This window comes from Gordonia sp. NPDC127522 (genome assembly GCF_042672305.1).
GTDB classification, from domain to species: Bacteria; Actinomycetota; Actinomycetes; order Mycobacteriales; family Mycobacteriaceae; genus Gordonia; species Gordonia hongkongensis.
In genome coordinates, this window is sequence record NZ_JBHXVK010000009.1 from 109,141 (window position 1) to 154,395 (window position 45,255).

The 45,255-nt window shown below is 65.2% G+C and carries 33 protein-coding genes and 2 pseudogenes (1 of these 35 only partly in view); 13 read left to right on the plus strand and 22 right to left on the minus strand.

The window, feature by feature from the left end; all coding sequences use genetic code 11:
* The 3 genes in view from ACFVHY_RS15870 to ACFVHY_RS15880 are tightly spaced (at most 54 nt apart) and all read left to right on the plus strand, a layout consistent with a single transcriptional unit that may run on beyond the window.
* Positions 1 to 1,028, plus strand: partial view of an FAD-dependent oxidoreductase gene (locus ACFVHY_RS15870; RefSeq protein ID WP_390273490.1) — the 3' portion only. It extends 91 nt beyond the left edge of the window; the window shows 1,028 of its 1,119 coding nt (coding positions 92–1,119); its start codon lies beyond the left edge, outside the window; the stop codon is at positions 1,026 to 1,028.
* A 54-nt stretch (positions 1,029 to 1,082) separates the two neighbouring features.
* Positions 1,083 to 1,808, plus strand: coding sequence for a hypothetical protein (locus ACFVHY_RS15875; protein WP_390273493.1), 726 nt, complete (start codon positions 1,083 to 1,085; stop codon positions 1,806 to 1,808).
* Positions 1,809 to 1,812: 4 nt separating this feature from the next.
* A complete protein-coding gene (locus ACFVHY_RS15880; protein WP_390273495.1) occupies positions 1,813 to 2,613 on the plus strand; it encodes a crotonase/enoyl-CoA hydratase family protein in 801 nt (266 codons plus the stop codon).
* A gap of 201 nt (positions 2,614 to 2,814) precedes the next feature.
* Here the strand turns inward: ACFVHY_RS15880 and fadD5 are convergent, their stop codons facing one another.
* From fadD5 to ACFVHY_RS15900, 4 genes are all read right to left on the minus strand, one after another.
* Positions 2,815 to 4,425: a fatty-acid--CoA ligase FadD5 gene (gene fadD5, locus ACFVHY_RS15885; protein WP_390273498.1), complete on the minus strand. Its 1,611-nt coding sequence runs from the start codon at positions 4,423 to 4,425 to the stop codon at positions 2,815 to 2,817.
* Between the two features lie 189 nt (positions 4,426 to 4,614).
* Positions 4,615 to 5,850 carry an RNA polymerase sigma factor gene (locus tag ACFVHY_RS15890; protein ID WP_390273501.1) on the minus strand — a complete coding sequence of 412 codons (1,236 nt, stop codon included), beginning with the start codon at positions 5,848 to 5,850 and terminating at the stop codon, positions 4,615 to 4,617.
* Positions 5,847 to 6,224, minus strand: a complete 378-nt coding sequence (locus ACFVHY_RS15895; RefSeq protein WP_137810613.1) for a YciI family protein — start codon at positions 6,222 to 6,224, stop codon at positions 5,847 to 5,849. The genes ACFVHY_RS15890 and ACFVHY_RS15895 overlap by 4 nt, the downstream gene beginning before the upstream one ends.
* Before the next feature lie 399 nt (positions 6,225 to 6,623).
* Positions 6,624 to 7,124, minus strand: a complete 501-nt coding sequence (locus ACFVHY_RS15900) for a M15 family metallopeptidase (RefSeq protein WP_390273504.1) — start codon at positions 7,122 to 7,124, stop codon at positions 6,624 to 6,626.
* A 103-nt stretch (positions 7,125 to 7,227) separates the two neighbouring features.
* Between ACFVHY_RS15900 and ACFVHY_RS15905 the strand changes: the two genes are divergently transcribed.
* The gene (locus ACFVHY_RS15905) at positions 7,228 to 8,409 is read left to right on the plus strand and encodes a DUF2235 domain-containing protein (protein WP_390273507.1); all 1,182 of its coding nucleotides are present in this window, start codon (positions 7,228 to 7,230) and stop codon (positions 8,407 to 8,409) included.
* On the opposite strand, the gene ACFVHY_RS15910 is transcribed toward ACFVHY_RS15905, so the two are convergent.
* From ACFVHY_RS15910 to ACFVHY_RS15930, 5 genes are all read right to left on the minus strand, one after another.
* A complete protein-coding gene (locus ACFVHY_RS15910; protein WP_390273510.1) occupies positions 8,410 to 8,814 on the minus strand; it encodes a VOC family protein in 405 nt (134 codons plus the stop codon).
* Positions 8,811 to 9,125: an ArsR/SmtB family transcription factor gene (locus tag ACFVHY_RS15915; RefSeq protein ID WP_390273512.1), complete on the minus strand. Its 315-nt coding sequence runs from the start codon at positions 9,123 to 9,125 to the stop codon at positions 8,811 to 8,813. Before ACFVHY_RS15915 ends, ACFVHY_RS15910 begins: the two co-directional genes overlap by 4 nt.
* A 252-nt stretch (positions 9,126 to 9,377) precedes the next feature.
* Positions 9,378 to 10,100, minus strand: a complete 723-nt coding sequence (locus ACFVHY_RS15920; protein WP_390273514.1) for an ABC transporter ATP-binding protein — start codon at positions 10,098 to 10,100, stop codon at positions 9,378 to 9,380.
* Positions 10,097 to 12,880, minus strand: a complete 2,784-nt coding sequence (locus tag ACFVHY_RS15925; RefSeq protein WP_390273515.1) for an ATP-binding cassette domain-containing protein — start codon at positions 12,878 to 12,880, stop codon at positions 10,097 to 10,099. The genes ACFVHY_RS15920 and ACFVHY_RS15925 overlap by 4 nt, the downstream gene beginning before the upstream one ends.
* 66 nt (positions 12,881 to 12,946) lie before the next feature.
* Positions 12,947 to 14,182 carry an ABC transporter substrate-binding protein gene (locus ACFVHY_RS15930; RefSeq protein ID WP_390273517.1) on the minus strand — a complete coding sequence of 412 codons (1,236 nt, stop codon included), beginning with the start codon at positions 14,180 to 14,182 and terminating at the stop codon, positions 12,947 to 12,949.
* A gap of 355 nt (positions 14,183 to 14,537) precedes the next feature.
* Between ACFVHY_RS15930 and ACFVHY_RS15935 the strand changes: the two genes are divergently transcribed.
* Positions 14,538 to 15,143 carry a TetR/AcrR family transcriptional regulator gene (locus ACFVHY_RS15935; RefSeq protein WP_390273519.1) on the plus strand — a complete coding sequence of 202 codons (606 nt, stop codon included), beginning with the start codon at positions 14,538 to 14,540 and terminating at the stop codon, positions 15,141 to 15,143.
* A gap of 6 nt (positions 15,144 to 15,149) precedes the next feature.
* Here the strand turns inward: ACFVHY_RS15935 and ACFVHY_RS15940 are convergent, their stop codons facing one another.
* The gene (locus ACFVHY_RS15940) at positions 15,150 to 15,434 is read right to left on the minus strand and encodes a hypothetical protein (protein WP_390273521.1); all 285 of its coding nucleotides are present in this window, start codon (positions 15,432 to 15,434) and stop codon (positions 15,150 to 15,152) included.
* Between the two features lie 167 nt (positions 15,435 to 15,601).
* On the opposite strand from ACFVHY_RS15940, the gene ACFVHY_RS15945 reads away from it, so the two are divergent.
* Entirely contained in the window at positions 15,602 to 16,357 is a 756-nt protein-coding gene (locus tag ACFVHY_RS15945; protein WP_390273523.1) for a M23 family metallopeptidase, read from the plus strand.
* Positions 16,358 to 16,445: 88 nt separating this feature from the next.
* Here the strand turns inward: ACFVHY_RS15945 and ACFVHY_RS15950 are convergent, their stop codons facing one another.
* From ACFVHY_RS15950 to ACFVHY_RS15970, 5 genes are all read right to left on the minus strand, one after another.
* Positions 16,446 to 16,958, minus strand: a complete 513-nt coding sequence (locus ACFVHY_RS15950) for a hypothetical protein (RefSeq protein ID WP_390273525.1) — start codon at positions 16,956 to 16,958, stop codon at positions 16,446 to 16,448.
* Positions 16,959 to 17,048: 90 nt separating this feature from the next.
* Positions 17,049 to 17,465, minus strand: a complete 417-nt coding sequence (locus tag ACFVHY_RS15955) for a hypothetical protein (RefSeq protein WP_390273527.1) — start codon at positions 17,463 to 17,465, stop codon at positions 17,049 to 17,051.
* 29 nt (positions 17,466 to 17,494) lie between these two features.
* Positions 17,495 to 23,986 carry a putative T7SS-secreted protein gene (locus ACFVHY_RS15960; RefSeq protein WP_390273530.1) on the minus strand — a complete coding sequence of 2,164 codons (6,492 nt, stop codon included), beginning with the start codon at positions 23,984 to 23,986 and terminating at the stop codon, positions 17,495 to 17,497.
* Positions 23,987 to 24,631, minus strand: coding sequence for a hypothetical protein (locus ACFVHY_RS15965; protein WP_390273533.1), 645 nt, complete (start codon positions 24,629 to 24,631; stop codon positions 23,987 to 23,989). It lies immediately after the preceding gene.
* Entirely contained in the window at positions 24,628 to 25,020 is a 393-nt protein-coding gene (locus tag ACFVHY_RS15970) for an SseB family protein (RefSeq protein WP_390273536.1), read from the minus strand. The genes ACFVHY_RS15965 and ACFVHY_RS15970 overlap by 4 nt, the downstream gene beginning before the upstream one ends.
* 727 nt (positions 25,021 to 25,747) lie before the next feature.
* Here ACFVHY_RS15970 and ACFVHY_RS15975 point away from each other — a divergent pair.
* Positions 25,748 to 26,404 carry a DUF3558 domain-containing protein gene (locus ACFVHY_RS15975; protein WP_259936511.1) on the plus strand — a complete coding sequence of 219 codons (657 nt, stop codon included), beginning with the start codon at positions 25,748 to 25,750 and terminating at the stop codon, positions 26,402 to 26,404.
* A gap of 189 nt (positions 26,405 to 26,593) precedes the next feature.
* Here ACFVHY_RS15975 and ACFVHY_RS15980 read toward each other — a convergent pair whose 3' ends face one another.
* Positions 26,594 to 28,300, minus strand: coding sequence for a TerD family protein (locus tag ACFVHY_RS15980; protein ID WP_390273539.1), 1,707 nt, complete (start codon positions 28,298 to 28,300; stop codon positions 26,594 to 26,596).
* A 392-nt stretch (positions 28,301 to 28,692) separates the two neighbouring features.
* On the opposite strand from ACFVHY_RS15980, the gene ACFVHY_RS15985 reads away from it, so the two are divergent.
* From ACFVHY_RS15985 to ACFVHY_RS15995, 3 genes and pseudogenes are all read left to right on the plus strand, one after another.
* Positions 28,693 to 29,985 (plus strand): hypothetical protein, encoded by a 1,293-nt coding sequence (locus tag ACFVHY_RS15985; protein ID WP_390273541.1) that lies wholly within the window; start codon positions 28,693 to 28,695, stop codon positions 29,983 to 29,985.
* Between the two features lie 9 nt (positions 29,986 to 29,994).
* Positions 29,995 to 30,623, plus strand: a pseudogene (locus ACFVHY_RS15990) (uracil-DNA glycosylase).
* A 743-nt stretch (positions 30,624 to 31,366) separates the two neighbouring features.
* Entirely contained in the window at positions 31,367 to 31,972 is a 606-nt protein-coding gene (locus ACFVHY_RS15995) for a class I SAM-dependent methyltransferase (RefSeq protein ID WP_390273543.1), read from the plus strand.
* A gap of 59 nt (positions 31,973 to 32,031) precedes the next feature.
* Here ACFVHY_RS15995 and ACFVHY_RS16000 read toward each other — a convergent pair whose 3' ends face one another.
* A complete protein-coding gene (locus ACFVHY_RS16000; protein WP_390273545.1) occupies positions 32,032 to 32,523 on the minus strand; it encodes a nuclear transport factor 2 family protein in 492 nt (163 codons plus the stop codon).
* 391 nt (positions 32,524 to 32,914) lie between these two features.
* On the opposite strand from ACFVHY_RS16000, the pseudogene ACFVHY_RS16005 reads away from it, so the two are divergent.
* Together ACFVHY_RS16005 and ACFVHY_RS16010 are read left to right on the plus strand one after the other, a co-directional pair.
* Positions 32,915 to 33,229, plus strand: a pseudogene (locus ACFVHY_RS16005) (hypothetical protein); the annotation flags it as partial.
* A gap of 439 nt (positions 33,230 to 33,668) precedes the next feature.
* Positions 33,669 to 35,702 (plus strand): class I SAM-dependent DNA methyltransferase, encoded by a 2,034-nt coding sequence (locus ACFVHY_RS16010; protein ID WP_390273547.1) that lies wholly within the window; start codon positions 33,669 to 33,671, stop codon positions 35,700 to 35,702.
* Positions 35,703 to 35,829: 127 nt separating this feature from the next.
* On the opposite strand, the gene ACFVHY_RS16015 is transcribed toward ACFVHY_RS16010, so the two are convergent.
* From ACFVHY_RS16015 to ACFVHY_RS16030, 4 genes are all read right to left on the minus strand, one after another.
* The gene (locus tag ACFVHY_RS16015; protein ID WP_083229432.1) at positions 35,830 to 36,777 is read right to left on the minus strand and encodes a MamI family restriction endonuclease; all 948 of its coding nucleotides are present in this window, start codon (positions 36,775 to 36,777) and stop codon (positions 35,830 to 35,832) included.
* 137 nt (positions 36,778 to 36,914) lie between these two features.
* A complete protein-coding gene (locus ACFVHY_RS16020) occupies positions 36,915 to 40,259 on the minus strand; it encodes an ATP-binding protein (RefSeq protein ID WP_390273549.1) in 3,345 nt (1,114 codons plus the stop codon).
* Complete coding sequence (locus ACFVHY_RS16025; protein ID WP_390273551.1) at positions 40,256 to 41,221, minus strand: DUF4194 domain-containing protein; 966 nt, start codon at positions 41,219 to 41,221, stop codon at positions 40,256 to 40,258. The genes ACFVHY_RS16020 and ACFVHY_RS16025 overlap by 4 nt, the downstream gene beginning before the upstream one ends.
* A complete protein-coding gene (locus ACFVHY_RS16030) occupies positions 41,218 to 42,732 on the minus strand; it encodes a DUF3375 domain-containing protein (protein WP_390273553.1) in 1,515 nt (504 codons plus the stop codon). Before ACFVHY_RS16030 ends, ACFVHY_RS16025 begins: the two co-directional genes overlap by 4 nt.
* A 124-nt stretch (positions 42,733 to 42,856) precedes the next feature.
* On the opposite strand from ACFVHY_RS16030, the gene ACFVHY_RS16035 reads away from it, so the two are divergent.
* A complete protein-coding gene (locus ACFVHY_RS16035) occupies positions 42,857 to 43,972 on the plus strand; it encodes an alpha/beta hydrolase (protein WP_390273555.1) in 1,116 nt (371 codons plus the stop codon).
* 429 nt (positions 43,973 to 44,401) lie between these two features.
* Here the strand turns inward: ACFVHY_RS16035 and ACFVHY_RS16040 are convergent, their stop codons facing one another.
* Positions 44,402 to 45,088 (minus strand): ZIP family metal transporter, encoded by a 687-nt coding sequence (locus ACFVHY_RS16040; protein ID WP_390273557.1) that lies wholly within the window; start codon positions 45,086 to 45,088, stop codon positions 44,402 to 44,404.
* Between the last annotated feature and the right edge of the window lie 167 nt (positions 45,089 to 45,255).

Genomic DNA, 45,255 nt, shown 5'->3' on the forward strand with positions numbered 1-45,255 from the left:
TCTCGTCGAAGCCAGGGCTGGTCAGCGGGCAGGAACTCGGGCTGCGGATCAGCCGGCCCGATGCGTGGGCGCGCGACTACCGGATTCCGTTCGGGCGCTTCCGGAAGCTAGACGGCATCCGGACCGTCCACGGCACACTGACGGGTACCGACCTCGGTAACCGGACCGTCACCGTCGTCGACGCCAACGGCACGGAAAGGGTCGAGCGTTTCGACGCGCTGATCATCTCCACCGGCGTGCGGAACGGGTTCTGGCGACACCCGGAACTGCAGTCGGAGGCCGACGTCGACGCCGAGTTGCGTTCGGCGCATGCGCAATTCGCCGATGCCGGGACCATCGCGGTGATCGGTGGCGGTGCGGCGGCGGTGAGTGCCGCCGCCAACCTGGCGCAGACCTGGCCGGGCAAACCGGTCGACCTGTATCACCCGGGCGAACGTGCTCTGCCGCAGCATCATCCGCGGACATGGGCGACCGTCGTGGCGCGGTTGCGCCGGCTCGGCGTCGGCGTGCACGGCGGCCATCGTGCGGTCGTGCCCGACGGATTCGCCTGCGACGAGATCACTCCGGGGCCGGTGAGCTTCTCGACCGGCCAGCCGCCGGTGGAGGCCGATGCCGTGCTCTGGGCCATCGGCCGGGTGAGACCGAATACGGAGTGGCTTCCGCGGGAGGTGCTGGATCCGTTGGGCTTCGTGCGCGTGACGGCCGAACTGCGCGTACCCGGTGCGGATCTCGTGTATGCGATCGGCGACGTCGCGGCGACCGACGACCTCCGCAGCTCGGCTCGCAATCGTGCCGATCGTCTGCTCGCACACAACATCCGATCCGACCTCACCGGGCGGCCGGGCCGTGCGCGGCGCTACGCTCCCCCGCGCCGTCGCTGGGGTTCGGTGCTCGGTGTCCAGGCCGACGGTCTCCAGGTGTTCGCGCCCAACGGGCGCCCGTTCCGATTCCCGGCGTGGTCGGTCGACACGATCCTGCAACCGTGGATCGTCCGTCGCGGAATCTACGGCGGCATCCGGAAGCAGTGAGTGCACGGGGTGTTTCCGGGCGGACGGGCAGCGGTCCGCGCATACACTCGGCCCATGAGCAACGAACCGTTCTCTACCAATCCATCCGGACAGCCGCCGACCCCGGGCGGGCCCGGACACACGCCGTCAGGCGCGTACCCGTCGGGAGCGGTACCTCCCGCTGCGCCGCCACCGCAAACCTCCCAGTACCCGGCCGGAACCACTCCCGGCGTCGCGCCGACCGACTCGACGACCGATGGGACGACCCCGGTCAAGCCGACCGCCGCCGAACGCGCGAACTCCGTTGTGAAGAAGGTGGTGATCGGGCTCGTCATCGCCGCGCTGCTCGTCGTCACCTACTTCATCCTCGAGGCGTTTCTGCCGCGCTGGTGGGCCGGTCAGATCGGACAGCGCGTCGAGGGATCGTTCAGCCGGGGCATCGGCACCGGCCTGGTGCTCGGGATCGTGTGTACCTTCTTGCCCGTCCTGTTCTTCACTTTGGCGTTCGTCAACCGCAGCCGGATGAAGAACGTCCCGACCATTCTGTTCGCCGTGCTCGGCGTGATCGTCGCGATCCCCAACCTGCTCACCCTCACGGTGGTCGCCGGCGGTGGGAACGGCGCACATGCCGGCGAGCGCATCTTCGACGTCGAAGCGCCCGGCTTCCGCGCCGCCACCGCCTGGGGCGTGATCATCGGTGTGGTTCTGGCGATCGGCGTCGGCTACTTCATCTGGCGCTACCGGCGCCGTGGCCGCCAGCTCCGCGAGATCAAACACCCGACCACAACAGATCGGAAGTAGATACATGACCGAGCAGCGGATCGTCGTGGACATCGACGACGCCGGTGTGGCCACGGCGACGCTCAACCGAGCCGACAAACACAACGCGCTCGATCCGGCGATGTTCGACGCCCTCATCGACGTGACGGGGACCCTCGCCGAGGACAACCGCGTCCGGGCCGTGGTCGTGCACGGGGCGGGCAAGAGTTTCTGTTCCGGCCTGGACGTGTCGAGCCTGGGCCAGGGTGGCGGGGTGAATTCGCTGCTGGAGCGCGAGCCCGGCGTGCTCGGCAACCACGCGCAGCGGGTGTCACTGGACTGGGGGCGCATCCCGGCGCCGGTGATCGCGGCCATCACCGGCAACTGCTTCGGCGGTGGCCTGCAGATCGCGCTGGGCGCCGACATCCGCTACTCGACCCCCGACGCGCGCCTGTCCATCATGGAGGTCAAATGGGGTCTGGTGCCCGACATGGGCATCACCCAGACCCTCCCGCGACTCGTGTCCGCCGATGTGGCAAAGGAACTCACGTTCACCGGACGCATCGTCGATGGCGCCGAGGCCCAACGACTCGGGCTGGTCACCCGCGTCGTCGACGATCCGCTCACCGCCGCACTGGATCTCGCGCACGAGATCGCGTCGAAGTCCCCGCACGCGGTCCGCGCCGCCAAGCGTCTCTACGACGAATCGTGGGCGGGCACGGACCCGGCCGCGGCGCTGATGCTGGAGAGCGCACTCCAGGTCGGACTGATGGGATCACCCAATCAGATGGAGGCGGTACACGCCGGGATGGCGCGACGCGAAGCGCGCTTCGCCGACCCGGAGTGACCGGATGCCCTTAATGGCTCGTCGCTTTCGCTCTTGCGCCCCCCTCTGCTCCCTAATCCGAAAGAACGCCCTGCCCCCTGCTCCCTGAGGAGCGCCCGGAGCTTGCGGAGGGCGCGTCACGAAGGGTCTTCGCAACCCGACTCACCAGGACCCTTCGTGACGGCATCCGCAAGCTCCGGCCTCCTCAGGGAGCGGGGGTGATCAGTTCGACAGTCCGGCGTCCTTGCTGCCGTAGGCATCTCGGAGCCGTGGCTTGACGACCTTCCCCCCGGCGTTGCGTGGGAGTTCGTCGATGATCACCAGGTCCTTGGGGTGCTTGAACCGCGCGAGGTTCTCGTTGAGGTGCGGCTCGAGATCGGCGAGGGTGAGGTCCTCGACGCCTTCGGCGAGCACGACCACGGCGACCGGCACCTCGCCCCACTTCTCGTCCGCGCGACCGATGATCGCCGCCTCGGTGATGCTCGGATGGCTGAACAGGACGTTCTCGACCTCGGCGCAGTAGATGTTCTCGCCGCCCGAGATGATCATGTCCTTGGCGCGGTCGACGACGTAGAGGAAACCCTCTTCGTCCTGGCGCACCAGGTCGCCCGAGTGGAACCAGCCGCCGCGGAAGGCTTCTGCGGTCGCCTCGGGCTTGTTCCAGTAGCCGATCATCATGTTGGGCCCGCGATACACGATCTCGCCGACCTCACCGGGTTTGACGTCGTTCATCAGCGGATCGACGATGCGCGCGGTGACCGCCGGGACGACCTTGCCGATGGAGCCGAGCTTGCGCAGTGCATCCTTGCCCTCGAGGATCGTCGTCACCGGCGACATCTCGGTCTGACCGAACGCGGTCATGTTGGCGGCTTCCGGGAAGGATTCGTTCATCGCGTTCAGCACGGTGTCCGACGCCGGGGCCGCGCCCCAACTCATCGTGCGCAGCTTGAGCTTCCGGGGACGCGCCTTCTGCGCCGCACACACCGCCTGCCACTGAGCCGGGACCATGAAGACCGAGGTGACGCCCTCACGCTCCAGCGTGTCGAGCATGGTGTCCGGATCGAAGGCGCCGAGCGGGTGGAGCACCGCGCGGACCCCGCGGTAGAAGATCGGTGCGAAGCCGCCGATCCCCGCGATGTGGAACAGCGGCGGCACGATCGAGGCGACGTCATCGGAACCGGACTGTGCCCCGGCCGTGGCGATCGTCGTCACCGCCTGCGCCTGGATGTTCTGATGGGTGAGCATGGCGCCCTTGGGTTTTCCGGTGGTGCCCGAGGTGTACATGATGGCGGCGACGGTGTCCTCGGGCACGTCGACCTCCGGCAGGTCCGACGCGCCCTCGGCCAGTAGGGTCTCGAAATCGAGATGGTCGGCGTTGTCGCTGCCGTCGACGACGATGATGGTCTCGATCTGACCGGTCGACCCCGCGACCGCGTCCGCGATCGGCGCGAGGAGGGTCTCGGTGACGACGACCTTCGCCCCGCTGTCGGTGACGAGGTAGGCAACCTCGGCGGGGCTCATGCGGATGTTCACCGGTACCGGGATGGCGCCGATGAGAGTGGCGCCGAGAATCGCCTCGATGTACTCGGTGCGGTTGAGCAGGGCCATCAGGACCCGATCACCGAACTGGACACCCCGCCGATGGAGCGCGGCTCCGAAGGCGCGCGACCGGTCGTCGAGTTCCTTCCAGGTCGTGTTCTTGTCGAGGTAGGTGATCGCCGTGTTGTCCGGGGTCATCATGGCGTGCCGGCGGACCTGGTTGTTCCAGTGATTGCGGCGCGAGCGGTACGGCTCGGTGGTCAGATCGACCGTGGCCTCGGCACTTGCAGTCATGACTGCCTCCATTCGTCGAGCGAGGCTCGACCCGTTGTGAAGCCCTCGGTGAGGGTCCGGCACTGTTGTGTCCCGAGTCACACATTAGGTCGTCGGTGTTGCCAGAATCAGGCATTCCCGCCGTTTGGTGACACCAGGCCGACGCCACCCTCGACCGTGCGTCGTTTTTCGTCGGGCTCGCGACGATGCCTACTCAACCTCGCGCGCACGTCGTCGCAGATACTTTCGCGCTCGCTCGTCGCCGGTGAGCTCGGCGGCCCGCTCGAAGTGCTCACGCGCCGCGTCGGAGTGCCCGGCCCGAACCAGCAGATCTGCCTTCGCCGCGTGGAACGGGCCGAAACCCGCGGCGTCACCGCCCAACTCGTCAAGCAGGGATAGTCCATCTGCGGAAGAACTCGCCCGCCCGACGATCGCAGCGTGGGCGATTTGCGCACCAAGCGTCGGCGCCACGGCCATGAGCGCGGACGACAGCGACTGTAACGCAGCCCAGTCGACGACACCGGTGCGTGCGCGGTCGGCATGGACGGACTGCATCGCGGCCTCGAGCTGGAACCGACCGTGCGGCCGGCCGAACACCGATGCGCGTCGAAGCATCGCTTCCCCGTCCCGGATGAGCGCGACATCCCAGGTGGCCGGATCCTGCTCCTCGAGCGGGATGAACGGGCCGGTCCGTGCCGGCGCCCGCGACAACGACAGCGCGATCAGTGCAGCGAGACCCCACGCCTCGAGATCGTCGAGCAGCGCGGCGAGCGTGACGGCCAGGTGCAGCGACTCCCCCGCCATCGATTCGACGGTGTCGGGATCGGTCCCGTCGGCGTCGTTCCATGCGATCGCGAAACACCCATAGACCGCTTCCAGCACAGCGGGGAGTCGCTCCGGCATCGCCGCGCGATCGGGAACGACGAACGGTATACGGGCGTGGCGAATCCTGCGCTTGGCTCGCACGAGGCGCTGCGACATCGTTGCCGGGGCGACCGTGAAGGCGGTGGCGATGTCGGCGGCCTCGAAGCCGAGTACCGACTGCAGCATGAGCGGCGTGTGGGCGGCTGCGTCGATGGCCGGATGGGCGCAGGTGAACAGCAACTCGAGCCGCTTGTCGGGAATCGCGTCGGGGTCCACGTCGTCGAAGGGCATCACAGCAGCGACTCCGGGCGAAAGGGCGTCGTCGAGGACCGTCGACGTACGGTGCGCCGCCGACTTCCAGACGTCGCGCTGCTGGTTGCGTGCGACGGTGAGCAGCCAGCCTTCCGGGTTCGCGGGCACCCCATCTGACGGCCACGAGGTGAGCGCACGTTCGAAGGCGGTGGCCAGTGCATCCTCCGCGAGCGCGAGATCCCCCGACGCGGCGGCGAGAAGCGCCACCAGCCGCGAATAGGACTCGCGGGCAGCATGTTCGGCGGCGGTGTGCGCTTCTCGTCGGGTCATGCGTTGGGGGTCCACGCACCATCAACGGTGTAGGTCGCGCCGGGCCTGATCTCCACGACACCCCACTCGATCGGCGGTGCCTGACGCGCCCACTCGATGGCGGCGTCGAGATCGTCGACATCGATGACGACGGTTCCGCCGAGCTGTTCCTTGGTGTCGGCAAAGGGGCCGTCCTGAACGACGAGCCGGCCGTCGACCTTGCGCAGCGTCGTCGTGACGTCCGAGTGCTGTAGGACTTCGGCACTCACGAGCACGCCGGCGTCTTGGAGGGCCGCGGTGTAGGCCGCGAAGGCGGCCTGGCCCTGAGCGATGGCTTCCTCACCGAGGGTCGACGCGTCCATCTCCGGGTAGTGCAGCAGCAGCGAGTAATGCATGATCAGGCCTCTCGTTCAGCGGGCCGCTCGTCGGTCCGTGTGCAGTGATGACGAGCGTGCCGGACGCCATTCGACACATTCGGCACATCGTTCTTCGATTACCGCTGCCCCTAATCAGAAGGAGCGCATAACCCCTGCTCCCTGAGGTGCGAGGAGCGCAAGCGACGAGCCACGAAGGGCCCGGCGAGACAAGTTGCCACACCCTTCGTGGCTCGCTTCGCTCGCACCTCAGGGAGCATTCCTTTGGGACGTTCACGACTGTTTTATTGGTCACGATGGCCGCCAGGCCGCAGATATTGAGGAGGCCCGGAGCTTGCGGAGGGCCGTGTCCCCTCGCTCCCTGAGGAGGCCCGGAGCTTGCGGAGGGCCGTCACGAAGGGTCGTCACGAAAGGCCACCACTAACGAAGCCGGTCAGCGCGGGCCGCGGCATCGGGCCACATCGCAGGGCACGGAAGACCGGGTACGGTCGCTAGCTCGAAGTGCCACCACTCGTTGGCGAAGGTTCGGCACAGACCCCAGCGGTAGCCGGTTCGTTCGAGCCAAGCGGCGCCTTCCCGGGGGCCGACGTCGATGGCGTGGCCGCTGACATGTGGCGACTCCTCCGCCGGCAGCACCCACCGTCGAGCAGCTTCCGGGCTGCCATAGGTCGTGATCGCATCGCGCCACATCTGACGCTGCTCCGCGTCTGTCCGCTTACCGGACGTGATCCACAGCGAGACCCCCTGTGCGCGTGCGCTGTTCGACGCCTGCTGGTAGGCCACCGCCAGCGCTGGATCGAGGCCGGCGGTGGGCGGCGCGGCATTCGCCGGTACGCCGCCGAGTCCGGATAGCAGCAGGGCCCCGAGTACGGCGGTACAGATGACCGTGATTCGCCGGGCCGCGATGTCGATGAACCTCATGACCGCAGTAAACCGTACGACCGACGCCTATCGCATCGAACCGTCGGAGCTATTACCGTTTACTGCGGGTGGGCCGCGTGCGAGCCTGTGGAGGGTCGGAAAAATGAAGAAACGTCTGGTGGTCTGTTGCGACGGCACGTGGAAGTCGTCGAAGGACCCACGAATTTCGAATGTCGAGAAGATCGCCCGAGCCGTCACCACCGATGCCGACGACGGCGCCGTGCAGTTGGTCCATTACGTCAACGGTGTGGGAACCGGGTCGGGCTGGTCCGACCGCGTCATCGGCGGGGCGTTCGGTCGCGGCCTCGATGCCAACCTGATCGATGCCTACCGATTCCTCGCCCTGAACTACGAGCCCGGCGATGAGATCTTCGTCTTCGGGTTCAGTCGCGGCGCATACACTGCACGGAGTCTCGGGGGCATGATCTGGCACATCGGCCTTGTCACCCCGCTCGAACTCGCGCAGCACCCGACCGAGAACCTGTTCGAAACAGTCCTGCGGTACTACCGGATGAAGCGGGAGGATCGTCCGGCGAAGACCCCAGGCGCCCCGGTGCCGGTCAAGTTCATCGGCGTCTTCGACACCGTTGGTGCCCTCGGCGTTCCCGGCATCACCCGCGTCAAGCACAAGTTCCACGACGTGAAGCTCGGCAAGAACGTCGCAGTGGCCAGACAGGCGCTCGCCATCGACGAACGTCGGCTGACATTCGATCCCTGCGTCTGGGAAGTCGACGAGGCAGATGAGGGCGAGATCGACGTCAAACAGGTGTGGTTCGAGGGGGTCCACTCCGACATCGGCGGTGGTCTGGCGGTCACCGAACCATCGGAACTGAGTCTGTCCTGGATGGTGCGCGAGGCGGAACTTGCCGGCCTGCAGTTCTGCTACAAGCGATTCACGCCCATCAGCTTCCCCATCGACCCGTCGAATGAGAAGTACACGACCAACAAGTCGATGAACGCCGCGTACCGCATCGTCAACATCTTCAAGCTCGCGTTCGGCCCGCTGCGGATGCGCGGAGAAACCGTGCGCCACAAGGGTCAGTCGCGATTGCTCGAGGCGAACAAGAATGATCCAGCAAGGCCGCTGTACATAGCCGCGCCCGCGCTCACTCGGTGGACTGACGACATCGGGTCACGCAAGAAGAGGGCGACAAACATCGGCGAGTGGGAGAAGCTGATCGAGGACTTGTCGGTCCGCGCGATCGAGATTCCTCCGCTCGAGGCGCCGGTGACTACCCGGCAACCGGCATCCCCCGCGTCAGGGTCGCTGCTTCCACAGCAATAGTCACTGCGGGGCAACGTCTTTTGTTGCAGCGATCTGGATGAGGTTGCCGCACGTGTCGTCGAAGACCGCGACGACCGCAGGTCCGATATCGGTCGGTTCTTGGGTGAACTCCACGCCGAGGCCGCGTAGCCGCTCGTACTCGGCCTGAACATCGTCGACGGCGAACTGCGCCAACGGGATTCCGTCTTCGATGAGCGCGTCCCGGTAGGGCTTGACTGCGGGGTGGCCAGACGGTTCGAGAAGGAGTTCCATTCCCTTGGGATCGTGAGGGGAGACCACCGTCAACCACCACGTGTTCTCCCCCATCGGAATGTCATGGCGAGTCGTGAATCCGAGTATCTCGGTGTAGAACTCGTGTGCCTTGCGCTGGTCGTCGACGAAGACGGACATCAGTGTCATTCTCACGGCAGGTCCTTTCGAGGGGCGGGCCACCGCTCGGAGATCTCGCCGAGCGGTGCGGGGTCGAAGTAGTGGTATTTGGAGCGTCCGCGTTTCTCGGTGTGGACGAGCCCGGCCGTTTCCAGCACGCCCAGATGCTGCGAAATCGCCTGCCGGCTCAGGTTGAGCCCACGCCGAGACGTGAGGCGACCGCAGATCTCGAACAACGTCTGGCCGTCCCGTTCGACCAGCTCGTCGAGGATTGCGCGCCTCGTCGAGTCATCGAGTGCATGGAACACGTCGGCCACACCTGACAATAGGCAAGTCGCTACTTGCATGTCAATGGTGGGCGTCGCGCCCGCTGCTTCGTGCGGCGCGCTCCGTCTACTCCCTGTGGCGCACCCTTGCTCCCTGAGCTGCGATCGAAGCGAGCCACCAAGGGTCAGCCCCCTGTAGGCCGCTCACCAGACCCTTCGAGGCTCGTCGCTTGCGCTCCTCGCACCTCAGGGAGCAAAAAGGTGGGCACCTCAGGGAGTAAGGGGATGTGCCTCAGAGCGCAGTGGGTGGGATGCGCGGAATGAGCAACGCCCCTAGCCCCGCGCACTCCCGAGGTACGCCTCCTCGATCCTCCCGATGTCACCGGCAAGCGACGCCGCGGAGTCCGTCAGAGCGATTTCGCCGTGGACCAGCACCACCGCCCGATCCGCGATGCCGAGCGCCAGGCGAACATGCTGCTCGACGAGAACCACCGCGGTGCCCTCGGTATCGGCGACATCCCGCAGGACGGGCAGGATCGACTCGACGACGATGGGTGCGAGTCCCATGCTCAGTTCGTCGATCAGCAGCACTTTCGGCTGCTGCAACAGCGCACGCCCGATCGCCAGCATCTGCTGCTCTCCCCCGGACAGCTCGCCCGCGGCGACCTTGAGCCGTGCGCGCAGGGCCGGGAAGTGGTCGAGCACCCGGTCGACAGCGTTGTTCCGAGCCGCCCCGCGTCGGCGAATGGCCAGCTGGAGGTTCTGTCGGGTCGTGAGTTGCTTGAACAGCGACCGGTCGTCCGGAACCAGGACGAGTCCGGCACGCACGGCCGCGCGCGCATCCCCCGCCCGGACCGCGTGACCGCCGACGCTGACCTCGCCATCGAGGCGCGGAAGCAGACCGGCAAGGGTGGTGAGCAGCGTCGTCTTTCCGGCTCCATTCGGTCCGAGCAAGGCGACGATCTCCCCTGCCTCCACGGAGAGGTCGAGACCGTGGACGCAGGCTTTGCCGCGTGAGTACCCGGCGTCGAGGCCGCGGCATTCGAGGACTGTCACGGGGTCATCTCCTTGGTCGTCGAATGTGGCTCGGAGGCTGCGATGTCCGGTGGCGAAGAATCCTCGGACCCCGCGGCCGCCGACGACGGCGTGCCGAGGTAGGCGTTGACGACTGCCGGTGAGCGTCGAATCTCGTCCGGGGTGCCTCCGGCGATGACGGCTCCGAGGTCAAGGACGATGACCCGGTCGCACAGGCTCAGTACGAGATCCATGTCGTGGTCGACGAGGACCATGGAGACGCCGTGTGCCCGTGCGGCGCGCAACCTGTCGCCCAGCCATCGACTCTCGGTGCTGTCGAGTCCGGCGGCCGGCTCGTCGAGCAGCGCGACTTCGGGCTGGCCGCCGAGTACGCGTGCCACCGCGACGAGCTGACGCTGACCCTGCGAGAGATCAGCTGCCACAACGTCACTGAGGTGGCTGATCTCCAGCATCCGCAGGACGTTGCGGACGTTCTCGGCGGTATCCCCCGGCGCACGGCGCGCGGCGATCGCCAGGTTCTCGGCGACCGACAACTCGCCGTAGAGCTCGATGTCCTGGAACGTTCGGCCGAGTCCTTCCCTGCTGCGCCGATGCGGTGCAAGGCCGTTGAGGGTCGTGCCGCCGAGAGTCACTGTTCCGGACGCGGTCGCGAACCCGCTGATGGCGTCGATGAGCGTCGTCTTGCCTGCGCCGTTTGGTCCGATGAGGCCGACGATCTCGCCGGAACGGAGGTCGAAGCTGACTCGGTCGACCGCGGTCACCGCCCCGTAGCGCACCGTGATGTCGTGAGCCGAGAGCAGAACCTTGCCACTGGGCGGTGTGACCGGCGGAGTCGGCGCGGCCTGAGCGTCGTCGTGGGCCGATTGTGGTGCACGACGTCGAGCCGGCATCGGGATCTTGTGCAGATACCCGATCACGCCGTCGGGACTCGTGACGACGGTGAGCACCAGCAGGACTCCGCTGACCAGCATGTAGTAGTCGCCGAACGACGCGTACTTGTCGGCGGCGAAGTACATCACCCCGCCGGGGGCGATGATTCCGGCTAGGAGGGCTCCGGAGATCGATGTGACGCCCGCGATGTAGAAGACCGCGAACAGCCCGATGCCGGCGAAGACTGCGTAACTACCGGCGGTGGCGAGAGTCTGCTGGTACGCCAGCAGCGATCCGCCCAGTCCGGCCAGGAACGACGCGATCGCAAAGGCGATGAGTTTGGTTGCGCCGACGTTGATCCCGGCCGCGGCTGCGGAACGTTCGTTGGCGCGTACGGCCAGCATCGACGCGCCGAGCCCACTACGACGCAGAACCGCCACCCCGTACGCCATCAGGGCCAGCACCACGAGGCACAGGACCCCGAACGCGATGCGCGGATACCCCTCCCCCGCACCGATGCCCAGGTCGATGCCGAACAGTGACGGGGATTCGACAGGCGCACCCTGCAATCCGCCGTTGAGCGACGGGTTGCGGAACCAGAACGCCTCGCAGAACACGGCGAGAGCGAGCGTCGCGACCATGAGCGGTAATCCGCGCACCCGAAGAGCGGGCAGGCCGACGATCACGCCCATGACCATCGCCGCGCAGGCTGCGAGCAGCGGGGCGAGCGGGAACGGGATGTTGAGGTCGTCGGTGAGTCGGCTGAGCGCGTAGGCGCCGACGCCGGCGAGCGTCAGTTGCGCGAGCGACACCTGGCCCGCGTACCCGGTGACGACGACCTGGGACAGCGCGATGATGGCGTAGATCATCGTGGCGATCACGGCGAGCCGGAGACTGCCGGAGGTGGTGACGAGTGCCAGGACCGCGACGACGACACCGACGATCCCCGGGAACACCAGACGGTTCGGACGCGGTGACCGGCCAAGGTCGTTGCGGGTGACCGCGCCACGGCCCGGCAATGGACGCCCGCGGATGAGGAGGAAGCCGATGATGAGGATCAGCGGGACCGCCTCGGCGACACCGGCGTCGGGCATCCAGTCCCAGGTGGTCTGGAGTTTGGTGGCCTCGGACTGCAGCATGCCGATGACAAGCCCGGCACCGACCGTGATCGATATCGCGGTGAAATTGCCGACCAGCGCCGCCGCGAGGGCCGGCACGATGAACATCGTGTAGGCCACGGGATTGAGTGGAACGATCGGGGCGATGAGCACGCCGCCGAGTCCGGCAGTTGCCGACGACAACGCCCAGTTGGCGACCGCGATCCGGTCCGGTGAGAGGCCGGTGACGAGTGCACCCTTCTCGGATTCCGCGGCCGCCTCGGTCGCCACGCCGAAGCGGGTGTAGCGCAACACGAGTCCCGCGCAGATCGCGAGTCCGACGATGACCACGGCCAGCATCAGACGGTCCGTCGGAACTGCGCTGGATCCGATCGTGAACGTGTCGACGTTGAAGATGGGTCCGACGCTGGGTGCGTTCTCGCCGACCCGCAGCGCGATGAGCGCCTGGATGACGAGCATCAGACCGATCGCAGCGACCGCCTTGGCCAGCGCCGGGGCGGCCCGCATCGGGCGGAACACCAGTAGGTACAGGATGACGCCGAGGATCGCGGCGACGGCCACGGAAATGAGTAGCGCTGCAGCGACTCCCAGTTCGGACCCGAGCGAGATCGTCGCCGGGAAGCCGGGGATGGGGTTGAGGAGTTCTCCTTGGCGCAGAAAGGCGTACGTGTAGGCGGCGTACAGCGCCACGGCGCCGGTGGCGAAGTTGACTACGCCGGAACTCTTGAACGTCATCACCAGCGCCAGGCCGAGGGCGGCGAAGACGGCGCCGTTGCCGAGGCCGAGGACCAGGAAGGCGAGATGGTCGGTCATGGGACTCCCACTGGGAAGTGCGGGGATCGGGGGCCGCGCGGACGCGACCCCCGATTTGGAGCGGAACTAGTTGTTGGTGACGACGGTGTTCTCGAGCTTGGCGTCGGCGGTCACGTCGCTGACCAGGATCGCCTTGCTGCACAGCGACGTCAGCGGCGGGAACGCCTGGCCGTCGCAGGTGAAGGTGATGCCGGGTGCGGCCGGGAGCGGGACGTTCTTCGCCTGTGACAGCGCGGTGGTGAACGTCTGGGCGTCGACGGTGCCCTCGAGACCGTTCAGCTCGCCGAGTGCGGTCACGACCTGGTAGCCGATGTAGGCGAGGCCGGCCGGGTCGGTGTCGGGCGCGTATTGCGCCATGACGCTGCGATATTGGGTGACGCTCGGGTCGTCGGAGCTGAGGTTGACCGTGGTGAACGCCTTGGCGCCGGAGACCGCTTCGTTGCCGACGGCGTCGAGGACGGGCTTGTCGAGGCAGCTGGCGATGAGGTACTTCGAGGCGTCGGGGGCGACGGTCTGCAGCGTCTTGAGGACCGAGATGCACTGGCGGGTGTCGCCGAGGATGCTGACCGCATCCGGGTTGTCGGCGAGGCCGGCGGTGATCTGCGGTGTCAGGTCCGCCGCGCCGACCGGCACGGTGACGACGTTGAGTGCGACGCCGGCACGTTGGAACATCGGATCGCCCAGGGCTTTCACGGATGCGGCTGCGTCACCGGAGTCGCCGATGATCAGGGTGACTTTCTTGAGTCCGTCCTTGGCGGCGGTCGCAGCTTGTCCGGCGAGAACGGCGACGATGCCGCCGGAGAGCATGAACGAGCCGGGAGTGGCCATCTCGGCCTGTGACACCGGAGCCTGTGCGACGAACGGGATCTTGGCACCGGCGATGATCGGCAGCATGACCGCACCCTGCGCGCCCAGCGGCGAGACGACGACCGAAACCTGCTGCTCCACCATCTGATTCGCGCACTTAGTGGCCGAGGCGGGCTCTTCTTGCTGCTTGCACACCACTAGCTCGATCTGATGACCGCCGATGCCGCCACCGTTGTTGTTCAGGTATTCGACGGCGGCTTCGCTGCCCTCGCGCACCATCGGCGTCGTCACCGCACCGCCCTCGGGCACGATCAGCCCGACCTTGACCGGGTCGCCGGTGGCCGGATTGCTGGGGAGCTGGCTGGTCTCGCCGGCGGTCGAGCTCTCCGAGCTGTCGTCGGCGCAGGCCGTCAGCGCTCCGAGCGCGAGCACCCCGGAACAACCGATCACCGTCGCGGTCCGAAGCACACGCCTGAGTGCACTGGGTGATTTCATGCGATCCCCTTCGATCGTGATTCGACAAGTCGCCGCCCCGCTGCGGAGACGGACGAAATGTCGGATTTGCTGACTCGGTGGCGACTGTAACCTGCAGGTCGCGGTCGTCGGTTGGATTCGAAGTATTCTGTCCTGCAATGAGTCTCGGCTCGGTTGACGACCGATGCGCATGGCAGCACAAGTCGTCGGTCCGGCGCCGGAAGATCCCCCGCGGTCGACTCGCGTGAGGTCGTCTCATGGATCGACGACCTCACACTGGACTCAGAGCAAAAAGTTAGACGCCCATCCAACCTTTGGGGGCGGAATGCAAGAATTGGTCGGTCGGGGTCGCCCCGCGCACACGGAAGGCACCACTGTGACCGAAGCTCCGGCCATGGGCCGGCGGGAACGCAACAAGAAGCAGACGCGCGAACGCCTGCTGATCGCTGCGCGTGAACTGCTCGCCTCCGAGGGGAGCGCCGCGACCGTCGAGTCGATCGCCGAGCGCGCCGAGGTGTCGCGGGCGACGTTCTTCAACTACTTCCCGAGCAAGGACGACCTGCTCACCGATCTGTACGCCCAGCTGATGGGGACGTTCTCGCACGTCGTCGACGCGATGCTCGACAAGCCGCTGAGTACGTACGAGCGCGTGGTGGGTGTGTTCGTCGATTTCGCACGGTCGTCGGTCGCCGACCCGGACTACATGCGGACGGTGACGAGCGAGATCGAACGGATTTCGTCGATGTCGGGGACGCTCGGTGAACGCAGCCACGTGTTCACGTCGGAGGTGCTGCGGCTCATCGAGCGCGGCGTCGAACAGCAGGATGTGCGAACCGATCATCCGCCGGAGTTCCTCGCCCAGATGGTCGCGGCGATCTACGTGTCGAGCATGCGGTACTGGCAGATCGACCCCGGCTTCGAGGTGAGCGAGAGCTTCGAACGCGCCGGCCGGTACGCCGCGGAGTCGCTGCTGCCGCGGTAGGGCTGGTCAGTCGTCGGGCCGCGCCACGTCGGCCTCCCACCGCTCCCGGCGCTCGTCCTCGGTCTGCTCCCACCACGGGGTCCCGCGCTCTCCCAGCGCGACCTTCGCCGCCTGGACGCCCTGGCGAGACTCGGGTGCGCCCTTGGTTCGCTTCACGTCCCGACGCCACGCCATGAGGATCGACTGCAATTCGGACCGCCGTTCGTCGGGGATCAGCGGATCCGTTGCCCGCCACTTGCGGCCGTTCACGATGATGTGGTGGCCGTCGGGCGTGCGTTCGGGCTCGGGCATGGATTCCACGGTGCCACGCCGTTTCGCCGCCCTGTGTGACCGGGATCTCGTTTGGGGTCTCACCTGCGGCTTCGTTGGCGCTTCGGGCTGACTCTCAGTGTCTGCTTATGTCGGGGAAGGTAACTTCGCCGTGTCCTTGCCGATACCGAACTGTTACCCAATCTGAGATGGACAACGCTTTGCCTCTTCACCGACTGAACGCCAACTCTTCGACGCGCCCCGCCACCCGCGCCCTGCTCGACTCGACGTCGCGCACGCGTCGCCCTGGCCGCCATCGTGCCACGTCGCACTCCACCGCCCGCACGGCCCTGCGAACGGGCGCGTTCGCCGCGTTCGTCGGCGCGGTCGGCCTGAGTGCCGGCGCCGCCGCGCAGGCAGCGGCGCAGCCCGCTCCCCCGCCTGCGCCGAAGATCGCGCTCCCCGAGAACGTGAAGCTGCCGGCCGGCGTGGTCCTGCCGCCTGAGCTCGACGACCTCGCTCGCGACGTCCTGCCGCCGTCAGTGTTCGGCCCGGGCAGCTCCGACCTCCCTGGTATCAAGAAGGCAGTGAAGCCGGTCAGCGGCACCGTGACCTCGGGCTACGGCCCGCGCTGGGGCACCCACCACAACGGAGTCGACATCGCGAACAAGATCGGAACGCCCATCTACGCCGTGACCGACGGCGTCGTCCTCGAGTCCGGTCCGGCTTCGGGCTTCGGCCAGTGGGTCCGCGTGAAGCAGGACGACGGCACCGTCGGCGTCTTCGGACATGTCAACGAAAGCTTCGTCCACCCCGGCCAGCATGTGCGCGCCGGTCAGAAGATCGCGACCGTCGGCAACCGCGGTCAATCCACCGGTCCCCACCTGCACTATGAGGTCTGGGATGCCAACGGCACCAAGATCAACCCCCAGGCCTGGCTCAACAAGCGTGGCGTTCATCCGTGACGGATGGTCGCTCTCGTTCTATGACGTCGGTCCCGCGACGAGAGGCCAAGCGGGGATCTGAGCGTCGCCGGTTCCGTGTGCCTGGACGTCAGCTGGACTGAGAATATTGTTCGTCGCCGGGAAACGTGATGCAAGGCGACAGGGACGTTACTGTCCACGGCGGACCATACGAAACGATTGAACGAGTGAGGACGACGGAGAATCCCTCGTCGTTCGTGACCTTCCGTTCGTCCGCCGAGTCCTTTTGCGCAATCTCAACAGGCTTGTACCCGCGCGACTCAAGTACGGAGAAGCCGCGATCGACCTGTGAGCGTGTCGTCGGTTCGTTGTAATCGACGTTAGTCTCCGACCGAACACTCCACGGCGGCCCGTCGGCGAGCGAATTCTTCCCGGTGCTGCATCCGTGATGCTTTTCCGGATGCGTCATCGGCTGCTCGGGAAAAGGAAGTGCGACCTGCCATACAGGCACAAGTTCGTTGAGGTTCTGGTTGACCGTTCTCCAGGCCACGTCGACGGGCATCTCTAAAGACGGCTTCTCGGCGCGGATCGAACCTTCGCATCCGCCGGTGATTCCGATGAGGCATATTGCAAGAGTCGCCACTGCAGTGATTTGCCTCAATCCTAGGAACCTCAACGGAGTCCACGCTTGGGGTCAACGGCGTGACTCGTTGATCTTAGTTCGCGAATGTTATCAATTCGACGCATTGATTCTACGAGCGACTTCTCGCAGTTTCGCACCATTGATCGCCTTCGCTTTGTTGGAGAAGTCGGTATTGGGAATGACAAAAAAGCGCACCCACCCTTGGTGATACCGTCGGAGAACGCTCGTCGTCTCGAAGTCCAGTTCCTCTCCCTCAATGGTGAGGGTGAACAGATCGCTGTCCAGGGTCGTCTCGGTGGGCTTGACCGTAAACTTCCAGCCATACCCGAGATCCGCGTGGATACGGTTCTCAGGGAGCGTGTCGACTGAAACAAGTTCTATGTACGAGTCGAGCGCCCTTCCTCGTGGGACGTCTGACAGTTCCATGTAAATCGGCGTTGACGTCGAGTACGTGTTGAAGAACTGAGTCAGTGCGTCGATTGCTAGCTGACATTGATTCTTGCCCAAGACTGCACCTCTCTGACTATGAGATCGGTCTAACGAATCCAAGAATTGGGAATCATCATGCCCGGCGTGAAGACTATCTGATTTCCACCGCCGAGAAGCACGCCACCTGAATAGATTTCCTGAGGCGCGACAGCTCCCTCGAAGTACTTCGTGCCAGCCGGAACTTCAATCCTGGTCACAGCTGTGGCTTGATTCATCCACTCCGGGTTCAGTGCGCTATCGATACGAGCCTGCAAAGGTCCGCTCGGTTCAGTCCGAGTCCAGAACTGACCAAGAGGACGTCCGCCTTCTGTGTACGTCCTGTACAACGTCATCGGACTCGTCGACACTCTTTCTGTATAGCTGCCACCTCGGAATGTTTCGGCCAACCACTTTTCCAGGGGCCCATCTACGTGAGGACCGTATCTCTTGACCGTTTCATCGCCAGAGCACGGGGTGAGGCCGAGTGGGTCGATAGTGGCGGTCGGGTCGGCGGGATAGGTGTGCGGGTTCGGCGCGGGCGCCAGCCCCAGCGGGTCTGGACTCAGATACCTTCCGGTCCCCGGTTGGTAGTACCGGTAACGGTTGTAGTACAGCCCGCTCTCGGAGTCCGCGTACTGACCGGGAAACGCCCACGGCGTCGACGAGCCCACCCACGTGCCCTCGCCGTATAACGTTCTTGCCGCATGCCCGGCGACTTCGCCGGTGTGCGGGTCGACGAGTGTTGTTGGTGTCGCGACCTGATCAGTGATGATCGCGAAGAACTCTCGATCGACTTCAGTTTGGGTCCACTCGACCGGCCTGGACGGCGCGAACGTAGGTGACCCGAGGTTGAGGCTCACGTCCGCGTCGGGTGCGCTGTTCCTTTCGTCAGCACTGTCCGACGCCATTATCGTTTCTGTACTGCGTGTCTGCGCCAGAGGTGTGTACGCGTAGGGCGCGAACGTCCAGGTAGTCGCCGTGAGGCCCGCGTTGGTTCCGGCGTCCGATGCATCCGGCACTGACTCTGTCTGCTCAACCAGCTGCTCGCCGTGCCAGTGGAACCGAGTGACTGCCCCGGTTGCCGTGTTGGTCTTGCTCAGTCGACGTCCCAAGTGGTCATAGGTGTACGTCCAAGTCGTGCCGTCGGGAGTGGTCACGCTGCGTAGCCGATTGTGCGCGTCCCAGACGTAATGCCACACATCAGGTTTGCGCGACAATCGCCTGCGACTCATCGTGGTGAGGCGGCCCGCGGGGTCGTACCGGTACGACGTCCGGCCGTCATCAACGAGCAGGGTGCCGGAGTATCGCCAGCGGGGACCCTTCGAGGCTCGGCTAGCGCCTCGCACCTCAGGGAACGGAGGCTGGCCGGCGCCTCGCACCTCCGGGGACGGAGATTGACTAGCGCCTCGCACGTCAGGGAGCGGGGGTCGGCTTGCGCCTGGCTGGCCAGGTGGCGGGGGTTGGCCGGAGTCTTGCGCACCGGGAGGCCTGGTCTCTGAACGCGAACCCGAGATCCCGTAGTCGGTGATGTTGCCGGTCGCGTCGTAGGTCAGTTGCTCAGTGCCACTCGGACTGACCGCAGCGGTGATCCGCCCGAGAACGTCGACCTGGTAGTCGGTCCGGCCACGATCAGCGAGCGTCGTCGTCGAAGCGGAGAGGATGCCGTCGGCGCGGTAGGTGTACTCGGCTCGTGCGACGGTGCGTTCCGGTCCCCCGCCGGACGGCCCGCTCGAACCGAGGTTCAGCGTCGCCGGGTTCGCCGAGACCGCCGCAACCGACCGTCCCACCAGCCGACCGACCGGATCCCACGACGAATCGATGGCTGTGCCCTCGAAGCGTCGACGCTGCTCGCGACCGGACGCGTCGGTGGTGATGTCACAGGTACGACCCGCCGTCGAAATGAAGTCGAGCACCCCGCGCGGGTCATACCCGTAGCGCGTGTGCACTGCGGTCGGCGTCGTCACCGATGCCGAACGGCCCGCGCCCGTCCAACCAGACTCGATGACCCAGTCGGCAGATCCGTCGTTCACACCGGTCAATAGCGGCATTCCCGCCGCCGTGTACGTCGAGTGCCACCGTCCGAACGCGCCGACGACACTCTCCGGCCGCCCGGCGAGGTCGTAGCTGTACTCGGTGACCTCCCCGTCGAAGTCGGGGTTGAGCGGGTCCGAACTGCGTTCAGCGACAACACGACCGGCTGCGTCGTACTCGAACGCTACAGTCTGCCCGGCCGCGTTCGTCCGCGTAGCGAGCCGTCCGCCCGCGTCGAAAGTGTAAGTCGTTGTCGCGTTGTTGAAGTCGATCTCGGACTGCAGCGAGCCGTCCGGGTTGTACGAGTAGCTCCACACCAGACCGTCGGGGTTGGTGACCGCGACGAGCCGTCGTGCGGTGTCGTAGGTGAACGCGGTTCGCGACCCGTCCGCATCGATCCGCGCGACCGGCAGGTCGTAGTGGCCGTACTCCCAACGCGTGGTCGCGCCGACGGGATCGACGAAGGCGACGCAGTTGCCCTCGCCGTCGTACTCCCACCGCGACTGTCCACCATCGGGAGCGACGTGACTGGTCCGATTCCCCATCGCGTCGTACCCGACGGTGGTTCTGGCGCCCTCGGCGTCGACGACCTCGACCGGCCGCCCGAACGCGTCGTATCTGATCCGCGTCGTGTTGCCGAGCATGTCGACGATCTCGGTGGGGAGTCCGGCCGCGTTGTTGCGGTAGCGAACCATCACGCCGTCGGGATCCGTGAGCGACGTCAGCGCACCGTGTTCGTCGTAGGCGTACGACGTGACCGCGCCGGCATTGTCGGTCACCGTCAGCGGACTTCCACTGTCGGTGTACGCGATACGCGTGGTGACCGGACCCGGTTCGACGATCCGATCCGGCCGTCCCGGACCCGCGTAACTCACTTCCGTCGCAGCGCCGTCGGGTCCGACGATCCGCTCGACATCACCGAAAACGTTGTAGTGCAGTCGTGTCGAGAGTCCATCTGCACCGGTGAGCACCATAGGTTGTCGACTGTCGTTGTAGTCGGTCCTGGCGATCCGACCCAGCGCGTCGATCTCCTGCCGCACCCGATTGTCTGCATCGATGCCGTACAGCGTCGTCGCGCCGACGGCGTCGGTGTAGGTCGTCATCGACCCGGGGCCCGCCGTCCGCAGCCTGTAGTCGAACCGCCCGGACCACACTCCGTTCATGCCGGACTGGATGGTCACACGACCCAGGTCGTCGTACCGGTTCCAGTACTCCATCCCGATCGAGTCGCGCCACCAAGTCATTCGCCCGGCCTCGTCGTAGCCGAAACGCGTTGTCGCACCGACGGCGTTAGCCGACGCCGCGAGATGGCCGCGGTGGTAGGTGAACGTACACAACTGCTGGTCGGCCGGAACGCCGTCCACCCCGGCTACCAGGCGGTACCCCAGGATCCGAGCACCGTCGCACTGCACATCGACGCGGTAGCCGGCGGAATGCTCGACCGCCGAGGGTCTTCCGTTCTCGTCGAACACGAAGCGGATGCGGTTGTGATGACGGTCGGTCATCGCGGAGACTGCGATGCTCCCGGCCGCGACGTCGACGCCGTCCAGTTCCGGGATCGGTATGAAGAACCAGCTGACAAGCGTGCGGACATGGGTCAGCTGGTACCCGTCCGTCGCCGTTGATCGCAGTTCCCAGTCGGTGTCGTTCACGCTTCGCGACACAGAGTCAGCCTGCGGCTTCGGAAAATTGGTCATCGTGCCGTCGGCGTCAACGACGGTCACCACGTCGTCGGAGACGATGGCGCGGGCGTCGAAGGTGGACGGGGTCGTCGGTCCGAGCCATCGACCCCACCGGTAGCGCGAGCGATGCCGATGTGTGAGCCGCAGCGGCAGAACGCCGGGCAGGTCGACGTCGGTCAGCGGAAGGAAGTACTCGCCGGTTGCGACGTTGACCGGCTCGCCGTTGCTGCGGCACTGCTCAGGCGACTCGTTGCCCTCGCTGGTGTCGGCACGTTCCCTCGAGCCCGAGTCGGTGCGTTCGGGGTGAGCGGGGTCGATCGGTTCGCCGGTGTCGTTGTCCGGGGCGGAGTTATCGATGTCCGGGTTGTCGCCGTCGGGTCGATTACCTGGGGCGGGGTCGCGCGGCGACGACGGTGCATCGGGGCTTGCCGGACGTGGGCCGGCCGGTGACGGGCGTTCTGGTGTGAACGGGCGGTCGGGAATCACTGTCGGCGGGATCGGACGGTCGTCGAGTCCGGTGCGCGGCGGGTTGGGTGTGGTGTCCGGCGTGTTCCGCACGGCGGGTTCGGGCACGTGATGGGTGTTCGACGGAACCGGACGGCCGCGGTCCAGGTCGCGCGGTGCAATCGATTCCGGTGTGGTGCGCGCAGGCGGCGTGCGGTCCGGGGTCTGATCGGGTGCGCGCGGAGGTGTCGTAGGAGCATCCGCACGCGCCGGGGCGCCGGGACCAGCCGGCGTCGGAGCGGGTTTCGATTGCGCGGGATCGGGTGTGGCGTGTGGCGTCGACACCGGAGGGTGCCCGGCGACCGGTGCTACGGGTCCGGCTGCAGGGGCGTCAGCGTGTTCGGGCGTGCGCGTCGGGGTCTCGACGACGTCGGGTCGACTTGTCGGCGCGTCGGGATGGATCGGGGCCGGCGTGGGGCGTGGACCAGACGCGTCTGAGTCGGGTCGCGTGTGAGGTGTTGTGGGACTTGCTGGTTCGTCGGCTTTGGGTGGGTGCCCGCCGATCGGCTCGTCGTGCCGGGTTGGGGTCCGGTCGACGACGGACTCGTCGGGCTTGGGCGCCGACGGTTCATTGTGCGTCGGGTTCGGTGCGCCGTCGCGGTCGACGGCGTTGTGCCCGGGAGTGGTCTGGCCGGGTGAGTGGTCGCCACCGGGTGCGGCTGCGGGAGTGGTGGTGTCGCCGCGGTTAGGTCCGGGCGGGTCGTCGTCACCCAGGTTTCGTGGTCCAGATGGATTGTCCGCGGGTCCCGGCGTGGGAGATCCCGGCCCGTCGGAAACGGGCGAGGGAGCGGGCTCAGGTTTCGGAGCGGGAGCCGGGGTCTCGGGACTGGGTGTGTGCTGGCCGGGGCCGTCGACTGGTCCGCCGGCGACGGGCTGATCCGGCGACGCCGCGTCAGGGCGCGGCGCGGGCGGTTCGGGCGCTCGCCCGCTGGGCGGAGTGTCGACGGCGCTGGGAGATGGTGCGCCGGCGTCGGGGGTGGGGCCCGGATTCGGTGAGCCGGCGGGCGCCGGTGACTCGACAACTGGAGCGTCCGGTGCGGGACCGTCGGCTCTGGGGACGGGAGGCGCGTTGTGGTCGACAGCGAGGTCGGGACCTTGTCGTCCAGGCAGGTCGGCACTGGGGCTGGCGCCAGGCGTGTGTGGCGACGATCCGTGTGGCGCGGGCGTCGGGTGTGGTGACGCGGGCGGGGCGTCTGGGTGACGTGGTGTCGGGTTGATGTGTGGAGTCGGTGACGGGGTCGGTGCGTTGCGGCTAACTTTCGTGAACCCAGTCAGCAGGTTGCCGCCCTTTGGCCCCGGCGCGATCATCATCACCGTATTGCCGATGACGTTGCCCAACGCTTGGGACGGATCCGTCGACCATCCGGATCCTGCGAAGTTCCGGACGAACTCGTCGGGATGGGCTACTTGGTGAACAATCCCCGCCACCATTTCCGCACTTCTGCGCGCATACTCATGCGGATTGGCGATGTTGTACGGGTTCTGGGGGCTCAGCATGGTGATCCCCTTCACGACCTCGGTGACCGACCCGATGAGACCTGCCTCGAAGTGGTTGAACCCGGTGAGCGCGGCGATCCCGACATCGCTGGCGGTCATGCGCGCCTGGTCGAACGCGGACGGCATCGGCGGTGCCATGTTCGCGGCGTCGCTCAGTTCGGCCTTTACGCCCGGGGCCGACGAGTTGCGATGGTCGCGGCCGACTTTGAGGACTCGCTCGGCCTCGGCTTTGTATCCGGGCCAGGGGTCGGGTCCCGGATGAGTAGGCGGGGTGTCGCGTCGATCGTGTTTGTAGTCGTCGAGTTCGTCGTTGTAGATGTTGGCCTTGGCCACCCACTCGTCCCGTTTGCGCTCGCCCTCTTCCCAGATGCGCACGGCCTCGGCCGCTTTCTGTTGAGCGAAGGTGACGACGCCAGCCCAACCAGTGAGTGCTGCAGCAGCTTTGGAGGCGGCATCACCTGCTGCGAACCATGGTGGAACCTGGCGCCCGATTGCGGCGCCGAACTCTGTTGCACCATCACCCGACCAGTCCCCCACCGAAAGGGCGCGCAAGCCCTCGCCAGCGGTGATGAAGTTCCCGGCAAAACCCGTGAACTTCTCAGCGAGCGAGGTGATCGCGGCCGGATCACCAAGAATCAGCTCCTTGGGGTCTTTGGTCTCGTCAAGATTCTTCTCGTCGGGAATGGCACCCAGCGAGTTGGCGACGTCGTCACCAAAGTCCTCGACGTTGGTGGCGATGCTGTCGAGGCCGACGGCGCGCAAACCGCCGCCGAGGAGCTCAGTCGCGTCGTCGACCAGACCCCCGAGGAACTCCTTGCCGCCTTCGAGCGGGTCGAAGAGACCCATTCAGTTGGACTCCGGCGCCGGTGGTCTGCCCTTGGGGCCGGAGTCCGTCGAGTCGGCGGTGAAACCGTCGCGCTCGAAGCCGTCCATCGCGTCGGTGAAGCGAGACGACGGGTCGACCGAATGACCTGCGATGGTCTCGAGGTCCTCAACCAGCGTTCCTACGAGCTGCTTGGCAAACTGTTGGTGCTCCCTCGTCTCTTCTGGCGTCAGCGACCACTGCGGGTCGGTGATGGCGTTCTTGTTGTGCTCCCACAGATCGCCCCACGACATTCCTTTGATCTCGTCCGGGGTAAGGCTCGGGTCGCCGATCAGGTCCATCGTGAAGTTCTTGAGTTGGTCGCCCGCCCATTTCTCTTCGCGCTCGTAGTGGCTGGCCCCGAGTCCGAGTCCTCTCGACAGCTCAGCCGCTCCGGTGACCAAAGCGCGAACACCCCACTCCCAGCGGTCGCAGTACTCCTCGAGTCCGCTCTTCGGGTCGGCATGTCCGATAGTTCGGCCGTCGAGGTCGAGGTCCCCGTATCCGCGACCGAGCGCCGCGCTGTAGTCCGATCCGACGCCGGTGTCGGCGAGTCCGTCGATCACGCCGTTGATGCCGGTACTGGCCTTGTCGAGGGCCGAGGGCTCCACGTGCAAGTTTTCGGTCATCGGACTACCTCGCCCTCGTCGTCGTAGTAGCAGTGCGGTGTCAGCTCGCGGGATGGCGGGAACGTCATCGTCGACGGTGTCGCGGGATCGACGACGAGGCCGGTGGGTTCCGGGGCTTGGTCCAGGACTCGGTCGATCAGCGCATGACCGGGGACGTCGAGGTAGCGGATCTCGTCCAGGTCCCGGTCGGTGAGTTCGGCGAAGTCACGCAGGCGTTCCGGCGTCGTGAACGCCAGCATCCAGGGGATACCGGCCTCCACCAGCGTGAACAGGCGTCCGTGGAGGTCGAGAGGGACAGCGAGGGTGGCATCGCGGAGGGCATCGTAGAGCCGAGGTGGATCGCCGAAACCGGACAAATACGCCCGCACCTCATCGACATATGTCGTCATCACCGGACTCCCCCGCAGTCATCACCGTGTGCCGGTTGATGCTAGATCATGAAGGTGGGGTTCTCGCGGTGGTGTCCACAGGGTCTGCGGGGAACTGACCGTACGACCATCGAAGATCCCAGTGCCGAGGCCCCGCGGTCGGCGTGGGACCACGGTCCTGTGAGCGTGGGGACCGGACTCCACTGTCCGTTCTCCGAATGCGTACTCCGCGGGTATTGGAACTACCAGCTGTGTTTCGATCCGATCGCTCGTGTGCCCTCGTCCACAACATGTCCGATAGGCTGGCGAAATTCGCCAGGCGAGCTAATCTGTTGCGCGGGGTCGGGCGCAGGTGGGCGCCTGGACGTAAGGGGGGCTTCGTGACATCACCGTTCTCAGACGGCACAGTGCCGACATTCGACGCTCCCCCAATGCCAGTTAGCCCACACGGTGAGCTCACGCGCCTACGTTCGGAAAGAGCGCAGTGGGAGCGACGGGCGGCAGTTGCGGCTGATGCTGTGGCAGAGCTAGATACTGCACTACTGACCTTAAACAGGGCGGTGAAGGGAAACTACTTCGGCGACTGCGTGGAAGGGCTCGGAGTCTACGAGGGGTTGCGTCGCGCGATATCCTCGCTATCGGACGAGATCTCGTCTCGGTCGGATAGGGCCAACCGTCTGGCCTCGCAATGCAGGTTGGCTGCGTCAGAGATCGAATCCGCAGACACCGAGGGTGCCGCAGGTTTTTGATGTCTAGTTTCAGAGCGCGCAGAAAATGGGCATCGGCGAGTGCGATCGCACTGGTGCTCGCATGCACAAGCTGTACGACGGTGAACGGTGGTCCGGTAGCGGGGACTCCGGGACCGACTGCTACTTCTTCTTCGGCCCCGAGCATCCGACAAACCGACGGATCGGGACGTAACCTCCCCTTCGTCACTGAATTCAGAAATCGGTGGAACATCAACAACAACGGTTCCCCCTACGAACCGTGCACTGAAGTCTCCGTAGATGTGGTCCGGCAGTTCGGATTGGACCCATCGTCAGTGCGCGATGCCGCGGCTTCTGACTTTCAGACTGTTCGGGGATGTGATTGGACTTTAATTGAGGATGGACGTTCGTCGATTGCGCAATTTGTCGCGAATATCTTGCGTCCAAACGAGGGTCTCACTGGGCACAAAACTCTGAATCGGGCGGGGACCACGTGGTTTCCCGACATCGAGGTCGAAGGGCGGCGTGTCCTCGTCGAATCGATGATGGCGGGAGAATGTACCGTCTACGTCCAGTCCGGTACTGCCGTAGTCATTACCTCGGTGACGAGATTGGGATTCCGCCGTCCCGCAACTGAAGCGGTATGCCGTGAAGCCACGGACTTCCTGCGCGCGACTATTTCCGAGATACCGGTTTAACCCTCGGCACACCGAGTCATTCGCCCTAACGGGCAACGGTAAGCCGGGATGCTTGAAGGGAGCCTTCGAGCGCCGCGCGCACGATCATCGCTTTGGGTCGGCGGGCATCACCGCTTCCTTCCACTGCGCCAGCGAGGCGTGGGGATCGGCGCTCGAACGTCCTTCTCGACCTGTACGGGATCGAGTCTGTCAATCCTCCTCGACCTCCACCCCATGCCGAACTGCGAACTCGGCGAGGCCGTCGTCGTAGCCCTGGCCGACTGCGCGAAGGCGCCAGAGGCCGTGACGTCGATAGATCTCCGCGATGATCATTGACCGTTCAGTCGTCGCGGCGTCTAAAACTGCTGTTGCGAAGGTGAATTCGGCCGCGTCAACCGTTACAGAAATAGCGCCGACATCCCCGAAGGTTGCGTCACCGTCGATTGCGGCTCCGATCGTGATCTTCTCGATCTCGTCTGAAGCCGCGGCGAGGTCGATGCTCAGGCCTTGCTCGCGGTCACCGTCGATCGACAGTCGTGCGACACCATCTGGACTGGCCGGTTGGTTGTAGAAGACGAACTCATCGTCTGACGGGACTCTCCCGTCACCCGCCAACTCGAATGCGACGACGTCGACTTCGGGGCCGCGGGACGAGTTGCCGTGCGTAGACGTCCACGCGACGTTGACTGTGAATCCATCCAACCCCTGCGGAATGTCGACGACGGCGCCAGCGGACAACGAAGTCGGCGCGGAACTCGCTTCCGGGCAGCCGTCATCGACGCCCTGCGGTTCAGCTATTGCTGGGTCGCTGGTAACAGCGACACTCGAGACATGATGGGCCTCAAGGACCGGGAGACCCCGATCCCGCGCTTTCGAGAAGCGACCGTCGGCTTCTCCCCCAGTCAAAACAAGAACGTGCGTGACTGCAGCCGTCAAGTTGATGGCGGGCACAGCACCAAGCTGGACAAGGCGTGCCCGCACCGCCGTCGCGTCGCTGTGGTGTCCTCCCAGCACGAGAACCCGTCGACCGGACCACGGCAGTGAACTCGACGCCCGTCGCGGGGGTGTCCCGCGAGTCCGGGGCGGCGAAGGAATGACCTCTATCACCGGAACCGATTTCAGTGTGCCGGGCACGACGCGCTCGGACAACGAGAGCGCAGTCGCTTCATCAACCAATGGGATTCCCAGTTCTTGGGCGCGCTGCAACTTGCGGCTGTCCGGTGCCCCGGGATTGGCGACTAGCAACCCCGTCTTGCCGCTCACCGCGTTCATCACGTCCAATCCTGCATCGGCCAGACGACGAGCCAGCTCGAGGCGAGGCGCATGCGTCGGTCCTGTGATCACGACTTTGGTGCCCTGGATCAGTCCCACAGCCGAGTCATAACGGCCGGGGTCGGTCCACGGGCAAGGCACTCTGGTGACCTTGTCTGGATACGCGCGAGTCGCAGCACCGCACGCGACGACGGGCAGTGGCATTCCCAAAGTGCTTGCAAGACCGGTACTCCGTCGAAACACCTCCAGCAAGGTTCGCACGTCATCGCCGGCGTCGTGGGCGGCTCGTTGTGGGACCGACCAGTGTTGAGCAAGTGTCGAGAGTTTGGCGTTGGGGACGTCCAATTGGAGCCGCCGCGTCAAGGTGATGGTGCACAAACGATGAGTGATCGGGAGAGTAACCCCTGCTCGTCGCGCCTCCTCGACGAGGAAGCCGTGGTCGAAGACCGCGTTGTGCGCAACCAGCGTCCGACCTTCGAGCAGTTCACGTAGGTGCTCCACTGCAGAGTCAAAGGTCGGCGAACCGTTGAGACGCTCGCGCGTAAGGCGATGGATGTGAACGGGACCCGGATCGCACCCGGGGTTGAACAACGACGAGTACTCGCCGACAACGTGTCCGTTTGCGTCCAACGCGATCGCGGCCAAACTGAGTACACGGTGCTGACGCGAACTCAATCCGGACGTCTCGACGTCGACAAGCGTCCAACCTCGCCCTACAGATGACACAGCAACCCCGCATTCGACAGCTCGACTGGTGCATCCGGCAGGCGGATCCTCGGCCAGCGGACGGGCCAAGGGCGCAAGGCGCATCCGGACAACTCGGTCACTGTAGCGGTTGGCCAACCGACGGGAGGCAAACCGAGGATTCGAACCACAAGTTCGGCACAGAACTCGATTCGTCTGCGGGCCTACTGCTTCCGCGACCTGGTGACGGGTGTCCATCCAACACGCGAGGCGTTGTAGTCCGTTCGGACCAACCGCGACGGTGTCGGCCATGTCCGATACATTCGGTTCGTTCCCACGCAGATGGAGGTCCGATGTCCAACGAACTCGTCCAGGTACCGGTGTGGACGCTGGCCACAGATGAGGCGGATATCCCCGCAGTCCTGAGCGACACAGCGCTGACTCCTGATCGGCTCGCGGGCCTTCGCCGTGCGCTCGCTGAGTTCAGCGAGACGCCCCTGACGACGCTGGAGGCTCATGCGGCGCCCGAGTCACTCGATCGGTCGAAGGGTATCCACCTGCACGGCGTGAGTCCTTTGGCGCAGCAGTTGTCTCAGCTGGTGAAGAGTACGCCCAAGGTCGTTACGGACGGCGGTGAAACGCTGTACCGCATGGTCCTGCCGACCAAGGTTGCGGCACAGGTAGCTGGCGGCATGGTCAAGCCGATGGCGTCGTCGACCGTCGCGGGCGGCGTGCACAGCGCGCTCACGAATGGGTCCAAGATCGCCGCGCAAGCATCCTTCGTACCTGTCACTGCGGGAAAGGCCGCCGCGGCGGGTGCCGCGACAGGCTCGGCGACGACGGCGGGAGTTGCCGCCGCCGGCGTCGGTGCGCTGACCGTCGCCGCTCCCCTGGTCTTGATGGCTGTAGCTGTGGGCGTGAGCGCATACGCCGACCAGCAGCGCCAAAAGACCCTCGAACGGATCACTGAACTACTCGAGAAGCTTGTCGCCGACAATCTAGAGTCCGAGCGGCACGCGTTGGAGGCCTGCCGGGGTGCAATCCAGAAGGCGACCTCGATCGTGCTCGACGAAGGGCGCATCGGAGTGACCCTGGGACTGGACTCCGCGGTGTTCGCGATCGAAAACGCCGTGTCGAAAGCCGCATCCCGAATCGCCAAGTGGGAGAAGGCCCTGCAGACGTTTGACAGTGACAAGGTCGAACTGAACCACCTTGCGAAGGCGATCCCGGGTGTCGAGGCAGCAGACAGCGAGTTCTACGTCCACGTCGAGCTTGCCCAGCTTGCTATCGCGATGAAGCGGCGAGTCATCGTTCTCCAAGCGGTGGAGCACGCGCAGTTGTCGGAAGGGAATCCGTTCGAACGCTTCGCTGCGGTGCTGCATAAGGAGCAACAAGATATCGAAGCAATCGATCGCCGCCTTGACGGCGTCTTGCTTCGCCTGTCAGCGCTGCAACTTGACCGGTCTCACGGCATCCGCGACATCATGTTCTCCTCCGGCGAGGTGGACAAACTGCTGAACACAACGCGTCGACTGCGCGATCTCGGGCAGACGGTGCAGATTGCCGGACGGCAGTCGGAGGTCACCATCGACATGGTTCAGGAGAAGGACGGTTCGGTGATCGTCTTTCCTGCGATCGCCTCGTAGGGGTCAACGATGGGGCCGGTGAACGGACGCAACGCGGACCCCAATGTGGTCGCGGCGAAGATGGCGCGGATTCGGGAACCCCACGTAGCGCCACTCAACGAACTCGCCGATCGGGTACCGACACCGAAGGCCTACGTCGAGGTGAGGTGCCCTACGTCGACCCCGACTCCGGCGGCGTGAACGCCCGGATGCTCGTGCTCCTGGACAACCCGTCGACCAAGGCCGAATCAGATAGCGGCTCGGGCCTTTTGCGTCTGGACAACAACGACCGGACCGCGCGGAACTGCCGAGAGGCGTATGCGCGCCACGGAGTCGGCTGGGGCGATGTCGTCCACTGGAATGTGGTGCCATTCCCGGTTGCCGGTTTGAAGAACGGTGGATCGACCCCGGCGGAGCGGGCACGCGGGGCCCGTTGGACCCGGGAAGTAATAAGTCGGCTCCCGAATCTCGAGATCGTCCTGCTTCTCGGTGGTTCTGCTCGCGATGGTTGGCGTCGTGCATCCATCACGCGCGCCGGCATCTACGTGCCGGCAGGCAAGATTCCGCACTGTTCGATGCGCGGCTTGAACACCGCGGGCGGGCGCGAGCGGTTCGAAGCCGCGATAGCCGACGTATCGACGAGACTCATGCTGGCCTGAGCACCTACCTGGAACGGATGAGGACTGCGGTGACGTTCGGCCACCGGCTGCAGTCGTAGCTTCGGGACGCCCACACGGTTTCGACCAGCATGGGCCAATGCGCTGTGCAGCAGAATCTCTCGCTGCCGTCGAACCGCCCTATTGTCATCGCATGACGACTGACACGCATGGTGCGCAACGAGTGTTGCGAACACGCTCCGCGTCCACACCGTCCACGGTGTGGCTGGCCACCGGACTGATGATTACCGGAGCGAGCATCCAGCTCATCGGCATGTTCCACGCGCTCTCGTTGGTCGAGGCAGTCAGGGAAGAAGCACGTCTGCGGCAGTCCGTTCTCCTCAGTGACGGATCGACTTATCGGAGCTCTGACGCACTAGGTGTCGCGAGCGAGACCGGGACCAACGTCGCGACCGGTTTGATCGTCGCGTCCTGCCTCGCTCTTGCCGGGCTCTGGCTGTTGCTCGCGTACGTCAACCTACGCGGTTTCCGCTGGGCGCGCGTGGCGGCCACCGTCATCGGCGCGGTAGGCATCGTCTCCGGGATCACGTCCGTAGCAACCTATGACAGGTCAGTGACCAGCACGCTCGACGTCCTGCTGTTGGTCATCGAAGTCGCCGTACTGAGTCTCCTGTGGCTTCCGCGTTCAGCGCCCCACTTCCGCCAGAAGCGACCTGACAGTCGGCCAACGCCCCGCTGCGTTTCGGCACGGTCGATGATTCCGGCGCGTTTGGCAGAATGCGGGCATGGTCGAACAAAGCATCTGGATGCAGAAGTCCGCCGCCGATCCCAACCACTCCAGCTGGTACGTCGAACGCTTCCGCACCCTGGCGCGCGAGGGTAACGATCTGGTCGGCGAGGCTCGGCTCATCGACACGATGGCGTCGCGCGGGTCCCGCATCCTCGACGCCGGGTGTGGCCCGGGGCGCGTGGGCGGGTACCTCGCCGAGGTCGGACACGACGTCGTCGGCGTCGACGTCGACCCGGTCCTCATCCGGGCCGCCGAAGAAGACCACCCGGGCCCGCGCTGGCTAGTGAACGATCTCGCCGAGCTCGATCTCCCCGCCCGCGGCATCGACGAACCGTTCGACCTGATCGTCTCGGCCGGCAACGTGATGGCGTTCCTCGCGCCGAGCACCCGTGTCACCGTCCTCGAGCGGTTGCGCGCACATCTGCGCGACGACGGCCGCGCGGTGATCGGGTTCGGCGCCGGCCGGGACTACGCGTTCGACGAGTTCCTCGAGAACGCAGCCACCGCCGGCTTCGCTCAGGACCTGCTCCTAGAGTCCTGGGACGTCCGCCCGTTCAGCGACAAGTCGGAGTTCCTCGTGGCGGTCTTGCGGCCCGCATAGAGGTCACCTGCTTGGCATCTGGAATGCCAACCGTGAAGAGCTATGAGCGACACCCCGAATCAGCCGTCGGCGGTCCCGAACGTCCCCTCAGTGATCTCGACGTCAGGCGACAGCGGCTGCCGCATCCGCCAGCGTTCACTCAGCTTCGACGCGGCGATCTTCCACTCGCCGTCTTCGACGACGTACTCGTCGTCGTACTCCCCCAGCATGACCGTCTCGGTCCGGTCGAGCAGGTTCACCTGTCGGAAGCGCAACGACCACCGCCCCGTCGCAGTCGTCTCGCTGGTGAGGGTGATGTCGGGATGCATGCCGTGGTGCATGTCGAGGATGGCGAACCGGCCGTCGACCTTGTGCAGTGCGACCCGCCGGAAGATGTCCGTCAGGGCGTCGGCATCGTCGAAGGTGCCCATCGGCCCGTTGTCGATCCGTGCTCCGGTGCGGACGAAGCAATTGCGAAACGCGTCCACGTCTTTGGCATCCGACGCTCGCCAATAGCGGTACTTGAGTCGCTCGATCGCTGCGACGTGATCATGCTCCGAATCAGTCGTCATCGTCATCCGTTCTCAGCTGCACAGGCCCCGCCCGCGGTCCGCTCGGGCGTCAGGGGCAGCGTATGTCCGATCGCACCAACCTCACGCGGATTCGCGGACACCGACCGGGCTGGTCTGCGGAAGGCAGCGCTCGCCCCGAGGATCCGGACGCTACCGAGAGTTCGGGCACATTGGCCCCGCGGACGCCAGAACAGCGCGGCGTCATCCCGCAGCTGCAAGGCCGACCGAATTGACAGTGGTCGATGCGACCATCTGTGGGTTATGACGGGTTTCAGTCCAGGTCTGCGTTCGTCGTCAATCGCCTTACCGCCGTCGCTCTCTCGCACCACGAGCAGCGTCGTCGCCTCCGCTTCGGTAACAACACGATCGAGGCGGGGAGGAAGGAAGACGGCTGAAACTCTCTGCTGCGCCCAATGTCGGGGTCGTCGCCCACGAAGCCGCCGATGAGGTGACCGTGCTGCTCGAACTGCAGGCACCGGCCGGTCCCGTCACGGACCGGACACCGACAGCGTTCCGGGTCGTGCTCGACTGGAGCGGGTCGACGTCCGGCGCCCCACCGGCCAGCGCACGGAAAGCGCTTGCGCGCGTGGTCGCCCAGCTCGACCCGAGCGATGTGTTCGGGCTGGTCACGTTCGACGATTCGGCCGACGTCGTGGTCCCCGCTGGTCCACTCACAGACAAGCAGCGCGTACCGTTGCAAGTCGCATCGTTCGGCACGGTGAATCGACCAGCCGTCGTCGACGACACCTGGGCAAGACGTAGGCGATCAAGGTCGGCCAGTGGGGCGTTACGGTGGGACACTACGACCTTTGAGTTGAGCGGTGCTTACCTCTATGCCGTCCGCACTTCACTCGGAAGTCATCTACATGTCATCCCGCCACGCCGTTCACAACCTCCCCGGGAGCTACAGCTAGCGCTATGAAGTCGCACGTTTCGGCATTGCCAGGCCGGCGATACCGACAGGCTTTCCGGGTGCGCCCGCGGTCTTCTTGTACCGGCTCGCCTAGTCGCGACGCTCGCTCCGTACGTTCGCTCGGCGCGAGTACGCACCAGGCGCATCTGGCAGTGGGCTGGGCGAGCGGACCGGGTACTGTGGTTGAGCGGCTGGATGCCGGCCATAACAGCGGTGAAGGGGAAGACTCTACATGACAGAACCGTCGCACGGAGCAATGCTCGACGTCCCCCTCCTCGGAACCGTTGGCGAACTCGGTCAGAGCGAGCTTCGCCTCGCGAGACAGTTCGATGAGTTACATCAGCTCATCTACGCCAGGGGTGGAGTCCGCCCAACGAATGCGGCCATCGAAGAAGTCGCCAAACTCGTATATATGCGTATGTGGACAAGTCGGATTTCCGATGGCGCGTCACTTAACGAAAATTCTCTATCAAAGATATTTTCCCGCCACCACTCTGCCCCGGACGACGACTTTGTTGACCTCGTCAAGCAAGCGTTTGTCTTTGCCAATAAAGATCAAACACTGGCCGCCCAGGATCTTGACGGAAGACCGAGATCGTTATGGCCGGTCGACGAACCATTTCGTATGTCTGATGAAACAGTAGTTCGCGCAGCGATCAACCTTGTCGAAGATGTCGTTTCCGATCAGTCTCGAAGTGTCGCAGACCCGCTCGGGACCGCGTTCGACGCATTTCTCTCGGGACGATACGACCACGCGGGAGGATTGGGAACATACCTCACGCCGAGTAGCATCGCGCGCTCAATGGCGGAGGTCGCGCTAAGCTTCTGTAATCCAGTCGACGGATGGGACATTACGGCGCCCGTTGTTGCCGACCCCTACTGCGGCACCGGTCGATTCTTGGTTGCAGCATTCGAGGCATTAGAGTCTCGCCTGGGCTCTGCCACCCTGGACAAACTTCTAAATGGCGGGCTTCTCGGCGCTGATCAGTCTCCCGGCTCGGCAGCTAAGGCGGCGCTAAACCTGTTCTTGTACGGCGCGACATCTCCGCTTGTCTTTCCAGTGGCGGACTCCGTAACCGAGAGCGACCTCGACCGGCTTGAAGGAACCCTCCAACTCATACTCACTAACCCACCATTCGGCGGTGGCAAGTATTCTGATGCTGAAGGCATCGAGCGTACCCGTAATCGGATACCGTCCCTTTCGCGCGCGAAGGCGATAGACCCGGCACTCGCATGCACTATACGCGCATTTGAATTGCTCCGGCCTGGCGGAATCCTCGGTATAGTGCTACCAGACGGGATTGTTGATGGACGTCATTTTGACGAGTTTTTAAACTCGTCCTCGGATGCTACCGTAGTTGCAAATATTAGCCTGCCGACATCCTCTTTCGCCCTCAGCGGAACAGTCGCAAAAACTAGCGCAGTTTTCATCAAGCGCACCGATCATGTGCGTTCGAAGAGGACGATTCTTGCGAGGGTCGAACATGTCGGCTTTCTACGGCAGGCCGGCAAGGCTGCTGCCGACCCAAGCGGGTCGGACCTTCCCGCCGTTGTTGAGGCTGTGGGTCGCGCGACGACACTTAACCCACTGAGTGCGCCATTTTTCGTGGTAAGCGACAAGCCATTGGTAGCGTCTGTCGCAACCGAAGCGATCGTCAGTTTAGACCCAAGCAGAATCGATCCCGGCGCTCTCGCAGCGCGCGAGCGATTGAACGCTTCTGGCGCGATCAAGCTCGGCGAATTCTTAACTACCCGACGACGTCAACTCCAGAAGAAGTCCGACCTGCCGCGACCATTTCTATCCGTCTTACACGTCGACGCACTGGGTGTAGCGAGTTGGCACGATGCCGATAGGTATACGCCGACGACCCCTGGGCAGATTGCCAATAAGGGCGAAGTCTTGGTATCGCTCTTAAACCCTTCCAAACTGCGCGCTACCGTCGTTCCGGATGAATACGATCGTGTTGTCTGTTCGAGCGAGTTCGGCGTCTTTGTTCCGAATATCGACCCGTACGCAGTTTTGGGATTGCTCTATCAGCCTGACGTCCAGGCACAGCTGCGGCCACTCGGAAGAGGGACTTCTAGCTCACGCCGCAGGATCAACCCGTCAGACGTATTAAATCTCTATGTACCTGCACTTTCCAGTGGCGAGCTGGACGCGCTGAGCGAAACGGTATCTAACGCGATTGACCAGGTCGAGAGCGGCCGTCGGGTTCTGTACTCGACTTACGGATTGCCGAGCGCCATTCAGACGTCCGACGACTGACCAGACGATTGGATTAGATAAGGCGAATCTGCAGCGGCTGAAATCCAAAAGGAGTCGATCTGACTACGCGATTCCATAGTCGTCAGTTCACGATTTTCCGTGCCCAATGAAAGCGCCATCTACAAACTTAGCCCCTCTCTACATCAGTCTTAGGTTCCAGATCTGTAGCTTTCGCTTCACTAGCCGAGCTAGACTCAATGACGGACTCCTGCTCTTCTGCCAGTACACCTGGGAAAAGCCGGTCAACGACGGCTATGTCCGCCACAAGGTCTGCGGCCCCGGTTAGACGACTAGGCCTCGCACTGCGGCCTCCATACGGCAACGCGCGCGTCTTACCCCGCACCGGGACCACCGTCTCTGGCAACTCAACCGGCCAGCTCACGTCAAGTAAACCTCTATCGGAGCGCCTGATTCGAGCATCAAAGAGAAGAACTTCGGACATATCGAGGTTACCGAGTGTATTTACGATGATATTGTCGTCGTAACCAACCGGGGGATGCAGCTGCAAATTATATTGACTCCCCGATTTCTGCTCCTGATACCTCATGAAGAGGTCTCGCCAAGCAGTGTCGTTTCGCGAGTCTACGAGCCACGAACGGATCCGAATTGCTCTCGGTGAATTTGGGTCCGTCGCAGATCTATCAACCAGAAGATAAAAGAGATAGGGTGATTCTAGATACTCGTCGATTGCGAGAGATTTTCCAACTTTGAGTCTAGCTGAGTCTTGGCTCGGAGAGTTCATGTTGTGATTCCAACGCGGTCGGTCGACACCAGAAATGCTCGCGGCAGATTTGACTTCACTGCCATCAGCTAAGTCGTCGCCCTTCCCTCGGAATCCTTGACCAGGCTCCCTCAAGACGATCGAGGCGATAAACTGCGCGATATAACCAGTATCAACTTGCGCAGACTGGCCGGTTAAGGCCGCCCATTTCTGGAGAGTGACATGGAGATCGCCGAAGAAGTCGACGAACATCTCTTCCAAGAGCAGAACTTGCTGCGCATACGTCAGTCCGTGGAGCAGTTGACGACGTGCGCGAATTCCTTTTGCAATCGCGAGTGCAACTTCTTCTTTCATTCGGCGTAATCCCTTCTTTCAAGCTGATCGCTGAACTGTTTCAATGCAGATACTGACGCCGGAATACCTTAGCTCTCGTATTTGATTTGTGAGAACACTAATTCTTCTAGTTCGGGGTGACAAAGAACTTCTGTTCGTCAGACTACCAACTGACTCCCCGACCGCCGGAGCTCCGAGAACGCCTTGATCCCCGTCGAAGTAGCAGTTGCAATTGGCCGCAACTCAGGGCCTGCCTCCGTCTTCGACACCATCACGACGTTGTCGACATACGGCTGAATCGTGCTGGTGTTCTGGACCGTGGCGACGATGATCAGCTGGAACCCGAACTTGCGGAACGCCGAGAGCGCTTGCTGGGCGAACTGCGGGTCGGACTTGGAGAACGCCTCGTCGAGCATCAGTTGGGCGAAGATTGGCCGGTTGTCGTTGCCGTGGGGGCTGGCCAGGTTGAAGCTCAACGCACCCGCGAGACAGAAGGCCATCAGTTTCTCCTGCTCGCCGCCGGAGTTGTCGCCCGCGTTGGAGTAGGTACGGATGGTCTCCCCCGACTCGGCGTCGTGCTCCTCGCAGTAGAAGTCGAAGCGATTGCGCACGTCGAGGGCGTCGCGCGTCCACTGGCGGTCCTCCGGGGTGTTGCCGGCGAGGCGTTCGCGCAGCAGCAGGATGTCGGAGTACTGCTCGAGGATGGCCTGCTCGTCGCCGAAGCTGACGGCGGTCGCGCGGTTGGAGATCTGGCGGGCCTTCTCGGTCAGCTCCTCGACCGCGGCGAGCTTCTTGCGACCGGGACGCAGCCGTAGGCGGGTGCCGCGGTTGAACGCGACCGCTCCGAGACCGGTGTTGACGCGCTCGATCTGCTCGACGATGCGACGTTCCTCGGCGTCGGCGGCCATGTGCAGGCCCAGGATCGCGCCCGGCGCCTGCTCGGTGATGAGGCGGCGCATCCGCTCGTAGGCGGCCGGCAGCTCACGCTCGTCGATGCGGCGGCAGACGGCGACGTAGTCATGCAGACGCTCGTCGAAGTCGTCGCTGTCATTCGGGATGGCGTCCGGGAATTCCTCGTCGTAGGTGTCGAGGATGCGGGCGAGCTCGTCGCGGGAGCGTCGAGCATCTGACCGCATACGGTCGCGCTCACGGCTCGCGGCCTTGACGATCTCCTGGCGGTACGGCTCCGGGTTGAGCACGTCGAGAGTCGCCGAGAGGTCCTCGCGGAAGCCGTCGAGTGTCTTCTCCGCCTGGGCGGGAACGTCTTCAGGCTTCAATCGGTCGATGAGGTCCAGGAGCTGGGTGCGCCGGGAGTCCTGGCGGGCGATCTTGTCTTTGACCAGCGCGGCCTGCGAAATCGCGTTGCGCACCTGCTCCCACAAGTCCTCCGCCTTGCGCTGCAGGGCTTCGACGTCGGGGTTCTCTTCGATCAGCAGGTCGTACTGGTCGGTGAGCTGGTCGACCCGGTCATCCACAGAGTCGACGTCGATCTCGTTCCACTGCGTGAACTGCTCGCACACACGGCGATACGCGTCGCGGCGTCGTTCCTTGGCGCTGCGCTCACGGTCGAGCTCGGCGCAGTCCTGACGGGCATCCTCGAACGCCCGCTCCTCGTACTCGAGTTCGTCGCGCAGGGCGGCGATCTTCGACGCGACGTCGCCGACGAAGATGTACTGCGACCGGCGGAGCTGCTGGCGGTCGTCCTTCACCGCGAGCTTCGCTGAATCCTTGCGCAGGCCCTGGTCGGTGACGGCCTTGGCGTGCTGGGAGAACTCGCCGGGACTGTCTACGCACATGTGGTTGCCCAGCTTCGACAGCACCGTCATCGCCTCGGCGGCACACGGGTGCGAGGCGTCGACGGGACGCAGCTTCGAGGCCAGGGTCCCCGGCTCCAGAACGGGCATCGGGCGAGAGTCGGCCTGGTGCAGCTGGATTCGGCCGCGCATGTCGTGCGAGTTCACGAACCGCAGGGCGGCGCGGAAGTGCTTGTCGGGCACCAGCAGGCGCAGACCGACGTTGCGCAGCACCTTCTCTACGGCCAGGCGCCAGCGCTCTTCGTCGGGGTCGAGTTCGACGAGTTCGGCAACGTACTTGAGCTCGGACTCGTCGATCTGCAGTCCGTGGGCGATGGCGCGGCGCATCTCGTGCTCGGTGCGCGGGAGCGCGGAGCCGGCGTTCTCGACGCGGCCGAGCTCCTCCATCGCAGCGTCGCGACGGGTCCGCGCGGCGACCTCGCTGGCCAGCGCCTCGGCGTAGTGGGCGCGACCGGCGTCGAGCTGGCCGTCGATCTTGGCGGCCTCCTCGGTGAGTTCCTCGCGCAGCAGCCAGAACCCCTCGGCCCGGGTGGGCGGGGTGAAACCGAGCGCGGAGACCTTGTCTTCGTACGCGTTGCGTCGGGCGGTGACCTCGGTGCTGAGTTTCTGTGCGCCGCCGAGCTGTTCGCGCAATGGGGCGAGATCACCGGTGGAAGTGGCGATCCGGGACAGCAGCAGGCTGTGGTCCTGGCGGAGCTGGTCGTGCTGGGTGGTCAGTGCGGCGAGATCACCGTCGAGGCGGGTGATCTGGTCGTCGAGGTCGGCGACCTCGGGCTGCGCGTTGTGGATCCGCAGGTTGTTGACGTAGCCGCGGATGGTGGTGTTGTCGATGGTGTCGAGGACGGAGAAGGTGGCCGCCTCCCCCGCGTACCGCTCGTGCACCTCCTCGATGTTGCCGAGGATGGTGCGCTTGCGGCGCGCGACGTCGAGCAGTTCGCGGGCTTCGACGAGCGGATCGATCTGGTCGAGCGCATCGGCGATCCCGACGATGCTGGTCGGGGCGTCGAGCATGAACTCCCGCACGAACTGCGCGAGACCGCCGACGCTCTTGAGCGACTTGGCCTTTCCGAGGAGCTGCTGCGCGGCGTCGGAGCCGCGGATCCCGATGAGCGAGTACAGCGTCGAGAGGTACTTGCCCTCGCCGGGGCCGCCACGCCAGCCGCGGTCGCGGAATTTGGCCGAGTTGTAGTTGTTGGCGGCCCACTCGTTGCAGGCCTCGACGATGTCGGCGTCGCCGTCGTAGATGAAGTACGAGCTGTGCGCGTCGGTCATCTTGCCCGCGGCAAGCCATTTCAGCACCAGGCCGGTGATGGCTTGGCCAGAGCTGGAGGTGTAGGTGACCGCGATGGCCGCCCACGCCGGGCCGGTGCCACGGAGGTACATGATCTCGCGGTGGGCGTTGGTGCCGTCGCGCCGCTCACCCCACGCCCCGCGCACGTACTTGCCGACCGTGCGCTTGCCGCTGGAGGAACCGGCCGCCGTCGCATCGCCCGAAGCGTTGAAGTTGCGCCGATGATCCGGCAGGAACGCCAGCGAGATGGCGTCGAGCAACGACGACTTGCCGCTACCCGACGACCCGGTGATCAGAGAACCGTTGGGACTGAACGGGATCGAGTGATACCCGTCGAACACGCCCCAGTTGATCAGCTGCAACCGGGACAGGTGGTACTGGTCGACCTGCCCGCTCACCAGTCGTCTCCTTCGTCGTTCTCGCCGTAGGCATTGTCGAGGTCGGCTGCGTCGTCGTCCCGCTCGGCAGGCTCGTCGGCGAGGTCCTCCGGTGGCACTTCGCCGGTGTCTCCGGACCCGATGAACTGCTCGAATTGCCGTTGTAGGTCGGTGATCACCGACGCCGTCATCACCGCGGAGATCACCGGGCTGACGATGAAGGTGTCGGCGTCGTCGCGCTGCTTGCGCAGGAACTCGAGCTCCTCCATCTTGTCGAGGGCGCGTTCGATGCGCTTGTCGAAGAGTGCGAGGTCGCGGTCGATGGTGTTGGTGACGCCGGCGAACAGCTCGTGGATCTCCTCGCGGGTGATCAGGACCGGCTCGTCGCGAGCGGCCCGCACGTACTTGGCCAGGTGCAACGCCAGGATGGCGTCGTAGGTGTGAATCGTCTCGCGCTTGAGGATCTTTCGGCCCCACCGGGAGTCGTAACCGGCCTGCTCGACGAAGGCGACCTGCAGTTCGTCGACGATGCGCAGCCGGAGGTCGAGTTCGGAGAGGCGGCCGCGCAGCACGTCCTGGTACTCGGCCACCCACGACCACAGCTGCGGTTGCCGGTCGCCGCTGATGTAGCGGCGGGTCAACAGGTTCTGCAGCGCCCAGCACGCGCGGTCGGGCAGCTCGCTGACGTCGCCGTCGAAGCGCGGAGCGTTCGGCGTGTGGGTGGCCGCGCGGTTCGCGACGGTGGGCAGGTCGTCGAAGCCGGCGAATTCGTCGGGGGTCGCGGGGGCGCTGGTCTCGGGGTCGGACTTGGGGTCGCCCTTCGTGGCTCGCTGCGCTCGCACCTCAGGGGGCAGAGGGTCGTCCGCTCGCACCTCGGGGGGCAGAGAGTCAGCTTCGCTCTCAGTGGGCATGTCGCCCTTCGTGGCTCGCTGCGCTCGCACCTCAGGGAGCAGTTGGTCAGCCTCAGGGGGCAAAGATGTCATTCGGCGTCGACCTCCGCAGTCGGAATCGGTTCGGTGAAGGTCAGGTCGGGCACTTCGATGGCGTGGTCGTCGCCGATGAGGGACCGGAAGCGGACGGTGGTCATCGGTACCTTCTCCCCTGCCGCCTGCTGTTTCGAGGCCCACGACCACAGGACGATGACGTGCGCGAGGTACGGCTCCTCGAGTCCTCCGATGACGTCGGCGAGCGCGACGGGTCCGGCGGCGACCGCGGCATTGACGGTGTCGGTGAGTTCGGTCGTGTCGACCTGGCCCGACAGCGAGGCGAACGAGGTGAGGTCGGCGTCGACGACGGACGGGAGCGCCGGCGCGGGCGGCACGTGTTCGCGGATCTCGAAGGCGAGGCGGCCGATCGAGTTCACCGTCGGCGCGGCCAGAGGCAGCTCGTAGCCGATACGACGGTCCGCGAGCGACGTCTTGAGCAACTCGTTGGCCGTGGCCAGGGCGTCGTTGAGCTGTCGGGCGAGGCCGCGGCTCTGCTCGAGCGTCCCGGACGCGACGAAGCGTCGAATACGGCGTGCACACCGCTGCCGGGTGCGGCCGACCTCGGCCATCTGCTGGGTCACGAGACCGAAGAAGTTGTCCATCACCGACCGCAGGCCCGCGTCCATGCCCGGGAAGCTGGCAATGATGGTCTCGATGTCGGACTTCAGGCGGGCGCGACGCTCCGGATCCTGGATCAGGTGCGAGAACGCCTGGTACGACGCGGACTGCGGCGAGTCGAGGAGCGCCTCGTAGTCGTCGAAGAGCTGTCGCTGGCGGTCGCGGTAGACGAGGTCGGAGTCGCCGGGGTCGTCGAGCAGCGCGGTGGTGATGCGGTCGAGCATCGTGCCGTACTGGCCGATGTCGGAGATGATCTGCTCCATCTGGTAGCCGATGGTCCGGGCGGCGTCCTCGGCCACGCGCAGGTCGACCGGGGGGCGTCGGCCGGCGTCGAGGTCGGCGAGTTCGGCGTCGAGGTCGGACATCTGCGCCTCGATCTCCGAACGGATCTGGTCCGGGTCGTTGCTGACCTGACCGGCGACGCGTCGGAGCTCGGCGGCGATACCGGTGATGGATCCGCCGGTGGCGATCGAATCCTCGCGACGCTGACGTCGCATGAAGTCCAGGACCGATCGTGCCTCGCTGGTCAGGTGGCACAGGTTGGGGGCGTGCGGGTCGGTCGTGTCGGTGACGCGGTGCAGCCAGCCCTGCCGAGCCCAGAGTTTGACCAGTTCGAGGCCGGTGGCCTGATCGGTGAGGTCGAGGTCGGCGAGGTCGCGGTCCAGCCGCACGGTCAGCTCGGTCTCCGACAGTTTGGCGCCGTAGTCGAGGTGACGTTCCATCAAGGTGACGTAGAGAGCCGAGTTGGTGGCCGCGAAGAGTCGCCCTACCGCCGACTTCTGGATCGAGCGGTTCGATTCCCACGCGTCGGATAGCGTGACCTGCACGGACTCGGCGCCGCTCGATGCGCCGGGGGCCTCGACCGGAGCCGGGAAGGCTGAGAACTCCATCGCCGCCTCACGGGGATCTCGGGGACTAGAGGACCCGGGTAGTTTGCCACGCCCGGCGGCCGCCGCCCCACCCGGTGGGTCGCGTGTCCAGCCGGGCATCGGCACGCTCGTTACGCTTGGCGGCATGGTGATGGCTGATCGTCCGGAGGTCCAGACCGCGTCGGCGCCGGTGACCGCGCTGACCGTCGTCGGACTCGCGCAGAGCATGATCAACGGCCTCGCGCGGGTGCCGTTCCGCAAGCCGTGGTCGGGCCCGTCCGGGCTGCTCGACAACCTCGGCCAGTCCGTCACCCGCCAGACCATCCGCGCGTTCATGGGCTACTCGATGGGACTGCCGATCGAGGAGTTCCGGTCGATGGAGAAGATTCTCGACGACGTGTGCCGCGTCGTGATGCCGCCCTTCGTCGAGCTGACCGACGGCGTCGAACTCACCGATGACACGATCGGCGGCGTGCCCGGGCTATGGTGTCGCGCCAAGGCGAGCTCTGACGCGTACGTCGACGACTGTGACGACAAGCAGGAGATCGGCGCGACGATCCTGTACCTGCACGGCGGCGGGTACATCGGCACCTCGCCGATGATGTATTCGGCGTTCGCGTCGTCGCTCGTGCGGATCTCCGGCCACGAGGTGTTCATCGCCGACTACCGGATGGCCCCCGAATTCCCGTTTCCCGCAGGCGTTCACGACGCCGCCGACGTCTATCGCGGGCTGCTGGGCCGCGGCGTCGACCCGGAACACATCATCGTCGCCGGCGACTCCGGTGGCGGTGGGCTCGCGGCGTCGTTGGTCGCCTACCTTCGGGACCACGACTTGCCGCGTCCGGGCGCTTTGGCGTTGTTCTCCCCCGAGATCGACCTCGACCTCGACCATCCGTCGATCACCGACAACGCGCCCTACGACATCCTCCCCTGGAGCATCCCGGTCACGCCGTACCTGCACGGCGTCCAGCCCAACGATGCACGGGTGTCGCCCATCAACGGTGAACCCGATCCGGCGTGGTTCCCGCCGACGTTCGTGTGCTGGGGCGGAAGCGAGATGTTCCGCGACGGCATACGCGACTTCGCGGCACGGCTCGAGGCGTCGGAGGTGCCGACGCACGCCATCGAAGAACCCGGTATGTTCCACGTCTTCCCGATCCTCATGCCGTGGGCCGAGGCGTCCAAGCGCGTGTTCCGGGCGTTGTCGGAGTTGGCGGACGGGCACGTCGAAGGAGACCCGGAGGCTGTGCAGACGCACTGAGGGTTGTGGATGCCCTTTGTGGCTCGTCGACCTAGACGCGCTCCTCCGTAGCTTGCTCGGCCCGGCGGCTTGCGCTCCTCACACCTCAGTACTTGCGGCCTGACGGCCAGCGTGGACCACGAAAGACCTGCCTCGAGGCTACGGGCCGCACCTGCTTTGGTACCGCCTCATCTCCCAGCCGGGGAAGCTATACCAGCACGCGCGAATCGAGCTCAGACAGCGCGCCTGTCTCGCGCGCACTACCCCGTTCGTGACCAACAGACCTCAACTCGACTCCTGGACTTCGATCGAAGTCCATCGGTCGAGTTGAAGTCTGCCGGTTGCCCGCCCGGACCGTCGATCTCGCCGTTCTTTCGAACTAGGGAGCAGCGGTTTGCGGACTTTCGGATCAGGGCGAAGAGCGTCGCTCAGTTCGTTGGTGACGCTCACTCACCCAAGGACGAACGCGAGCAGGAAACCCGCCGCGGTCGCAAGGCCGACCCACCAACCACCCTCACGGTAGGCCTCGGGCATCAGTGAGTTGGCGAGTACACCAAGCGTGGCTCCACCGGCAAAGGCCTGGACGACGCTGATCGCGGTCGGTGAGATGGTGTCGGCGACGGCATAACCGCCGACGGTGACCGCCACCAGGACGACGGCGGTGAACGTCCACATCGCGAGCGCCGAGCGGCCCGAGGCGTCGTGCTCGCGGCGCATCAACGACGCGCCGCTCACCGCTTCCGGCACGTTACCGACGGCAATCGCCACCACCAGCACGAGCGAGCCGCCGGCGGTCAATGAGACGCCGAGCGCGGTGTTCTCCGGCACGCCGTCGAGGAAGACGCCGATCATCAGTGCGGGACCGATCGCCGACGACCCGAGCTTGGTCTCGACGAGCCGGTCGGCCACGACGTATACCGCGGTCCCGGAGAACAGCGCGAGGGCGGCGACTCCGGTGCCGGCCTGGGTAAAGGCGGGTTCGAACAGTTCCGTGGAGACGGCGGCGATCATCGTGCCCGCGCCGAACGCCATCAGCGTCGCAAGGATCGGATTCGGCAGGTTCCAGCGCAGACCGATCGCGGCACCGACCGCAATCGGAATGGCAGTCGCGAGGCCGTACAGAACCGCGGTGAGCATGTGCACAAGGTTGCTACGTGTCGCGGGCGATGGCGAGTGCGGCGCGCGGAGGTGTGGTGGCTTGGTTGCGGAGACCCTAATGGGGATGGATCGGCTTCCTTTTGGGGGATGCTGGTCGTGTGAGCCTTCCCGGTCGGTGACCACTGCTGGACCCTGAAACGGTGTCG

What these genes read in the sequence shown, in the direction of transcription:
- ACFVHY_RS15875 (WP_390273493.1), top strand. Translation starts at nt 1,083, where the DNA reads ATGAGCAACGAACCGTTCTCTACCAATCCATCCGGACAGCCGCCGACC.
- ACFVHY_RS15880 (WP_390273495.1), top strand. Translation starts at nt 1,813, where the DNA reads ATGACCGAGCAGCGGATCGTCGTGGACATCGACGACGCCGGTGTGGCC.
- fadD5 (WP_390273498.1), bottom strand. Translation starts at nt 4,425, where the DNA reads ATGACTGCAAGTGCCGAGGCCACGGTCGATCTGACCACCGAGCCGTAC.
- ACFVHY_RS15890 (WP_390273501.1), bottom strand. Translation starts at nt 5,850, where the DNA reads ATGACCCGACGAGAAGCGCACACCGCCGCCGAACATGCTGCCCGCGAG.
- ACFVHY_RS15895 (WP_137810613.1), bottom strand. Translation starts at nt 6,224, where the DNA reads ATGCATTACTCGCTGCTGCTGCACTACCCGGAGATGGACGCGTCGACC.
- ACFVHY_RS15900 (WP_390273504.1), bottom strand. Translation starts at nt 7,124, where the DNA reads ATGAGGTTCATCGACATCGCGGCCCGGCGAATCACGGTCATCTGTACC.
- ACFVHY_RS15905 (WP_390273507.1), top strand. Translation starts at nt 7,228, where the DNA reads ATGAAGAAACGTCTGGTGGTCTGTTGCGACGGCACGTGGAAGTCGTCG.
- ACFVHY_RS15915 (WP_390273512.1), bottom strand. Translation starts at nt 9,125, where the DNA reads ATGCAAGTAGCGACTTGCCTATTGTCAGGTGTGGCCGACGTGTTCCAT.
- ACFVHY_RS15925 (WP_390273515.1), bottom strand. Translation starts at nt 12,880, where the DNA reads ATGACCGACCATCTCGCCTTCCTGGTCCTCGGCCTCGGCAACGGCGCC.
- ACFVHY_RS15930 (WP_390273517.1), bottom strand. Translation starts at nt 14,182, where the DNA reads ATGAAATCACCCAGTGCACTCAGGCGTGTGCTTCGGACCGCGACGGTG.
- ACFVHY_RS15940 (WP_390273521.1), bottom strand. Translation starts at nt 15,434, where the DNA reads ATGCCCGAGCCCGAACGCACGCCCGACGGCCACCACATCATCGTGAAC.
- ACFVHY_RS15945 (WP_390273523.1), top strand. Translation starts at nt 15,602, where the DNA reads ATGGACAACGCTTTGCCTCTTCACCGACTGAACGCCAACTCTTCGACG.
- ACFVHY_RS15960 (WP_390273530.1), bottom strand. Translation starts at nt 23,986, where the DNA reads ATGGGTCTCTTCGACCCGCTCGAAGGCGGCAAGGAGTTCCTCGGGGGT.
- ACFVHY_RS15965 (WP_390273533.1), bottom strand. Translation starts at nt 24,631, where the DNA reads ATGACCGAAAACTTGCACGTGGAGCCCTCGGCCCTCGACAAGGCCAGT.
- ACFVHY_RS15970 (WP_390273536.1), bottom strand. Translation starts at nt 25,020, where the DNA reads ATGACGACATATGTCGATGAGGTGCGGGCGTATTTGTCCGGTTTCGGC.
- ACFVHY_RS15975 (WP_259936511.1), top strand. Translation starts at nt 25,748, where the DNA reads ATGTCTAGTTTCAGAGCGCGCAGAAAATGGGCATCGGCGAGTGCGATC.
- ACFVHY_RS15985 (WP_390273541.1), top strand. Translation starts at nt 28,693, where the DNA reads ATGTCCAACGAACTCGTCCAGGTACCGGTGTGGACGCTGGCCACAGAT.
- ACFVHY_RS15995 (WP_390273543.1), top strand. Translation starts at nt 31,367, where the DNA reads ATGGTCGAACAAAGCATCTGGATGCAGAAGTCCGCCGCCGATCCCAAC.
- ACFVHY_RS16000 (WP_390273545.1), bottom strand. Translation starts at nt 32,523, where the DNA reads ATGACGACTGATTCGGAGCATGATCACGTCGCAGCGATCGAGCGACTC.
- ACFVHY_RS16010 (WP_390273547.1), top strand. Translation starts at nt 33,669, where the DNA reads ATGACAGAACCGTCGCACGGAGCAATGCTCGACGTCCCCCTCCTCGGA.
- ACFVHY_RS16015 (WP_083229432.1), bottom strand. Translation starts at nt 36,777, where the DNA reads ATGAAAGAAGAAGTTGCACTCGCGATTGCAAAAGGAATTCGCGCACGT.
- ACFVHY_RS16025 (WP_390273551.1), bottom strand. Translation starts at nt 41,221, where the DNA reads ATGACATCTTTGCCCCCTGAGGCTGACCAACTGCTCCCTGAGGTGCGA.
- ACFVHY_RS16030 (WP_390273553.1), bottom strand. Translation starts at nt 42,732, where the DNA reads ATGGAGTTCTCAGCCTTCCCGGCTCCGGTCGAGGCCCCCGGCGCATCG.
- ACFVHY_RS16035 (WP_390273555.1), top strand. Translation starts at nt 42,857, where the DNA reads ATGGTGATGGCTGATCGTCCGGAGGTCCAGACCGCGTCGGCGCCGGTG.
- ACFVHY_RS16040 (WP_390273557.1), bottom strand. Translation starts at nt 45,088, where the DNA reads ATGCTCACCGCGGTTCTGTACGGCCTCGCGACTGCCATTCCGATTGCG.